General features: G+C 43.1%; 59 protein-coding genes (2 of these 59 only partly in view). 19 read left to right on the forward strand and 40 right to left on the reverse strand.

Annotated elements, in window-relative coordinates; translation table 11 throughout:
* From ACTW1R_RS11820 to rpsP, 14 genes are all read right to left on the reverse strand, one after another.
* A protein-coding gene (locus ACTW1R_RS11820) for a GAF domain-containing protein (protein WP_015510123.1) crosses the window boundary here: on the reverse strand, positions 1–444 show its 5' portion. It extends 18 nt beyond the left edge of the window; 444 of the gene's 462 nt are visible here — the first part of the coding sequence; it begins with the start codon at positions 442–444; the stop codon falls past the left edge of the window.
* 179 nt (positions 445–623) lie between these two features.
* Positions 624–1,271, reverse strand: a complete 648-nt coding sequence (locus ACTW1R_RS11825) for an NAD(P)H-binding protein (protein ID WP_156237054.1) — start codon at positions 1,269–1,271, stop codon at positions 624–626.
* Between the two features lie 137 nt (positions 1,272–1,408).
* Positions 1,409–1,834, reverse strand: coding sequence for an Rrf2 family transcriptional regulator (locus ACTW1R_RS11830; RefSeq protein ID WP_005229076.1), 426 nt, complete (start codon positions 1,832–1,834; stop codon positions 1,409–1,411).
* 192 nt (positions 1,835–2,026) lie between these two features.
* A complete protein-coding gene (locus ACTW1R_RS11835; RefSeq protein ID WP_005229066.1) occupies positions 2,027–2,431 on the reverse strand; it encodes a VOC family protein in 405 nt (134 codons plus the stop codon).
* Positions 2,432–2,693: 262 nt separating this feature from the next.
* Complete coding sequence (locus ACTW1R_RS11840) at positions 2,694–3,413, reverse strand: DNA-binding response regulator (protein WP_334202377.1); 720 nt, start codon at positions 3,411–3,413, stop codon at positions 2,694–2,696.
* 100 nt (positions 3,414–3,513) lie between these two features.
* Entirely contained in the window at positions 3,514–4,527 is a 1,014-nt protein-coding gene (gene adhP / locus ACTW1R_RS11845; RefSeq protein WP_271812906.1) for an alcohol dehydrogenase AdhP, read from the reverse strand.
* A 343-nt stretch (positions 4,528–4,870) separates the two neighbouring features.
* Complete coding sequence (locus tag ACTW1R_RS11850; protein WP_271812908.1) at positions 4,871–5,647, reverse strand: aminoglycoside phosphotransferase family protein; 777 nt, start codon at positions 5,645–5,647, stop codon at positions 4,871–4,873.
* A gap of 127 nt (positions 5,648–5,774) precedes the next feature.
* Complete coding sequence (rplS, locus tag ACTW1R_RS11855; RefSeq protein WP_002357176.1) at positions 5,775–6,122, reverse strand: 50S ribosomal protein L19; 348 nt, start codon at positions 6,120–6,122, stop codon at positions 5,775–5,777.
* Between the two features lie 168 nt (positions 6,123–6,290).
* Positions 6,291–7,037, reverse strand: coding sequence for a tRNA (guanosine(37)-N1)-methyltransferase TrmD (gene trmD / locus ACTW1R_RS11860; RefSeq protein ID WP_010749727.1), 747 nt, complete (start codon positions 7,035–7,037; stop codon positions 6,291–6,293).
* Positions 7,027–7,551 carry a ribosome maturation factor RimM gene (gene rimM / locus ACTW1R_RS11865; protein WP_081118437.1) on the reverse strand — a complete coding sequence of 175 codons (525 nt, stop codon included), beginning with the start codon at positions 7,549–7,551 and terminating at the stop codon, positions 7,027–7,029. The genes trmD and rimM overlap by 11 nt, the downstream gene beginning before the upstream one ends.
* 155 nt (positions 7,552–7,706) lie before the next feature.
* Positions 7,707–8,531 (reverse strand): hypothetical protein, encoded by an 825-nt coding sequence (locus ACTW1R_RS11870; RefSeq protein WP_271812911.1) that lies wholly within the window; start codon positions 8,529–8,531, stop codon positions 7,707–7,709.
* 86 nt (positions 8,532–8,617) lie between these two features.
* Positions 8,618–8,875 (reverse strand): hypothetical protein, encoded by a 258-nt coding sequence (locus ACTW1R_RS11875; RefSeq protein ID WP_005228919.1) that lies wholly within the window; start codon positions 8,873–8,875, stop codon positions 8,618–8,620.
* 113 nt (positions 8,876–8,988) lie between these two features.
* Positions 8,989–9,234, reverse strand: coding sequence for a KH domain-containing protein (locus tag ACTW1R_RS11880; RefSeq protein ID WP_005228918.1), 246 nt, complete (start codon positions 9,232–9,234; stop codon positions 8,989–8,991).
* 11 nt (positions 9,235–9,245) lie between these two features.
* Complete coding sequence (gene rpsP / locus ACTW1R_RS11885) at positions 9,246–9,521, reverse strand: 30S ribosomal protein S16 (RefSeq protein WP_005228917.1); 276 nt, start codon at positions 9,519–9,521, stop codon at positions 9,246–9,248.
* Positions 9,522–9,775: 254 nt separating this feature from the next.
* On the opposite strand from rpsP, the gene ACTW1R_RS11890 reads away from it, so the two are divergent.
* Positions 9,776–10,327, forward strand: a complete 552-nt coding sequence (locus tag ACTW1R_RS11890; RefSeq protein ID WP_142964669.1) for an NADPH-dependent FMN reductase — start codon at positions 9,776–9,778, stop codon at positions 10,325–10,327.
* 84 nt (positions 10,328–10,411) lie between these two features.
* Here ACTW1R_RS11890 and ACTW1R_RS11895 read toward each other — a convergent pair whose 3' ends face one another.
* Positions 10,412–10,945, reverse strand: a complete 534-nt coding sequence (locus ACTW1R_RS11895; protein ID WP_271812913.1) for a dihydrofolate reductase family protein — start codon at positions 10,943–10,945, stop codon at positions 10,412–10,414.
* A gap of 13 nt (positions 10,946–10,958) precedes the next feature.
* Positions 10,959–11,528, reverse strand: coding sequence for a DNA-3-methyladenine glycosylase I (locus tag ACTW1R_RS11900; RefSeq protein WP_034869182.1), 570 nt, complete (start codon positions 11,526–11,528; stop codon positions 10,959–10,961).
* Positions 11,529–11,628: 100 nt separating this feature from the next.
* Here ACTW1R_RS11900 and ACTW1R_RS11905 point away from each other — a divergent pair, with 100 nt between their 5' ends.
* From ACTW1R_RS11905 to ACTW1R_RS11915, 3 genes are read left to right on the forward strand one after another with little or no spacing between them, the layout of a single operon-like run.
* A complete protein-coding gene (locus ACTW1R_RS11905) occupies positions 11,629–12,015 on the forward strand; it encodes a GntR family transcriptional regulator (RefSeq protein ID WP_005228910.1) in 387 nt (128 codons plus the stop codon).
* Positions 12,012–12,893, forward strand: coding sequence for an ATP-binding cassette domain-containing protein (locus tag ACTW1R_RS11910; protein ID WP_142968708.1), 882 nt, complete (start codon positions 12,012–12,014; stop codon positions 12,891–12,893). The genes ACTW1R_RS11905 and ACTW1R_RS11910 overlap by 4 nt, the downstream gene beginning before the upstream one ends.
* Before the next feature lie 12 nt (positions 12,894–12,905).
* Positions 12,906–14,066: an ABC transporter permease gene (locus tag ACTW1R_RS11915; protein ID WP_271812917.1), complete on the forward strand. Its 1,161-nt coding sequence runs from the start codon at positions 12,906–12,908 to the stop codon at positions 14,064–14,066.
* Positions 14,067–14,112: 46 nt separating this feature from the next.
* Here the strand turns inward: ACTW1R_RS11915 and ACTW1R_RS11920 are convergent, their stop codons facing one another.
* The 4 genes from ACTW1R_RS11920 to ACTW1R_RS11935 all read right to left on the reverse strand — a co-directional run bounded on the left by ACTW1R_RS11920 (position 14,113) and on the right by ACTW1R_RS11935 (position 16,942).
* Entirely contained in the window at positions 14,113–14,313 is a 201-nt protein-coding gene (locus tag ACTW1R_RS11920; RefSeq protein ID WP_005228904.1) for a CsbD family protein, read from the reverse strand.
* A 394-nt stretch (positions 14,314–14,707) separates the two neighbouring features.
* Positions 14,708–16,126 (reverse strand): signal recognition particle protein, encoded by a 1,419-nt coding sequence (ffh, locus tag ACTW1R_RS11925; protein WP_005228902.1) that lies wholly within the window; start codon positions 16,124–16,126, stop codon positions 14,708–14,710.
* 14 nt (positions 16,127–16,140) lie between these two features.
* Positions 16,141–16,479 (reverse strand): putative DNA-binding protein, encoded by a 339-nt coding sequence (locus ACTW1R_RS11930; protein WP_005228897.1) that lies wholly within the window; start codon positions 16,477–16,479, stop codon positions 16,141–16,143.
* The gene (locus ACTW1R_RS11935; RefSeq protein ID WP_016608717.1) at positions 16,469–16,942 is read right to left on the reverse strand and encodes a 2-thiouracil desulfurase family protein; all 474 of its coding nucleotides are present in this window, start codon (positions 16,940–16,942) and stop codon (positions 16,469–16,471) included. Before ACTW1R_RS11935 ends, ACTW1R_RS11930 begins: the two co-directional genes overlap by 11 nt.
* Positions 16,943–17,092: 150 nt before the next feature.
* Here ACTW1R_RS11935 and ACTW1R_RS11940 point away from each other — a divergent pair, with 150 nt between their 5' ends.
* A complete protein-coding gene (locus ACTW1R_RS11940; RefSeq protein WP_005228895.1) occupies positions 17,093–17,800 on the forward strand; it encodes a response regulator transcription factor in 708 nt (235 codons plus the stop codon).
* Positions 17,797–19,533, forward strand: coding sequence for a two-component system histidine kinase PnpS (pnpS, locus tag ACTW1R_RS11945; RefSeq protein WP_087627809.1), 1,737 nt, complete (start codon positions 17,797–17,799; stop codon positions 19,531–19,533). The genes ACTW1R_RS11940 and pnpS overlap by 4 nt, the downstream gene beginning before the upstream one ends.
* Positions 19,534–19,679: 146 nt before the next feature.
* Here pnpS and ACTW1R_RS11950 read toward each other — a convergent pair whose 3' ends face one another.
* The gene (locus ACTW1R_RS11950; protein ID WP_016608721.1) at positions 19,680–20,588 is read right to left on the reverse strand and encodes a phosphate ABC transporter substrate-binding protein PstS family protein; all 909 of its coding nucleotides are present in this window, start codon (positions 20,586–20,588) and stop codon (positions 19,680–19,682) included.
* Positions 20,589–20,782: 194 nt separating this feature from the next.
* Positions 20,783–21,952 (reverse strand): pyridoxal phosphate-dependent aminotransferase, encoded by a 1,170-nt coding sequence (locus ACTW1R_RS11955; protein WP_081116389.1) that lies wholly within the window; start codon positions 21,950–21,952, stop codon positions 20,783–20,785.
* 178 nt (positions 21,953–22,130) lie between these two features.
* Between ACTW1R_RS11955 and ACTW1R_RS11960 the strand changes: the two genes are divergently transcribed.
* The gene (locus ACTW1R_RS11960; protein WP_270287782.1) at positions 22,131–22,850 is read left to right on the forward strand and encodes a DUF2087 domain-containing protein; all 720 of its coding nucleotides are present in this window, start codon (positions 22,131–22,133) and stop codon (positions 22,848–22,850) included.
* Positions 22,851–23,013: 163 nt separating this feature from the next.
* Here the strand turns inward: ACTW1R_RS11960 and ACTW1R_RS11965 are convergent, their stop codons facing one another.
* The 8 genes from ACTW1R_RS11965 to map form a co-directional block, all read right to left on the reverse strand.
* Positions 23,014–23,541: a hypothetical protein gene (locus ACTW1R_RS11965; RefSeq protein ID WP_010749742.1), complete on the reverse strand. Its 528-nt coding sequence runs from the start codon at positions 23,539–23,541 to the stop codon at positions 23,014–23,016.
* 101 nt (positions 23,542–23,642) lie between these two features.
* On the reverse strand, positions 23,643–26,117 hold the full coding sequence (locus ACTW1R_RS11970) for a heavy metal translocating P-type ATPase (RefSeq protein ID WP_375806546.1): 2,475 nt from the start codon (positions 26,115–26,117) through the stop codon (positions 23,643–23,645).
* Positions 26,118–26,243: 126 nt separating this feature from the next.
* Positions 26,244–26,453 carry a copper chaperone CopZ gene (gene copZ, locus ACTW1R_RS11975; RefSeq protein ID WP_005228873.1) on the reverse strand — a complete coding sequence of 70 codons (210 nt, stop codon included), beginning with the start codon at positions 26,451–26,453 and terminating at the stop codon, positions 26,244–26,246.
* Positions 26,454–26,490: 37 nt separating this feature from the next.
* The gene (locus ACTW1R_RS11980) at positions 26,491–26,937 is read right to left on the reverse strand and encodes a CopY/TcrY family copper transport repressor (protein WP_008377382.1); all 447 of its coding nucleotides are present in this window, start codon (positions 26,935–26,937) and stop codon (positions 26,491–26,493) included.
* A 141-nt stretch (positions 26,938–27,078) separates the two neighbouring features.
* On the reverse strand, positions 27,079–28,065 hold the full coding sequence (locus ACTW1R_RS11985; protein WP_121260866.1) for an aldose epimerase family protein: 987 nt from the start codon (positions 28,063–28,065) through the stop codon (positions 27,079–27,081).
* Between the two features lie 281 nt (positions 28,066–28,346).
* Entirely contained in the window at positions 28,347–29,567 is a 1,221-nt protein-coding gene (locus ACTW1R_RS11990) for a glycosyltransferase family 4 protein (RefSeq protein ID WP_015510147.1), read from the reverse strand.
* 19 nt (positions 29,568–29,586) lie between these two features.
* Positions 29,587–30,510, reverse strand: coding sequence for a YihY/virulence factor BrkB family protein (locus ACTW1R_RS11995; RefSeq protein ID WP_005228865.1), 924 nt, complete (start codon positions 30,508–30,510; stop codon positions 29,587–29,589).
* Positions 30,511–30,589: 79 nt separating this feature from the next.
* The gene (gene map, locus ACTW1R_RS12000; protein WP_005228863.1) at positions 30,590–31,354 is read right to left on the reverse strand and encodes a type I methionyl aminopeptidase; all 765 of its coding nucleotides are present in this window, start codon (positions 31,352–31,354) and stop codon (positions 30,590–30,592) included.
* 176 nt (positions 31,355–31,530) lie between these two features.
* Between map and ACTW1R_RS12005 the strand changes: the two genes are divergently transcribed.
* Entirely contained in the window at positions 31,531–31,977 is a 447-nt protein-coding gene (locus ACTW1R_RS12005; RefSeq protein ID WP_015510148.1) for a flavodoxin, read from the forward strand.
* Positions 31,978–32,032: 55 nt separating this feature from the next.
* On the opposite strand, the gene ACTW1R_RS12010 is transcribed toward ACTW1R_RS12005, so the two are convergent.
* On the reverse strand, positions 32,033–32,608 hold the full coding sequence (locus ACTW1R_RS12010; protein WP_005228861.1) for a TetR/AcrR family transcriptional regulator: 576 nt from the start codon (positions 32,606–32,608) through the stop codon (positions 32,033–32,035).
* A 231-nt stretch (positions 32,609–32,839) separates the two neighbouring features.
* Here ACTW1R_RS12010 and ACTW1R_RS12015 point away from each other — a divergent pair, with 231 nt between their 5' ends.
* The 11 genes from ACTW1R_RS12015 (at position 32,840) to vanS (ending at position 44,296) form a co-directional block, all read left to right on the forward strand.
* Positions 32,840–34,075 carry an aminopeptidase gene (locus tag ACTW1R_RS12015; RefSeq protein ID WP_015510149.1) on the forward strand — a complete coding sequence of 412 codons (1,236 nt, stop codon included), beginning with the start codon at positions 32,840–32,842 and terminating at the stop codon, positions 34,073–34,075.
* A 141-nt stretch (positions 34,076–34,216) separates the two neighbouring features.
* Positions 34,217–34,864, forward strand: a complete 648-nt coding sequence (gene efaR, locus ACTW1R_RS12020) for a transcriptional regulator EfaR (RefSeq protein WP_015510150.1) — start codon at positions 34,217–34,219, stop codon at positions 34,862–34,864.
* 9 nt (positions 34,865–34,873) lie between these two features.
* On the forward strand, positions 34,874–36,400 hold the full coding sequence (zwf, locus tag ACTW1R_RS12025) for a glucose-6-phosphate dehydrogenase (protein WP_010749749.1): 1,527 nt from the start codon (positions 34,874–34,876) through the stop codon (positions 36,398–36,400).
* Positions 36,401–36,503: 103 nt separating this feature from the next.
* The gene (locus tag ACTW1R_RS12030; RefSeq protein WP_271812931.1) at positions 36,504–37,292 is read left to right on the forward strand and encodes a bifunctional hydroxymethylpyrimidine kinase/phosphomethylpyrimidine kinase; all 789 of its coding nucleotides are present in this window, start codon (positions 36,504–36,506) and stop codon (positions 37,290–37,292) included.
* On the forward strand, positions 37,289–37,768 hold the full coding sequence (locus ACTW1R_RS12035; protein WP_015510153.1) for an ECF transporter S component: 480 nt from the start codon (positions 37,289–37,291) through the stop codon (positions 37,766–37,768). Before ACTW1R_RS12030 ends, ACTW1R_RS12035 begins: the two co-directional genes overlap by 4 nt.
* Before the next feature lie 5 nt (positions 37,769–37,773).
* Positions 37,774–38,322 carry a TIGR01440 family protein gene (locus tag ACTW1R_RS12040; protein WP_271812933.1) on the forward strand — a complete coding sequence of 183 codons (549 nt, stop codon included), beginning with the start codon at positions 37,774–37,776 and terminating at the stop codon, positions 38,320–38,322.
* Between the two features lie 339 nt (positions 38,323–38,661).
* The gene (vanC, locus tag ACTW1R_RS12045) at positions 38,662–39,714 is read left to right on the forward strand and encodes a D-alanine--D-serine ligase VanC (protein ID WP_271812934.1); all 1,053 of its coding nucleotides are present in this window, start codon (positions 38,662–38,664) and stop codon (positions 39,712–39,714) included.
* Complete coding sequence (vanXY, locus tag ACTW1R_RS12050) at positions 39,711–40,283, forward strand: D,D-carboxypeptidase/D,D-dipeptidase VanXY (RefSeq protein WP_061053864.1); 573 nt, start codon at positions 39,711–39,713, stop codon at positions 40,281–40,283. Before vanC ends, vanXY begins: the two co-directional genes overlap by 4 nt.
* A complete protein-coding gene (vanT, locus tag ACTW1R_RS12055) occupies positions 40,280–42,382 on the forward strand; it encodes a membrane-bound serine racemase VanT (RefSeq protein ID WP_271812936.1) in 2,103 nt (700 codons plus the stop codon). Before vanXY ends, vanT begins: the two co-directional genes overlap by 4 nt.
* Positions 42,383–42,480: 98 nt before the next feature.
* The gene (gene vanR-C / locus ACTW1R_RS12060; protein ID WP_005228837.1) at positions 42,481–43,176 is read left to right on the forward strand and encodes a vancomycin resistance response regulator transcription factor VanR-C; all 696 of its coding nucleotides are present in this window, start codon (positions 42,481–42,483) and stop codon (positions 43,174–43,176) included.
* Positions 43,166–44,296 (forward strand): vancomycin resistance histidine kinase VanS, encoded by a 1,131-nt coding sequence (gene vanS / locus ACTW1R_RS12065; RefSeq protein WP_015510159.1) that lies wholly within the window; start codon positions 43,166–43,168, stop codon positions 44,294–44,296. Before vanR-C ends, vanS begins: the two co-directional genes overlap by 11 nt.
* 83 nt (positions 44,297–44,379) lie before the next feature.
* Here vanS and ACTW1R_RS12070 read toward each other — a convergent pair whose 3' ends face one another.
* The 9 genes from ACTW1R_RS12070 to ftsZ all read right to left on the reverse strand — a co-directional run.
* On the reverse strand, positions 44,380–45,819 hold the full coding sequence (locus ACTW1R_RS12070; RefSeq protein WP_005228830.1) for a glutamate synthase subunit beta: 1,440 nt from the start codon (positions 45,817–45,819) through the stop codon (positions 44,380–44,382).
* Between the two features lies 1 nt (position 45,820).
* On the reverse strand, positions 45,821–50,326 hold the full coding sequence (gene gltB, locus ACTW1R_RS12075; protein ID WP_271812939.1) for a glutamate synthase large subunit: 4,506 nt from the start codon (positions 50,324–50,326) through the stop codon (positions 45,821–45,823).
* 366 nt (positions 50,327–50,692) lie between these two features.
* On the reverse strand, positions 50,693–53,488 hold the full coding sequence (gene ileS, locus ACTW1R_RS12080) for an isoleucine--tRNA ligase (RefSeq protein WP_128431582.1): 2,796 nt from the start codon (positions 53,486–53,488) through the stop codon (positions 50,693–50,695).
* 583 nt (positions 53,489–54,071) lie between these two features.
* Positions 54,072–54,827 carry a DivIVA domain-containing protein gene (locus tag ACTW1R_RS12085; protein ID WP_005228824.1) on the reverse strand — a complete coding sequence of 252 codons (756 nt, stop codon included), beginning with the start codon at positions 54,825–54,827 and terminating at the stop codon, positions 54,072–54,074.
* A gap of 20 nt (positions 54,828–54,847) precedes the next feature.
* On the reverse strand, positions 54,848–55,630 hold the full coding sequence (locus ACTW1R_RS12090) for a YlmH family RNA-binding protein (RefSeq protein ID WP_005228823.1): 783 nt from the start codon (positions 55,628–55,630) through the stop codon (positions 54,848–54,850).
* Positions 55,631–55,648: 18 nt separating this feature from the next.
* The gene (locus ACTW1R_RS12095) at positions 55,649–55,912 is read right to left on the reverse strand and encodes a YggT family protein (RefSeq protein ID WP_005228822.1); all 264 of its coding nucleotides are present in this window, start codon (positions 55,910–55,912) and stop codon (positions 55,649–55,651) included.
* Between the two features lie 26 nt (positions 55,913–55,938).
* Entirely contained in the window at positions 55,939–56,592 is a 654-nt protein-coding gene (locus ACTW1R_RS12100) for a cell division protein SepF (protein ID WP_010749764.1), read from the reverse strand.
* A gap of 16 nt (positions 56,593–56,608) precedes the next feature.
* Positions 56,609–57,280 carry a YggS family pyridoxal phosphate-dependent enzyme gene (locus tag ACTW1R_RS12105; protein WP_074536072.1) on the reverse strand — a complete coding sequence of 224 codons (672 nt, stop codon included), beginning with the start codon at positions 57,278–57,280 and terminating at the stop codon, positions 56,609–56,611.
* 12 nt (positions 57,281–57,292) lie between these two features.
* A protein-coding gene (ftsZ, locus tag ACTW1R_RS12110) for a cell division protein FtsZ (RefSeq protein WP_005228816.1) crosses the window boundary here: on the reverse strand, positions 57,293–57,671 show its final stretch. It continues 866 nt past the right edge of the window; the window shows 379 of its 1,245 coding nt (coding positions 867–1,245); its start codon lies off the right edge, out of view — the gene reads right to left on this strand; its stop codon occupies positions 57,293–57,295.

The raw sequence follows: 57,671 nt of genomic DNA on the forward strand, positions 1-57,671 counted from the left end.
AAGGATCGCCGCAAATTCTTCAAGGTATTTCTGATCGATCTCATCATAGCTGTTCGTTTTGCCACTATCGATATCCAACACACCAATCAATTGATCATCAGCTATCATGGGAACAACGATTTCAGACATAGCTGCCGAGTCACAAGAGATATAGTTCTCATGTTCTTTGACATTCGGGACGATCAATGTCGTTTGTTTTGCGGCTGACTCCCCACAAACCCCTTTGCCCATAGTGATTCTGGTGCAAGATACTCTTCCTTGGAACGGGCCTAAGATCAGTTCGCCTTCTTCAAACAAATAGTAGCCGGCAAACACCGTATCTTCCAATGTTTCATTTAATAAAGCAGAAGAGTTTGCTAGATTAGCGATCCAATTACTCTCTGCTTCTAGTAATCCTTTTAATTGCAGAAGCATCAATTCATACGCTTCGATTTTTTTATTCATTTTCTCACCTCTGTCCTTGATTATAAGCAAAGACAGAGGATTTGTCTTGTCTAAATTACTGAGTATGGGAAACAATAATGTGAAAAAAGAACTGTTGCCTAAAATCGCCTATCCATCCACTCGTACCAATAGTCAACGCTACTCATGCCATCTCCATCTCAGTCGTCTTTGAAAACTTACTAGGCATCAATCACAGTAAAGCGGGTGTTTTCATGTTGTACTGTTTCGATCTCATCGATAATTGCCTTAGCTAACGTACCGCTAGATGTCACCGATTCCTTTTGTTCGTTGAATAGTAAGTGATCTTTCCCTAAAATCGCTGGTTTAGCTGGTCCTTCTTGAAAGACATTCCCAGGAGAAATCCCCACCCAAGGGACATTTTTGACTGTTTCTAAAAAGAGATATTCGTCTAGCTGATTTTCTGGAATCGCAATCCAACTTTCGCTTCCTGGTGCTTTTTTCAACTCAGAGAGATTACGTTCCCCCGCTTCATTGAATAAACTGCCGGCTCCTAAGATGAAGAACAAGCGAGTGTCTTTTTCTCGAAACAGGTGCACTAATTTTGCTGCCAGATCCACATGCAAGTAAGCTTTGTCAGGACTTGTCGCAAACGCGTCAACAAGCACATCAAAGTCACTGAGCTCTTCTTCTGTGAGAGAAAAAGCATCCTTTGTAAGTGTTTTGACCGTCTCACCAAGTTGTTCTTTGGCCTTCGCTTCATTTCTCACGATAGCAGTCACTTCGTGTCCTCTCTGTACTGCTTCTTGATAAATTGCTGAACCTGCATTCCCTGTTGCGCCAATAATACCGATTTTCATAATGATCATCCTTCCTACTTTTGTTTTTTTCAAAATCAGTTGTTACTAATTAAGTTACAACTAGAGTATAAAAGAAACTTTCTTCCCTGTCAAGAATTTGCCTAGCAGGTGAAAGTTCTTTTTTAACAGCCTTCCATGTGACTCTTTTAATGATTGGCTTCTACTTGAATGCCGTCAATGATGGATTGTAGCGAGATAGCGCTCATTTCCTGCTCAATTTTCTTTTGCAGCACATCGTAAGTTTCCTCTAATACCGTTTGGATATTCCCCCCAATCAAGCAATTGGGATTGGTCTTTTTGTCCGCATGTAAAAGATGCTGATCTTTTTCAACACTCGCATAGATGTCCAACAAAGAAATCTCATATGGTTCCTTCGTTAGTTTAGGGTTTGGTTTTCCTCTTTGGCTTTCGATCAATCCTGCAATACGCAGATCACTCATAATCCGGCGAACATAAGCAGGATTCGTTTCAACACTCTGGGCGATCCGATCACTTGATAGATCAGTTCCTTTAAAGAGGTGGATGTAAGCGAGGATGTGAATGGCGTCGCTGTATTTCGTTGAATATTTCACTTCGTCTCCACTCCTTTTTCTTGTATCATACCTCTTTTTTCAAATTTAGACAAAGGGTACTGACCAATCTTACAAAACTCGAGGATCCCGTCAAGAAAAAGCAGCCCTCAAAAAGTTAGCACAAAAGCCTAACTTCTTGAGGGAACTGCATACTGAACCATTTTTTTCCTTTTTATTTAAACGAGCACTTTACTAATAGCCTTTCATCCAAGCAGACTCAATCTGATTGCCGTCAGGATCAACGATTTCATAGCCGACCATCATGTCCTCTGGAATCCCCATATCAACTTGGAACGACTGTCCACCATTTTCTTCAGCAATTTTCGCAAAATTTTTTGCTTCTTCTGGTGTGTCAAAACTAAACGCGATCAATGCGCCACTCGTCTTCTTTGTATCTGCAATACTTCTACCATTTAGAAATTGTTGGTAAAACGCATGTTCTAACAGCATTAACCAAATCGATTCACTCCAAACCATTCCACTGCTGGTCTCGTTTGAGAACTCTTCATTTTTTACAAACCCCAACGCTTCATAAAAGGATGTTGCACGTTTGATATCAGTGACAGGCAAGTTAATAAACACCATTTTGTTCGCCATTTTCTTGCTCCCTTTCTTTGGTAAGCTGCACTGCTGAATCCGTTCTCATTATAGCACCTATCGGTTCATTCACAAAAACATCAGTCTTTGTCCTCTGCTGCTAGTCTGAATAACCTGATCCAAAAAAGTTTTTTCAAGTAAAAAAGGCCTTGCGCGCATAGGCCTTTTAGCTTTTCTCATCTATGAAAAAGTAACTTGATAAGCATTAGCAAAGAATCATGTTTTCGCTAATACAATCAGCCCAAATTACTTTATTTAATCCTCAAAGCTCAAGTCTTGAGTCGATCACGGTTACTTTCCCACGATAAATTTTTCGATACTCTTTGGGCGTATAAGAAGTTGCTTTTTTAAATTTCTTACTAAAATAATTTGGATCATTGAATCCTACTCTAACAGAAATTTCACTGATTGATCGATCACTTGTTGAGAGTTCTTTTTTGGCAACTTCAATACGATAAATCATCAAGTACAATGAAAAGGTCATTCCTAATGTATTCTTGATCAATCGGCTGGTGTGATACCGACTTAAATGCAGGTGATCTGCTAAAGTGTCTAACGTAATATGTTCTCTATAATTTTCATGAATATAGCGCAATATCTTATGTCTTAAAGAAAGCGAAGGAGAAGCTTCATTGTTTTTCTCGACGTGCAGCAAGGAAATCTGATTGATGGATTGAATCCCCCGGTCTAATGCATAAACAAAATCATTGGTGATCGGTTCGACCAAATAATCGATCAAGCCGTAACGTAACGCTTTTTGAGCGATAGCAAAGCTTTCTACTACAGAATACAAAATTGCTTTTGCATTCGGGTAAAAAGAGAGCAATTCTTTGTATAATTCAAAACAGTCCTCTTCGCCATCCGCATTAATCACTGCAATTTCAACCGTCTGCTCAAGACAGGTACGCTGAAGTGCTTTTTTCGAATCAACCGTTGGAAGCAAGATGACATTTGGGAAATGACGATCGATTAAACGAATCATCTCGCTAACTGCTCTTCGCTCTTCGCTGTCAATGATCAATAAATTACACACGAAATTTTCTCCTTCGCTAAAAATTCATAGTTGGTTTCTCTATTTTCGTTTATTTCTCTTGAAAATCAATGACCATCCGTCCTTTGATTTTTCCTGAAAGCATTTCATCAAAAATATTGTTGATCTCTTCTAACTGACGCATGACTACTTTAGGAACGACTTTCCCTTCCGCTGCAAATTGGAAAGCTTCTGCTAAATCAGTTCGTGTTCCAACAAGGGAACCGACAATCTTAATCCCATCCAATACAAGTCGAGGAATGTTCAAGTCCATGCTTTCTGGTGGGAGACCGACCGCTACAATCGTACCGCCCGCACGAACAGCATCAACAGCAGAATTGAAGGCTGCTTTTGAAACAGCTGTTACTACAGCTGCATGTGCGCCGCCGGTTGCTTCTTGAATGATTTTTGCCGCATCTTCTTTCGCAGGATTGATTACAAGATCAGCGCCGTGATCTTTTGCGAAGTCCAACTGTTTGTCGTTGATATCGATTCCAATCACTTTTGCATTAAAGACATTTTTAGCATATTGCAAGGCTAGGTTACCTAATCCCCCTAAACCATAGATGGCGATCCATTGACCTGGTTTAATGTCAGAAACTTTTACCGCTTTATATGTGGTTACACCTGCACAAGTAATGCTGCTGGCTTCAGCAGAACCTAAGTCCTCTGGAACTTTCACTGCATAGTCAGCTACAACGATACATTCTTCAGCCATACCACCATCTACAGAATAGCCGGCATTTCTAACCGAACGGCATAATGATTCATTCCCGTTCACACAGTATTCGCATGATCCACAGCTTTCATACAACCAAGCGACACTTGCACGGTCACCGATTGCTAGAGAAGTAACATCATCACCGATTGCAACCACTTTACCGATTCCCTCGTGTCCGAGTACGATCCCAGATGCATCTCCAAAGTCGCCATCTTTGACATGCAAGTCAGTATGGCAGACACCGCAACACTCCATTTTCAATAATGCTTCATTCGGACGAAGCGCTCTTAATTCTTTTTCCTCGATTTTTACAACCTTATCTTTTGATACTACAGCTGCTTTCACAAAGACACCTCTTTCAATTCGATTAAATAAAGAACTTCCTTTTATTTGTGAAGTAATTAACTAACACATAGAGGTCAGCAATAGCTAGATAAAAGAAAGTTCTCTATCGAGAAGATTACCATAGAAATCATCAAAAAAAGGGGAATTTATTGCTTTTTTTCTGTAATCATTTATGAGAAAACAATAATGAAATCATTCAAAATTTTTTCTTTATTTCCAGATTACATAAAATTAAAATAAAAAAGATAGAGATAATTCATCTCTATAAATAACAATCGTTTCAATAAAAAATATCAAGACAATCTGATAGAAGACTGTAGGATGATTTGTACTCACTGTTCTTCTATCCTTCTATTTTTATCCATTCGATGACTTGCGATTTATTTTCTTTCAGGCGCTGAATGTCATATTGGTATTTAGCAAGATGTCCCTCGTCAATATTTTTCTGAAAATTTCCATTCCCTTCTTCCCCTTTTCTGCTCATAAAAGCAACTAGTGCACAAAGGCGTTCGATCAAACAATCGACAATCTGTAACCTGTCATTATTGGACAGCCGATAAGTATCCACAAAAAGTTTCAATCGATGGCATTGTGTTTCACTCAGACGACTGTTCCCAACAAAATACAAGGGTACCCAGCGGTACGCAGCATAAGAAACATCCCATAACCTGCTTCCTGGCCTTACTGTGTCAAAATCAAAAAGCCCAAAAGGCTCCCCATCCACGATCGTCATATTATACGGAGCAAAATCATTGTGGCACATCACCTCTGTCGGACCAGAGTATTCCAGCATCCACTGTTCCTCACCAGTTAGCCTTTCCAGAAAACCAACACTTCGATCATGAAAATCTCTTAATCGTTCAGCTACCAAACAAAGAACCTCATCAGTATAAAGTTCATTCGGCAATGGCTGATCATATACCTCCCCTGGAACAAAAGAAACTAACTCATGTTCTTCCTGATCAAACCCTAATGGTTTCGGCACATAATTTATCTGCTGATCTTGCAAAAAACGTAAAAAGCGTTGAACGTCCTTCGACCATGGAACCTTTGGCCGTCTGACGAACTCCTTTTCGATGATTATTTCTTCTCGTCCGAGATTGTTATTTCTTTCTTTCAATGAAACCCCTCCTATTCGTATAGTCGTTTCTTCATTTTATCACAACAAATAGAAAGTTCCTTTCACCTTAGTCAAAAGAAAAAAGCCCTTGAAATCAAGGGCTTTTGCTTCATCTGATAATAAATGATTAACGACGAATTTCTTTGATACGAGCTGCTTTTCCGTGTAATGCACGCAAGTAGTACAATTTTGCACGACGTACTTTACCGTAACGAACAACTTCGATTTGTGCAACACGTGGTGTGTGCAATGGGAAGGTACGTTCAACACCTACACCGTTTGATACTTTACGAACTGTATAAGTTTCGCTGATACCAGCACCGCGGCGTTTGATGACAACACCTTCAAATAACTGGATACGTTCGCGAGTTCCTTCGACAACTTTCGCGTGAACGCGAACAGTGTCCCCAGGACGGAAAGCTGGGATGTCAGTACGTAATTGTTCTTGAGTTAGTTCTTGAATCAATGGATTCATGTTTATCATTCTCCTTATTCCCAAACATTCTTAAAGCATGAAAGCTCCAGCGGAACATCGTAATAGTTGAGTTTACACTCACTGAAATATCTTACCACAGTCGACCATAGGCTGTAAAGAGAATTTTCTTGTCATGGCGCAGAATATCAAAAAAAAACTGGCACTATTTTAGTTGCCAGTCTTCGCTTCGTCTTCAATTTCTTTTAAAAGCTTCTGCATTTCAGCGGTCAGCGGATAAGTTTCCAGCATATCTGGACGTCGCTGATACGTTCGGCGCAATGATTCTTTTAATTGCCACTGCTCGATCAGTTTATGATTGCCATTCATCAAAACTTCCGGCACTTTCATGCCTTTGAACTCTGCCGGGCGTGTATATTGCGGATGCTCTAATAAACCAGTGGAATGAGAATCAGTTTGTGCGGAGGTTTGATTGCCCAAAACTTCTGGTAATAGCCTGACCGTCGCATCGATCATGACCATTGCCCCCAATTCGCCGCCAGTCAAGACGTAATCGCCCAGTGACACTTCATCAGTGACCAATGAACGGATTCGTTCATCATAGCCTTCATAGTGACCGCAAATAAAAACAAGGTGCTCTTCGGTAGAGAATTCTTCCGCCATCTTTTGATCAAAGGGTTTTCCCGCTGGGTCTAATAGGATCACACGCTTTTTCGTTTCTGGTGTTGCTTCTTCGATCGCTTTGATATTGTCATAGACAGGTTGGACTTTTAATAACATTCCTGCTCCGCCACCATAAGGATAGTCATCCACTGTTTGATGCTTGTTGTCAGAATAATCACGGAAATTAGAGACATTGATTTCTAACAATCCCTTTTCCCGTGCTTTACCGATGATCGACTCTCCTAGAGGCCCTTCGAACATTCGGGGAAATAGTGTCAATACATCAATTCTCATCGTCTAACAACCCCTCTGGGATTTCCACAGTGACCTGACCATTTTCAAGATCTATCGTGTGGACAACAGATTCGATATAAGGAATCAAGGCATCCTTCTTCCCTTTTCGCTGTACCACCCAAACATCATTGGCGCCTGGTGAAAGGATCTCTTTGACTTTACCAATGATTGTGCCATCTTCTTCGACGACTTCCAGACCAATAATTTCATGGTAGTAAAACTCATTTTCTGCTAGATCCACCAAATCATCCTTGGTAACTTTTAAAATGCCGTTACGAAACGGTTCAACGTCGTTGATGTTGGGATAGCCCTCAAACGTTAACAAATCAAAATTTTTATGTTTGCGATGACCTGAAACAATCAATGGTAATGGCTCTTTATTTTCACGAAAAAGTGTCAATTCAGCCCCTTTACGGTAGCGTTCTTCTGGAAAATCCGTTTGCGATATCACTCGTACTTCTCCACGGATCCCATGTGTATTGACGATTTTCCCTACGTTTAAATATTCTGTCACGTTCGTTCCCCATTTCTTCTAACTTCTGTTCTATTTTAGCATAGCAAAGTAGCGAATTCTAGCCGTTTCCTAGCGCCCCCTGTTTTCCTCAAAATCATCGCGCGAAAAACACCCCTTCGACGCTTGATCAAAGGGGCAATGTCCTAATCTGAAACTTATTGATTCATTGAAACGGCCATTTCCAATGCTGAACGTGCATCTTGATGTTGCACCGTTCGAAGCATCTTTTCTTGTTGCCAGACCACGGTAGTTGCTGTATGGTCATTTTTTCCCATATCGATAGTGATTTGACCGACCTCAGGTGCTGGAAGCATGGCTTCTTCTAGATACGCTACCACTTCTTTGGCAACCGGCACAGGATCTTGTTCCTCTTGGTTGACTGCTCGAACAGTCAATGACCAATTTCCTTCTTGCCAACTTAAATAACTGGAGCCAGCAGCTCCTTGCATATGCCCAGTAATGCCATATCCGAGATCAACGGCTTGTCCGCCATCATCCGCTGTTACATTGACCGCTGCAGCAGCTTCATCCGCTGATTGATACTCTTTTGATTGAAAAGCAGCAAGCGGTGTTTCTTCGTTCAAAGCCTTGTCATTGAGAGACAATTGCTGATCAAGTCCATAATAAAGAATCGAGGCATCGGATTGACTGCCAGCTGTGGCCGCATTCAACACTTTATCCGAAGCAAGCGGAACGTTCTTTGGCAAGACAAGATCAGGGAATACCGCTTGTATTTGGATATAGATGTCTGTGGTGCTACTCGTATTTGAAGAATCCTCAGAAACCGCCTGACTAGTCGATGCAGTTGATTGACTGGTTTCTGATTGACTACTTTTTTGTGTTTGGGTACTTTCCACCATAGTCGTTGCTGTTGTTTCAGCTGTACTGGCTTGACTGGTTTCTTGGTCTTTTTGATTATTACAGCCAGCCAAGGTTCCGATCGTTAGCAGCGTAACAAATAATCCTAGTTCTTTTTTCATGATGTTCCCCTCCTTATACAAAGGATACCCCTCAATAAAAAAAATGACAAACAAGTCAGATTGTCTGTCATTTTTTTGTCGATTTTTTAAAGATTAGTGACCCAATTTTGCAAGGATTGGAAGCCGTCCTTGATCCATTGCCAAACTTGATTGGCGATCGTCGATAGGTCGCCCCAACGAAAGTTTTGTGTCCATTGGTTCAATTGCGTCATGATCTCCTCACGATAGACCCAAATTAAAAAGAGCAACAACAAGATCCCTAGCGTTCGCCAAAGAAAAGAACCGATTTTATAAATAAAGACGAGAATCAAAAGAACGACGATCCATGCGATTAGTTGAGACATACAAGCACCTCCTCATTTTTGATTATCTCAAAACCATCCTTTTTTGTCCTCCATCTTAAGCATGAATTTTACAAAAAAAGCATTTCTCAAAGAGAAATGCTTTACACTCTTGCTTATTTACCATCAATGATATTCAAACGAACTTTTTTTGGTCCATTTGTCCGTACACTGTAAACGATCGTTCGAATTGCTTTGGCAACCCGACCTTGTTTACCGATGATACGACCAATATCTTCTGGTGCCACAGTAAGATTATATTCCAAGAAATCATCTGACTCTACCAGCTCAAGCTTGATATCCTCAGGTTTGGTAACAAGTGGTGAAACGATCGTTAAGACTAATTCTTGCAAATCTTTCATCCAAAGTCACCTTATTTCTTAGTGAATTTTGCTTCGTGGTGTTTTTTCATAACGCCTTCTTTAGAAAGGATGTTACGAACTGTATCTGAAGGTTGCGCACCTTTAGATAACCAATCAAGAACTAGATCTTCTTTGATTGTTACTTCAGCTGGGTCTAGTAAAGGATTGTAAGTACCAACTGTTTCGATGAAACGTCCGTCACGAGGAGAACGTGAATCTGCTACGACGATACGGTAAAAAGGTTTCTTTTTAGAACCCATGCGTTTTAAACGAATTTTTACTGCCATTATTTACACCTCCATTGATTTAATCACAAGAGCTAGTTTAACAGGTTTTTCTGATGGTGTAAAGAGTTTTTTCTTTACAGCTGAAAAAAGTTTTTCTTTCCTGTTTTTTCGGCATGGTTATCTTTTGCCAGAATGAATCTGGACGCGTATCATGAATATTAGAGAAACCTTTTTAAGGTCAAATCGTTTTATTTGCACCATTCACTTACTTTTGGTAAGCTAAATGAGTAGAAAACAACAAGGAGGAATTTTACATGACAAAAAAAATCGGTTTTATCGTCGGCAGCTTGCGGGAAGGTTCTTACAATAAACTCGTAGCGAAAAAATTCGCATCACTATTACCAGAAGGTTTTGAAGCATCTTTCATCGAGATCGGCAACTTGCCTTTTTACAATGAAGATTTGGAAGTTGAAGGAAAAGTTCCTGCTGAATGGACAGCATTTCGTGAAGCATTAAGCGCCGTTGATGGTGTCTTCTTCTTTACACCAGAATACAACCGCTCTGTTCCTGCAGCCTTGAAAAATGCATTAGATGTTGGTTCTCGTCCTTACGGTGCGAGCAGTTGGAGTGGCAAACCAGCCTTAGTCGTCAGCGTTTCTCCAGGAGCGATCGCTGGATTTGGTGCGAACCATCACTTGCGTCAATCATTAGTCTTTTTGGATATGCCTACTCTGCAACAACCAGAAGCCTACATTGGCGGTATCACAAACTTGATCGATGAAAACAATGAAATCAACCCAGATACAGTAAGCTTCTTCGAAACGATCCTTGCAAAATATATTGAATTCTTTCAACGATTCAACTAATGAAGAATCCATACAAAAAGACCAAGAAACTCGGCACTAAGTTTCTTGGTCTTTTTTACTGTGAAGAATAATCGTTTGCGCTTTTTACTCGCTGCCTGACACAGACTTTCGGACAAAATGGAGTTCTGTCAGTTCCCCCATCTGTTTTGTTTCAACAAACGTCAAGCGTCTCGAGTAATCCCCCGGTTCAAACAGTCGCTTGCCTTCTCCTAAAAACACCGGCGCGATTTGAATAAACCATTCATCGATCAAATCAGCTTCCAGCAATGGTTTTAATAAGGAACCTCCCCCTACTACCCATACGTTTTCCTCTTGTTTTAATGCTGAAACAAATGCAACTGGATCTGTTGACACTAGCGTTGCATCTGGCAGCGATTCTTTTTGTGTACGAGAAAAAACATAATTTGTTGTTTCGGGGTACAACAGTCCTCCATCCATAAGTTTCTTTGCTTCTTGATAGGTCTTTCTCCCCATCACTGTCGCATCGATGGTTGCAAAAAATGCTTCATAAGTCGTGGCGACACCGGTATCAGTTTGAAACAGCCAGTCCAGTTGATCCTTCAGACCTGCTAAATAGCCATCGAGGCTGATCGCACCATAGAATATCACTTTTCCCATTATGCTCGCTCCTTTATTCTTTGTTTGCTGCTGATGTTCGACAAACACAAGTGACTAAATGATCGTTGACCATGCCGACAGCTTCCATAAAGGCGTAAATAATGGTCGTTCCGACAAATTTAAACCCTCGCTTTTTCAAATCTTTCGCTAGCTGATCGGAGATTTCCGAATGTGTCGGTACATCGGATTGCTGCTCAAATTCATTAATGATCGGCTGATGATCGACATATCGCCACAAGAATGCGGAGAAACTACCATATTCTTGCTGGATTTTTAAAACTTCTTGGGCATTGCTGATCGCCGCTTCAATCTTTCGCCGATTGCGGATGATGCCTGGATTCATCATCAGTTCTTCCACTTTTTCTTCCGTATAGTTCGCTACTTTAGTGATTTCAAACTGATCATACGCCGCATCAAAATTCGCCATTTTATTTAAAATCGTTTGCCAGCTCAACCCTGCTTGATTCATATCTAACACCAATTTTCGAAACAACTGCTGATCCTCATACTCAGGTTTCCCCCAGATTGTATCATGATACTCCTGCATCGCTGGTGTACTGTTGGCCCACTCACATCGTTCCATTGTCCTCATCAGCTCCTTTTTGTTTATTTTATCATAAAAGACTTTACTTCCACTAGTGTACTACGTATACTAGTACACATAAATGAAAGGAGCTGATTTTGTGGTTCGCATTAACAAAGCCAGCAGCAAACCTTACTATGAGCAATTGGTTTTAAGTATCAAAGAAGATATTCTGAACGGTGTTCTAACCGCTGGAGACCAAGTGCCTTCGGTTCGTGAAATGGCCAAGCACCTGTTGATGAATCCAAATACCGTCAGCAAAGCCTACAAAGTATTGGAAAATGAGCAAGTGCTTGTCACCATCAAAGGAAAAGGCACCTTTGTGAAAGTTACTGAGGATCTGCCACGCGATGAGATTCGGATCTTACAAGTGAAAGAACGTTTGAAAGAATTGGTGATCGAAGCACGCCATTTACAGATCAGCATGCGTGAGCTGAGCGATTGGATGAATGGCTTTGAACAAGAGTTAGGAGGCGATCCACAGTGAAGATCGAACATGTGACCAAGAAAATGGAACAAACAATTATCTTAGAAAACGTGAACTTCTCTTTGGAAAAAGGAGAGCTCGTAGGATTGATCGGTCGCAATGGTTCTGGGAAAACCACGTTGTTTCGGACGATCGCTGGACATTATTTACTAGATGATGGCGAGATTTCGATCGATAACCAACGCCTGGATCAGCACCCGGAATTAAAAGAACAGCTTTTTTATATCGATGAAAAAGAAAACTTTCTGGCTGCCTACTCGTTAAAAAAAATCAATCAATTTTATCGGCTTGCTTATCCGAATTTTGATCAAAATCTTTATTTAGAATTGATGCAAAGCCATGGTCTGCCGCTAACGCTTTCTTACCGGCGAATGTCAAAAGGAATGCAAGGTCTTTATAAGATGATTCTAGCGATCGCTTCAAATGCGACGTTCTTACTGTTAGACGAACCTTTTGATGGGCTTGATGTGATCGTCCGTAAAAAAGTGATTGGACTATTGCTGGAAAGCCTCAGTGAGTCGAATCGTACCGCATTGATCGCTTCCCATAATCTAAATGAATTAGAGCATATTATTGATCGTGCCTTGTTGATCAAAGGGAAAACGATTGAAGGAGACTACCGTTTGGAAACGATTCGCGAACAATCTCGCAAACTTCAACTCGTCTTTCGCAGCAAGCAGATTCCTCCCCTTATCAAGCAGCGCTCCAAGCTGATTCAAAAACAAGGTCGAGTCTTGACCGCTTTGTTTGACAATTACACAAAAGAGCTGGCGGCTGAGATCCAGCAGCTTGATCCTTTGGTTTTCGAAGAATTGCCATTGACCTTGGAAGATCTGTTTGAAGCAAATTTACGACAAGAGGCATTAGTGGAAGGATAGAGGTGGAAAACGATGTTAAGCAATATATTTAAAGAACGCTACGGCAAGCTGCTGATCGGCTTTTGTTTTGTCTTACTCTTAATGTATCTTGGTGATGGCTGGCAATCACAAAAAGCCTGGCATCAGCAAGAACGCTATTTGACATCTGAAGAATTTATCAAAGATTTCAACGAAAATCGAGAGTACTATGTCAAAAGCTACAAGGGTGAAACCCCGGTTTACTTTGATTCGGCAACAGAGTACCGCGATGCGGTATTGACGATCAGCAATGAGTCCCCTGATGAGATTTATTACAATCGCCCTTATATGACCACCATGAATCAACTTGTGATTGTCTTCCTGTTTATTTGGGGCTTCTTGTCCTTTTTTGTCGATGGCCGCACCAATTTCAATCGCTTTTTATTTGCTTTACCCTTTAGCAGAAAGCACGTCTTTCACAAGAAACTGCTTTTTATCGGCTTACCCTTGACCGCTTGTTTAGTCTTGGGTCTGTTAGGTCATATCCTGATCGAATACACGATGATCCCAGCTCGCTATCTCGCTGTGCCGCTTCAAGACGTGCTGCTTTCTGCCCTTAGTACCTTGGCAACGAATCTGCTAGTATTTGCTGCAGGTCTCTTGTTAGGCGTTTTGCTGGGGAATCTGTTTACTGGCGTGCTCTCGGTCTTCTTCACTATTTCGCTAGGATCAATGGGGTATAGCTTTTTCCAATGTACCCGCGAGTTTTTTAGTTTTGTGTTTCTTGGTCATGGGGATTTTCTGATTCCTTTTCAAACCTGGATCGATTGGCCCCAAGGATATGTCTACCCTTGGTGGCTGCTGCTCCTTTACCTCGGCTTGAGCGGCTTGCTGATTCTTGCTGCCGAAAAAGTGTTCTCGAAAATCTCTTTAGAAAATGACGGTGATTATTTAACGATCCCTAAATTGCGCGCACCAGTTTATTGGCTGCTTTCTTTGGGAACCTGGTTCTATTTATCCATGATTTCTTATTACCCACTAGAAATTTTTTACCGTAATCTCTATGAGGGGTATGATGTCAGTCTTTGGAACATCGCCCTTCGGCTCGGTTTATTACTGGTTGCCTGCTTATTCATCAGTTTGCTGCTTGTCTATCCTAAAGCGCTGATGAATTGGTGGTACAAACGAAAAAACAAACAAATCAGTGGAATATAAAAAAGCATCCCTGCAACATGTTCTTGTTGCAGGGATGCTTTTAAGTTTAATGTCTAGGTTTGTCGTCGTCTTTTTTGTCAAAGAAGTCATTTACTTTACGAGAAACATCATCCGCAAAATCTTCAACCTTATCTTTGGCTTTCCCATATTTATTTTGGGTTTTGCCTTTTAATTCTTCGGAGTCATCTCCTGTAAGTTTCCCTTTTGTTTCGGTTACTTTTCCTTCAATGCGATCTTTGTTTGTCATCGTAAAAAACTCCTTTCATACTTGCTATAAATTAATAGTAGCACCATTTAACAGAAAGCACGAATGTTCTGCTTCTATCCTATTCTTAGAGTTGTCCGCAACGATAGTTGATCGCTATTTTTGACTCTTGGACGATTTGAGATATTCGGTAGAAAGCTGGCTTTCTCTATAAAAAAGGATGTTCTCTAGATGTTCTATTTGATGTTCTTTGAAGGAGTTTATTTAAAGAGGACGCTGTGAGCATAAAAAAGCATGACCTGAAGAAGGCAATCTGAGGAGCTGCAGTTGCTAGAATTAGCAGGTACAGCTTCTCGATTTGGTGCCTTTTCAGATCATGTTTTTTTAATTACACGAAGATAAGGTTCAGTTCTCAGTTCCTATCAGTGTTAAACGATTATTTGCGTTTTTTCTTTTTCTTCTTTTGTTTCTTGACCATGCGGTTCATGGCCATTTTTCCAAGTTTCCCTTTGACCCCGCCGCCAAACATTTGATCCATGCCAGGAATATTCATATTCCCTTTACTCATTTGCTGCATCATTTTGCGAGATTCTTTGAATTGTTTGATCATACGGTTGACTTCGACGACACTGTTTCCAGAACCAGCAGCAATACGGCGGCGACGGCTTGGATTCAACAAATCAGGATTTTCCCGTTCAGCTGGTGTCATAGAATAAACCATGGCTTTTTGTCGAGCAATTTGTTTCGGATCAACTTTGACATTTTCGATACCAGGCATTTGACTCATTCCCGGAATCATTTTTAAGAGATCTTCAATTGGGCCCATGCCCATAACTTGATCGATCTGTTCGACAAAGTCATTGAAGTCGAAGGAGTTTTCCTTCATTTTTTGAGCAAGTTCTTCTGCTTTTTTCTCGTCGTAATCTTGCTGTGCTTTTTCGATCAAAGTCAGCATATCACCCATACCGAGAATCCGACTAGACATCCGATCTGGATGGAATACTTCAAGGTCGGTCAATTTTTCACCGGTACCAGTGAACTTGATTGGAGCGCCCGTAACTTGACGAATCGACAATGCCGCCCCGCCACGAGTATCGCCATCTAGCTTGGTGATGACTACCCCTGTGATCCCCAGTTGTTGATTGAAGCTTTCCGCCACGTTGACAGCATCTTGTCCTGTCATCGCATCTACTACCAGTAAAATTTCATTTGGCTGTGCCAAGTCCTTGATTTGTTTTAGCTCTTCCATCAAGTTTTCGTCGATATGCAAACGACCCGCCGTATCGATCAAAACGTAGTCATTTTTCTTTTCCCGAGCCAAAGCCAATCCTTGGCGGACGATTTCAACTGGGCTGACATCAGTTCCCATATCAAAAACAGGTACATCCAATTGCTGCCCTAATACTTTCAACTGGTCGATCGCAGCTGGACGGTACACGTCACCAGCGATCATTAATGGACGTGCGTTTTCGGTTTTGATCAAATGGTTGGCTAATTTCCCAGCAAAGGTGGTTTTCCCTGCCCCTTGCAAACCAGCCATCATGATGATCGTTGGGATCTTCGGTGATTTTTCGATCCCAACTGTTTCTGATCCTAATGTTTTGGTTAATTCTTCATCAACGATCTTAACGATTTGTTGCGCTGGAGATAGGCTTTCTAATACTTCTACCCCCACTGCCCGTTCACGGACATTTTTGGTAAACTCTTTTACAACTTGCAGATTGACGTCGGCTTCTAATAAAGCTAGACGAATCTCACGCATCATTTCTTTTACATCTGCTTCAGATACTTTTCCTTTTCTGCGCAGTTTGCTCATTGCCTGCTGGAGGCGTTCAGTTAAACTTTCAAATGCCATTTTTTTTCATTCCTTTATTCTTCAATTTCTTGGAGCTGTTGAATAAACCCCTGTAAGGTTTCGTCTTTTGGATAGTGGGTTTTCGTATACTCGCTTAGCTGATCCAGCAAGTCTTCCCGCATGATATAATCCGAAAACATATGTAGTTTTTTTTCATAGTCTTCTAAAATACGTTCGGTGCGTTTGATGTTGTCATAGACTGCTTGACGGCTAACTTGATACTCTTCAGCGATTTCTCCTAGAGAAAAATCATCTGCGTAATACAATTCCATGTAATTCATCTGTTTTTCCGTCAATAACGTGGAATAAAACTCAAACAACGCATTCATGCGATTGGTCTTTTCAATTTCCATTTGCTTCCTCCTGTTTTGCAAGCCATTCGACATCGGACAAAACAGTCATGCCTTGTTGTCGAAAATAGGCACAAGCGACACCGACCCCTGTTTTTTTGATTCCAGAAAAATTGCCATCATAAATCGTCTGACTGCCACAAGAGGGACTTTTCTCTTTTAAGATCAGTTGGGTGATGCCTTGCTCTTGTAATTTTTGATAAGCAATTTTCGCGCCTTTAGTAAATTGTTCCGTCACGTCTTCTCCTGAAATGGTGACGACCTTCGCTCGTTGCGCCCAAACATCCACCCCATCGCCACCGACGATTTCGGCCGGTTCACGTGGAATCGGCAAGCCGCCAAGAACTTCTGGACAGACCATCATGGCTTGACCCGCACGAACAAGTTCGATCAATTGTGGTACTGCTTGATGTTTTCCATCGTAGCGGCAAAGGGCACCGCCTAGACACGCACTGATTCCAATCATTTAGCACCCTCAGCTTTCCTATGAAATCGTCCTTTATTATAGCATTTATTTAGTGGTTGCAATAGTACCAATTGTCTATTCATGCTAAAATAGGACTTGTTCGTTGAAATTTAATCGTTTCTTGAAAAAAAGAAACGAAAGGAGTCTATCATGAAAAAAATACTCGTTGTCGATGATGAACCTTCAATCGTCACACTTTTAACCTTTAATTTAGAAAAAGAGGGCTACCAAGTCGTTTCCGCCTCAGATGGTCAAAAAGCCTTCGACTTGGCGTTGTCAAAACCTTTTGACTTTATCATCTTGGATGTCATGCTGCCGAATTTGGACGGCATCGAAATCACAAAGAAATTACGTCAAGAAAAAATCGAGACACCGATCCTCGTCTTGACCGCAAAAGATGATCCGATCGACCGGATCTTGGGCTTAGAGATCGGGGCTGACGACTACTTGACGAAACCCTTCAGCCCTCGAGAAGTATTGGCTCGAATGAAGGCCATCTTCCGTCGCTTAGAACCTCGTCAACAAGCACGAGAAGAAGATCAACCTGCAGAAATCTTGCAAATTGGCGGAATCCAAGCCGATCTGACCAATTTCCAGGTCAGTGTGGATGGTGAGAAAATCTTCCTGACACCGAAAGAGTTCGAGCTGCTGGTTTACTTTATGAAACGTAAAGGCCGCGTGATCGATCGCGATACCTTACTCAATCGTATTTGGAATTTCGACTTTGATGGACAAAGTCGCATCGTGGATGTTCACATCAGTCATTTAAGAGAAAAATTGGAAGCTGATCCCAAGCGTCCAGAATACTTGGTGACCGTTCGAGGATTTGGGTATAAATTTCAGGAGCCGACCCAATGAAAAAACGCTATGGCTATGGTTTATGGTCAATCGGTCTATTGCTGATTTTTTTCCTGTGTTGGCAAGTTCTAAGCAGTTTTTACCGTCAGCAAGTCATCGCCCAGCAAGTGGATTTTCTGCAAGAGAAAGCCGCTGTGTTTTTGAATCTCTCAGATAACCAAACCGCAGCGCTCGAACAATTTGCCGATGCCTATGTTCAAGATAGCAATAGCCGCATCACTTTGTTAGATGATCAAGGCCAAATCATTTTCGACACTTATGATCATACCCTCCATGAAAACCGCTCCGATCGTCCAGAAGTTCAAGCCGTTTTGCGCGGAAGCGCCGTTGGTCAATCGTTGCGGGAAAGCGACACCTTGCATGAAGAATTGCTTTACGTGGCGATTCCTGTCAAAGAAGATGGAAACTTAACTCAAATCTTGCGGATCGCAGAACCGACTGCTGCTTTTTTTGCGAAAAACCAAGGAATCAAGCAATCGATCTTGATTGTCTATCTTGTCTTTTGTTTCTTGATCAGCCTGCTGATTTTTCACACGCTGCGTCAGCGGAATCGTCCAATCCAAACGATTCTGCCCGTCGTAAAAAAAATGATCACCTCGCCCGATCAACAAGCAATCATTATGCAAGAAACCCCTGAACATGACGAGTTGTATCAACTGATCAATCAGCTGAGCGAACAAATGAGCCAGACCTATCGTGCCTATGCGGCATCTGAACAACAGCTGTACGGCTTGCTCAGTGAACTGATGATCGGTGTCTTTATCATTAATGAAGAAAATCAACTGCTGCTGTTGAATCCGACGATGCAAGAACAATTGGGGATGGAAACTGCGCCAACCTTGCCGCAGCCCTTCACTGAAGTGATTCATGACACACAACTGATCCAATTGATCTATCAATTTAACGACGAGACCCCTATTTTCCATGCGGAAACCACCCTTAGCGGGGAACGTTCAAAAGTCTTGGATGTTACCTTGCGAAGCTTCCAAGAAAACCAGTTGATTGGTATTTCTTATGACTTGACGCGCATCCGACAATTAGAAAAAATGCAAAAAGATTTTGTCGGCAATGTTTCCCATGAATTAAAAACGCCGGTAACTTCCTTGATTGGGTTTACCGAAACACTGCTGGACGGCGCCAAAGAAGACCCAGAAACATTGCAGACCTTTTTAGAGATCATTCAAAAAGATGCTTATCGCTTGAAAAATCTAATACAAGATATCATCCAACTGTCTCAAGACAGTGATTCTTTCCAGTATGTCGACCAACCGATCAACTTTTCTGAGCTGCTGCAACAAGTCGTTCAAACCTATGGTCCCGCAGCTGCTAAGAAGCAATTGACCTTTCAATTTGAAGGACCCGAACCCTTCATTTTATCTACCAAAAAAGAGCTGCTGCAGCCCATCGTAAAAAATCTGGTAGAAAATGCTGTCACCTATTCAAAACCTGGTGGTGTCATCACATTATCCTATTCAGAGCAAGACGACCAGCTGTTATTTCAAGTGCAGGATCAAGGCATCGGCATCGATGAAGAAGATCAGGAACGGATTTTTGAGCGGTTTTATCGGGTGGACAAAGCCCGCGCCCGCAATTCTGGCGGCACTGGACTTGGGCTGGCTATCGTTAAAGACTATACCAAATTATTAGGTGGCAGCATCAAGGTTGACAGTTTCCCCAAAATTGGTTCTACCTTTACGGTGACTTTGCCGCTTCATGAAAAAGATGATTATTGATAAAAAACAGCCGATAACAGGTGAATAATTGTTATCGGCTGTTTTTGTAGTTGTTTTTCATTACCAAATGAAGCACCAGCCAATAGCATCTTCTTGATGCTTTAAACAAAAAAAAGAAGGAGCATTCTCCTTCTTCGGTCATTTCACTATTCAACATTCGTTACTTCGCCGTCTACACTGCGTTCTACTTTCATATCAGTGATTGGCAAGTAACCTAATTCAATAACGATTCCTTGTTGGACATCGTCTGTCATGATGTAATCAAGAAAGGCTTTGACGTTTGCATCTGGTTCGCCGTTCGTGTACATATGCTCGTAAGACCAGATTGGCCATTTGTTATCTGCAATGTTTTCAGGAGTCGCTTCTACCCCATCAAGAGATAGCGCTTGGATCGAATCGTCCAAATAGGATAAAGCAAGGTAGCTGATTGCTCCTGGTGTTTCAGCAACGATTTTACGGACTGTCCCAGAAGAATCTTGCTCTTGTGTTTGGATCGTCTCTGCACCATCTAAGCCCCATTTTTCAAAGGTCGCTCTCGTACCGCTGCCTGATGCGCGGTTGATTACAGAGATTTCTTGATCTGCTCCGCCTAGTTCAGACCAATTCTTCACTTTGCCTGTAAAGATATCGATTAAATCTTGTTGGCTAAGGTCCGTAACGCCTGCGTCTTTATTTACCACTGGTGCCATACCAACTACGGCTACTTTATGGTCAACTAATTTGCTGGCATCCACACCATCTTTTTCATCCGCAAACACATCGGAATTGCCGATCGTCACCGCGCCTGCTTCTACTTGACTTAAGCCAGTTCCGCTGCCGCCACCTTGAACCGTAATTGTATAATTGGGATTGTCTGCTGAGAAGCTTTCACCTGCTGCTTCAACCAAGGGTTGCAATGCCGTTGAGCCCACAGCTAAAATTTCTACATTTTCATTTGATGCGGCACCTGATGAAGATCCGCCTGATGCTTGACTGCTCTCAGTGCTTGCGCCACCGCTCCCACAGCCAGCTAATAATAATCCAGTTGCAAAAAATAAAAGTCCCAATTTTTTCATTTAGTAAATCTCCTTTCGTTATATGCTTAGTTTAGCAAGGCGGTGTAAACCCTTGATGGATTTCATGTAAAGAATCGATAAAGCGATGTAAATCTTTTGTAAAGTTCGTCGATTGCCTAAAAAAGCCCCCGCTGCATCCATCAGAGGGGGCTTACTTTATCTAACACTTATGAACGAAAGAAACGTTTGTAGAATCAATTGCTTTGCATATAGCGTGTCAAGCGATCCATCGCTTCCACCAAGTTTTCCATACTTGCCGCATAGCTTAAACGAACATAGCCTTCTGCTTCGGGACCAAAGGCGATCCCTGGAATGATTGCTAATTGATTCTTTTCGGCTAAGTCGACACAAAAAGCCATGGAATCTTGGTTGAAACCTGCTGGTATTTTGGCAAAAATGTAGAATGCACCAGATGGCTTCGCCATTTCAAAACCAAGGGCAGTCATCTTTTCAAACAAGTAATCTCTGCGTTCACGGTAATCGGCTTTCATGACTTCTGCATCGTTGATGCCTTCGATCAATGCCCGCACTGCGGCTTTTTGAGAAATCGTTGAGGCCGCGGTCACTAAGTATTGGTGGACTTTAATGATCTGAGCAGTCAACGCTGCTGGTGCAAAAATGAAGCCGACGCGCCAACCAGTCATCGCGTGAGATTTCGACAAGCCGTTGATCACGATCGTTTGATCCCGCAAGTATTCAGCAATGGACACATGGGTTTCATCATAAGTCAACTCACTATAAATTTCATCGCTAATAACAAAAACGGGGTATTTTTCTAAAACTTCTGCCAATGCTTTGACTTGTTCTCGGGTATAAACGACCCCTGTTGGATTGCTAGGATAATTCAAAATGACTGCCTTGACTTGCTCCCCATGCTCTTTTAAGGCTGCTTCCAAAACTTCTGGCGCTAAAACAAAGTCATTATCCGTCGTATCAAGATAAATCGGTTTGGCATGAGCTAAATGGATGACTGGTTCATAGCCTGGATAAATTGGTGCTGGTAGAATCACTTTATCACCAGGTTCCAGCGTGGCTAATAACGAAGCTGAGATTGCTTCCGTTGCACCGATCGTCACTAATACTTCTGATTGAAAGTCGTAATCAAGCTGATATTTATTTTTCAAAAAGAGACTGGCTGCTTGCCGAACATCTGCTAAGCCTGCCATTCCAGAATAGTGGCTGAAATTTTGTTCGATTGCTTGGACACCCGATTTTTTCACGTGCTCCGGTGTGTTGAAATCCGGCTCGCCTAACGTTAACTTTAAAATATCAGGAATTGAAGAAACCCGTTCATCAAATTTACGAATCAATGAAACAGCTATATTGTACACTTCATGATTGAAGCGTTGGCTTACGTCTGCCATAGTATCACTCCTTTGAATTAAGCAAATTCATTCGCTATTGTTGTTAATCCTAACACAAAAAGGCGACGATTTTAAGCAACGGATGAAATTAATCTAATAACGATAAATCCGTTTGTTTATTTACAAACAAATTCAACTTATGTTAGTATATATCTAAACAACAAAAGGAGAACCCAAAATGAAACCTTATCAAGAGTTTACCCTTTCTGATTATCAGCAAGGATATGTCGCAACACCAACGGATTATTGTTGCGTCTTTTGTCAGGAGACCTTCGACAAAGAAGAAATCTATCCCATTGATGGCGCCTTTTTTACAGCAAAAAAACGAATGATGCAGCATATCACTGAGCATCACGGAACCGTTTTATCCGCATTGTTGACTTTACCCAAAGAACAAACAGGCTTATCAGAGAGCCAACAGGAGATTTTACAACTGTTTGCCCAAGATGTTAGCGACACTGTGATTGCCCAGCGCTTAGGTATCTCTTCTTCGACTGTCAGGAATCATCGCTTTAAGCTAAAAGAAAAACAGCGACAAGCGACTGTTTTTTTAAGCATCATGTCCTTGTTGCAAGATACCCCGTTGCTGCCGCCTCACAAAGGGGCGACGATGCTTGATGATCGCTATGCCATTACGGCTAGTGAAAGAGAAAAGATCATTGCTACTTATTTTGATGAAACGGGGTTTATCAAACAGTTTCCCAGCAAAGAAAAGCGCAAGATCGTTGTCTTGAGTGTACTGGCACAAAAATTTGATCCGAAGAAAAATTATTCAGAAGCTGCCGTAAACGATGTATTAAAGCAAGCGATCACCGATTACGTCACTGTCCGACGTTATTTGATCGAATACGGATTTATGCAACGGACGAAAGACGGGAAAACTTACTGGCTGACTTAAAACCTAGTCTGTAACTGGCTGGAACTTTTGTTGGTTGGATGAGCAATATCTTTCACAGTTTTAAAAAAATTAACAAGCTCCAATATTTTATAGAAAAAAAGACAAAGTACGAACACATCCGTACTTTGTCTACCGTCTGAAACGCTGGGACAAGTTCCAGCGTTTATTTTTCTTTTAGAAAGATTTTTTTGATGATCAATTTATCAAATAATTGCGTTTGATTGTCTTGTTCTCCAATGACTTCAGCGGTCACCGATTTACCATCTTGTTTTTTACGTAGCTGGTAAACGATCTTGCCTGTTTCTTTCAATTCGTTCACCATGTCAACGACACCGCCAAAACCAGTTTTACGAGTGATGAACCCTAACGCCACCATTCGCTCATCTAAATTTTTTGCCGAGATGCTCGCACCGGTGATCAGCGCTTGCCGCATGATTTGTAAGAATTCCTCTAGCCCTGCCACTGGCGGCTGTTCGGGTTCTTCTTCCATCATCGGTCGCTGACGCAAATAATCTAATTCCTGCAATAACGTTTCATACTGCTCTTGTGTCAACATGACCCCCGCCACTTTTTCACGATTGAATACATATACTGCTGTTCCTGCTTCTCGCGCTTGATTAAATACATCCATCGGAGATTTTTTTACTTCAGTAATTGAAGTAGTGGGAACATCCAATTTCTTCAGTTCCATAATCAACGTCCTCCTTGTCTCAACGAACACATTATAGCATAAATCCAGAAGCAGATTATAGAGGTATTTCACTGCTCCTAGGAAAAGAAACAAAAAAGCGGCTAATCGCCGCTTTTTTCGATTGATAAGGTCATTGCATTGATGGCAACGATGATCGTGCTCATAGACATCAAGACAGCTCCGACTGCTGGGTTCAAAATGATCCCGATCGGTGCGAGGACGCCAGCTGCCAAAGGAATGGCAAAAATATTGTATCCTGCGCCCCACCAGAGATTTTGAATCATCTTGCGTCTTGTTTTTTTCGCCAAAGTCAAGAAGTGCAAGATGTCTTGAGGTTCGCTATTCGTCAAAACGACATCGGCTGAATCGATCGCTACATCGGTACCCGCTCCGATCGCAATCCCGATCGTCGCTCTTGCAAGACTTGGGGCGTCATTGATCCCATCGCCTACCATTACGACGCGCTTGCCCTCTTTGACATAGTCACTGACTAGACGTTCTTTATCGTCTGGCAACATTGCCGCATGGAAGGCTTCGATTCCTAGGTAATCGGCTACGGCTTGCGCCGCTTCTTGGTTGTCTCCAGTAGCCATAACTGGTGTGATGCCTAAGTCTTTCACTTTTTGAATAAATTGACTCGCTTCTGGTTTCACCTTATCCCCTAATGCGACGATTCCTTCCACTTTGCCGTCATGAACCAAATAGCTGATGGTATTGCCCTGTTCTTGATAATTTTCCAAGGAGTTCCCTTGATACTGAATGGCTAATTGCTCCAATCCTTTTTGATTGACGATCACCCACTTCTGTCCATCGATCACGCCTTCCAGACCAATCCCTGTCATTGTTTGAACATCAGTCGCCTTTTTGGCTGTGATGTTTTCCTTTTCAGCTTGGGCTAAAATACCTTCTGCGATCGGATGATTGGCGGTTTTCTCAAGACCTGCTAGGTAAGCTAGTACTTCTGATGCAGAAAGACTGCCTGTCGCCTCGATGCCAGTTACGGTAAACGTTCCTTCTGTTAACGTACCGGTCTTATCGAGGATCAGATAATCAACATGATGCGCATTCTCCAGTGCGTTGCGATTTTTTAAGAGCAAGCCATTTTTGGCAGCGATCGATGTCGAGCGAGCAACCACGAGGGGAATCGCTAGCCCTAACGCATGGGGACAAGCAATGACGAATACCGTGACCATTCGATCAAGAGCAGTCGGTAGGTCAGCAACAAACAGCCATACAGCAAATGCCAAGACACCAGCAACTAACGCAATATAAAACAGCCATTTTGCCACTTTGTCCGAAAGTGCTTCTAAGCGGGATTTATCTGCTTGGGCTTTTCGCACCATTTCCATGACTTTCGCTAAGTAGCTGTCTTCCCCAGTTCCTGTGACTTCCATCGTGATGGTACCATTGCCGTTGACAGATCCTCCAATGACAGTACTGCCGACGGTTTTAGGTACCCGTCTGGATTCACCAGTCACTGCCGACTCATCGATTGTTGTTTCTCCTTCAAGGATCGTTCCGTCGGTAGGAATCTTATCTCCTGAGCGAACGATCAACTGTGTTTTGTTGGTCACTTCTTCTAATGGAATCTGTTCTTCTGATCCATCCGCATTTTTCCGAATCACTTCTTTTGGCAATAGTTCTGCTAATTTCTGTAATGCATTGCCAGCATTAGAAACGGCATTCATCTCGATCCAATGGCCCAACAACATGATCACGATCAAAGTCGCTAGTTCCCAGAAGAAATCCATTACATGAGGAACAGCGAGAAAATGATTGGCGATAAACGCGTAAAGACTATAAAAATAAGAAACCGTGATCCCCATAGCAATCAACGTCATCATGGCTGGGCTTTTTTGTTTCAATTCCATTTTCGCACCACTTAAAAACGGCTGCCCTCCATAGAAAAACAGGATCGTTCCTAAAAGCAATACGACCCAATCTGAGCCAGGAAACGTGAACTGAAAGGGCAATTCAATGCCCATCATTGGTGATAAAATGACGATTGGAATCGCCAAAACCAAGGATAGCCAAAACTTTTGCTTAAAATTTCCCATATGCATACTATGATCCATGCCACCCATTCCATGATCCATATGACTATGATTCATACCAGACATCTCATGATCCGTGTGACTATGTTCCATGCCAGACATCTCATGATCCATGTGACTATGTTCCATGCCAGACATCTCATGATTCATGTGACTATGGTTCATGCTAGAGATCTCATGGTCCGTGTGACTGTGATCCATGCCAGATATCTCATGGCCCTTGTGGCCGTGATCCATGCCAGACATCTCATTACCCTTATGGCTATAATCCATGCCAGACACTTCATGATCCATAGGACCATGGTTACTATCGGAACTTTCATGCTCCTGCTGTTTTGATGTCGCCTTGTGATGATCCATCCCATTCATCTCATGGCTAGGCTCAGGGACTTCTGTCACTTGTGATTGCGCATGTTGCTCTTTTCCCTGTGTACCATTATCCCGCTCATTCAAAGCAGGTTCATGCCTATGATGGCTTGACGTCTGACTATTACTTGCGGAAGACGTTTTTTTCTGATTCATCCTAGTATTCCCCTTCCTATTTCACTGAATGTGCGTACAGTCTTGCTCCTTCATACAAAAGCTTCAAGCGGCTGGACACTTTTCATTTGTTTTGATTTTTCATTTTCACTTTAGCAATTCCATTGCTTACTCAAATACCCCTTGATAACCCGCTTCGGTGACCGCATTGACTAAGGCTGTTTCTGTCACTTGCGACTCGTCAAACTTGACTGTTCCGCGAGCTTTTTTCAAGTCCACTTTGGCTTTTTTCACACCCGGTACTTCACTAAGCGCTTTTTCAACTTTTGCGGCACAATGGGCACAATTCATTCCGCTGATTTGCATGTTTTTTTTCATTACGATTCCTCATTTCTTTTAACAGTTCGTTGGCTACTTATTTTGTTGCATGGGTTTTGCATTGGCACTGACCAGGAATACAATTACATGAGATCGCTGCTACTGGCACTTTTTGGTCGACTGCTGCTTGGAGCATCGCCAAATCTTCTGCCGTCAATGCTGCTTCTTGGATCATTTCTGCTAATGTCTGCCCAACTTTTTTGGCACAAATATGAGAAAAAAGATTCTCAGCTGCGCTGCGAACGGTTGCTTCTTCGGAAACAAGCGGCGAATAAACAAATTTTTTCCCTTGGCTTTCTGTTTTCAATACGCCTTTTTTGACGAGTCGTCCTAAAAGCGTCTTGACCGTTGCTGCTTTCCAATTTTTATTTTCGCTCAATAAAGCGGTGATCTCTTTCGCGTCAGATTGTCCTAATGTCCAGATCACACGCATGACTTCCCATTCAGAATCGCTGATTTTGATTGGTTCGACCACAGATTGCATTTGTCCACTTCCTTTCATAAGTGATTCACATTTTTAAGTTTACATCTGTAATCGGATTTTGTCAAAAAAAAGCATCGCCAAACTTTCTGCGTTTTGACAATGCTTTTTTCTATTTCATTAAAAATGATTTGGTTCCTATGCTTAAAAGTGGACCTGATACGTCGTCACAGAGTGGAAGGGTTCTTCTGGACGCAACACGATCTCACCAAAGTGGGTAAATTTCTCAGAGCCAGGAACACCTTGTGTTTCGATCGCCATCCCGCCATGATTGGCAAAAGGACCAGTCTTCATTGATGCACCAGCTTCTCCCTCACCCGTTGTGTAAATAACAACGGCAGGACGGTCAGTAGTTACAGTCAGCTGCACTTTTTGATCGGGACTGGTTACTTTTAGATCCCACTCTTGCGTATGGTCTAATAAGAACGGATCATCCAACATCGTCGTTCCCATCGGGCGTTCTTGTCTAAAATCAAACTTTGTGCCTGCGACAGGCGTTTTTTCACCGGTCGTCGTCACATCGTCATTCGTTTCAGCCACATGTTCGGCATTGATTTGAACCAAGTGGTCATCGATCGGCTGTTGGGTATCACCTGTCAAATTGAAATAACCGTGGTTCGTTGGGTTAAATAAAGTCGCTTTGTCAGTGTTGGCATCATAAGCAAGCAATAGTTCATTGTCATTCGTCAACGTATAGGTGACTTGATAACGAACATTCCCAGGAAACCCGCCATCGCCATCTTGCCGTGTGGTAGTAAAAATCACCCCAGCTTTGTCTGCTTCTTCATAGGTTTCAGTGATCCATGTATCAGTATCCAGCCCCTTTGAACCGCCATGAAGCGTATTGCCGCCATCATTGTCTTCCGTTTGGTATTCTTGTCCGTCGATCTCAAAGCGAGTACCTGCGATCCTTCCCGCCACAGGGCCGATCGTTGCGCCATAATAACGTGCTTGGCGATGTCCTTCGATCGTGTCATAACCGACCACAATGTCGCGACCTTCTTCTACTGGAACGACCCAATCCAATAAGCGTGCGCCTTCAGGACTTAGCCTTACGATGGTACCGCTATCATTGGAAAGCTCATAAATTGTTCCCATTCTTTCTGACGTCAGTTGTTTCACATTTGGCATTCGTTCATATCCTTCTTTCTTTGATTAGTCTGCTGCTCTTTTTAAGTATAGACGTTTAGGGCTAGATCCGTCAATTCAAGACGGAAGAATTCGACAGGAAATAATGTTTGTCTGACCATTTTCAAACAAACAAAAAGCGGCAAGCATCGCCAACGGATTGATCGAATCATCGACAGCTGATCATAAGAGAACGCGCTAGAAGAAGCACTGACTCCTCCTGACCTTCAACGATCACTCGTATTCATCTCACCTGTTGGACACCTTTGCCGCAACTGTATCGTTTATTTTTTGTGTTTTGCTTGGTAATGTTTTCTCTTTCGTCGCTTTTCCTTGATTTGAGAAGCGCTAGCAGCTAAATCTTCGCTTTCCTCTTCTTGCTTGTCTTTTCTCTTTTCCGCTCGCGCCTTCAAGACTTTTTGCCTGAATCGACGGTTTCCAAGAAACTTCAGCGCGCACATGAGTGGTTGACGATTTTCTCCCACCAAACCAATCAACTCGATAAACAATTCGATGCCAAAACCTGTACTAATGATCAGCAAGATGATTGCGGTGTTACTGGCATAATTCATCAATAATGCAATAAATGAAAAAACCATCGCCAAGGCATAGATCGTCAAGACCGTGCCACGGTGGGTAAACCCTAATGAAAGTAAGCGATGATGCAAGTGCATCTTATCTGCTGAAGAGATCTTTTGTTTATTGAATTTTCTACGAATCATCGCATAGACGGTATCGGTAATGGGTACCCCTAAAATCAACATTGGGGTGATCACTGTAATGAAGGTCGCATTTTTTAAGCCTTGCAACGATAGGACGGAAATCATGAAACCTAGAAAAAGTGCCCCAGTATCGCCTAAAAAAATCGTGGCTGGATAAAAATTGTAAGGAAAGAAGCCTACGATCGCGGCAATCAATGTAAAAATCACCATCGGTACTTCAACGGAGTTTGGTAAAAAGAAGTAACTAATGATCCCAATCGTTGTCAGACTGATAATGGAGACCCCACTCGCTAGACCATCTAAACCGTCAATCAAGTTGACCGCATTCGTGATCGCCAAAATCCATAGGATCGTCATAGGTAAGCCTAACCAGCCCAAGTCAAAAACCCCGAGATAAGGGATCGAAACCGTGCTGATTTTGATGCCAGCAACAAAATAGATCTCCAATGCCGCTAACGTCAAACCCAGTGTTTTTTGCAGGGGCGTCAACTCAAAGATATCATCCAATAATCCAGTAACTACGACGATGGCTGCACCTAAAAGCATCGGCCAGACATAGTCAAAAGGAATCATTGCACGGAATTCCCAAAGCAATGCAAAAGAGAACGAAAGAAAAATACTCAGTCCCCCTGCGGTCGGCATTGTCTTGGTGTTGATTCGGCGATCTCCTGGTCGATCGACTGCGCCGATCTTAAAAGAGATCAATTTAATGATCGGTGTTAGGATTAAAGACACGATCATTGTTATAAATAAGCGCATTACAAATTTGAATGCAAAATCCATCGTTTATTCTCGCTTTCCGTTATTTCTCTTTATTGGTAAATGTATCTTCGATTTTCGAAGAAATCCGCTGAACAGGATCTGTTCGTTCTTTGATCTCTTGTCCCGACACATACTCTTCTACCACTGCGTTGATGATTCCACCCAAGATAATAATCGTCGCAGCAAGATTCAACCAGATCATTAAAACAATAAAACTTCCAATAATTTGATAGCCAATGATTTTCGCAGCAAAGTAACGGGCGTATAAGCCAAACACTTGTGACAGCAACATCCAGCCAATCGTTGCAAAGATCGCCCCTGGCAAAGTCGAACGCAACTTGACCTTTGCATTCGGCACTAACCAATAGATCAGCATCATGATAAACAGCAAAGCAACGATCGTGACTGGCCATTTGACTGTTTGGAACGTATCGATCAGATTGTCTTGAAACTTAAAAATCGGCTGCAAAAAATCAAGAATGATTTTTCCAAGCCCAAATACCATCGTAACACCAACGATCGCAATCATAAAGAGCAGGATGATCACAAATGATACTGCGCGCACCACGATAAAATTGGAACGTTGGTCCACACCGAAGGCTTTGTTCATCGCAATTTGCAAGGCATTGATACTTTGACTCGCAGACCACAACGCAGCCAAGGCGGAAATCGATAACAACCCGCCAGAGCTTGTGGTGAGGAGGTTTTCGATCGCTGGTCCGATAAAGTCATAGATTTGACTAGGGATCAATTCTTGTACATAAGATAAAACCGTGTTCGGATCAATCGATAAATAAGGCAACAGATTTCCCAGCGCAATCATTAACGGGAAAAGTGAAAGCAATAAATAGTAGGCGACGACGACCGATGTGGTCCCCATCTCTGAATCGGTTATTCTATTTTGCGTTGTTTCAATGAAACGCATCAGCTTTTGATTGCTTTTTACTTTATCAACGATTTTCATGTTTCTTCCTCCGCCAGCGAATCATCTGCCTTTTTTTCTTTGTCATACGTAACAATCAGAAGTCTCCTACCGCCAAAATTTAGTAGGTTCCTTCTTCTCCTTGAGAAGTCAAAATGCGTGGCCCTTCTTTGGTGATCGCCAAACTATGTTCGTATTGGCAACTTAAGCCACCATCTAGAGTATAGGCGGTCCAGCCGTTAGGATCCATTTTCATTTTCCACGTCCCTGTATTGATCATAGGTTCGATGGTAATAACCATTCCTTCTTTTAAACGTAACCCTTTGCCGGCTTCTCCGTAGTGAGGAATCATCGGACTTTCATGGATCGTTGGACCAATGCCGTGTCCAACGAAATCGCGCACGACACCGTAGCCTTCTTTTTCCGCATAGGTTTGAATGGCATGACCGATGTCACCGATTCGGTTGCCAACTTGGGCTTGTTCGATTCCTAGATACAACGCTTTTTTGGTTACTTCCATTAAACGATCGATCTCAGGCGTCGAGTTTCCTACCACATAACTCCAGCAAGAATCAGAAATGGCGCCTTTTAAATCAATACACATATCAACTTTGATCAGATCGCCATCTTTCAATGGTTTTTTTCGGGGGAACCCGTGACAAATCTCATCGTTGATACTGCAGCAAGTGGCATATTTGTAATCTTCAAAACCAATTTGGGCGGCAATTCCGCCATGGCTTTCAATATAATCTCTGACAAACACTTCGATATCCCAACTGGTGATACCAGGTTTGATGAAGCTGCGTAATTGTTTGTGGACATCTGCTAACAGCGCGCCGGATTCGGCCATGCGGTCTATTTCTCTGGCAGATTTTAATGTAATCATGTTCTCGTCTCCCTTAATTAAATTCCTCTTATTTTACCATAGAAATCCCTTATTTTACAAAATTCACAGACATTGTAAAGAGTTTTTCAAGTTTTGTTTTCAATCTTTCGTGCATTTGCTATAATCTGTAAGAGAGTTTTCCTTGAGAATAGGAATGAGATTGGAGGAAAAAGCCCATGGCTTTAGCAAAAATCGTCTATGCGAGTATGACGGGGAATACGGAAGAAATTGCAGATATCGTTTCTGAAGCCCTTGAAAATCTTGACATGGAAGTTGAAATGAATGAGTGTACCCAAGTGGATGCCGATGAGTTTGAAGACGCCGATATCTGTATCGTCGCAACCTATACATACGGTGACGGTGAATTGCCTGATGAGATCGTCGATTTTTACGAAGATTTGCAAGAACTTGATTTAAGTGGCAAAATCTTTGGGGTCTGCGGCTCTGGCGATACGTTTTATGATGACTTTTGTAAGTCCGTCGATGACTTTGAAGCCGTCTTTAGTAAGACAGGTGCAACAAAAGGGGCAGATAGCGTCAAGGTCGACTTGGCTGCGGAAGAAGACGATATTCAAAACTTAGAAGCCTTTGCCAAAAAGCTAGCGGAAGCATTTGCAGAATAAAACAAGAAAACCTCTGACAAAATCACTTGATTCTGTCGGAGGTTTTCTTGTTTGATTAATGATAACTGATATCGATGGGTGTTTCTCTTGCTAAAATATTATCGGTGGTTTCCGTCATCAGCTTAGCAATCTGATCTTCTGTGGGATGAATGATCCCCGAAGACATCAATGCCGCTAAGCCAGTAGCGACGATCCAGACACCAGTATGCAAGGACTGTAATTTCACGTCCGATAGATCTTGATACTTTGGTTCTTTTTTCACTGATTTCACAAAAAGGTCAAATGAAAACTGCTGCATGGAATCCCCACCACCATGCTCTTCTAAGTATAGCGCTCGGTATAATCGTTTTTCTTTATTTGCAAAGCCAATATAATTTAACGTTAAGTCAACGATGACATCTCCCCGTCTTTCAACTGGAAAAACTTCTGTCGCTAAGTAGTCGTAAATCTGATTGATCAATGCATTTTTTAAGTCATCCATATTTTTAAATTCTAAGTAGATCGGTTGCGTTGAACATTTCATCTTCGCTGCGATATTGCGTGCGGTAAAACGTGTAAATCCTTCGGTTGCGACAACTTCATAGGCAGCTTTTAAAATCTGGTCTCTAGTAATAGTTTTCTTTCTTGCCATAATTTTTTAATCTCCTTAATTCTGCTATACATCGCTTTCAGAAATACCTTTTACTTATTGTATCATGTTTTTTTAAGTTTGCAAAAAAACTTTTAAAATTATTGCCCCTAGTGTTTCTAGTTTTTCAATTTGAAGACCTCTGTTTTTTTGCTCTCTTTTTCGTTTGTTTTCAAAAATACTTAGTGCTATCATGAAGACAGTTATAATTTTAGAATAAATGGAGGAATTTTAATGGTTTTACCAAACTTTAATCAGAACCTTGAAAAATATGCCCAACTGATCACAGAAGTTGGTGTAAATGTCCAAAAAGGGCACACCATCGTCATCCAAATCGCCGTGGACCAAGCACCGTTAGCTCGACTATTGACAAAAAAAGCGTATGAGCTAGGCGCTGACGAAGTAATCGTTCAATGGACCGACGATGTGGTTCAAAAAGAATTTCTTGCGCATGCAGCTGAAGATCGTTTGTCTACGATCCCTCAACACAAAATTGATCAAACAGAAGATTGGGTAGAAAAAGGTGCGAGCCGCATCAGTGTCGTTTCTGCCAATCCCGATGCGTTAGCGGGCGTTGACTCAGATCGGGTCGCCGCTTTCCAAGCAGCTTCTGGTAAAGCGATGATGAAACTGCGTCAAGCAACACAAGCCAACAAAGTCAGCTGGACCGTTGTTGCTGCTGCAGGTCAAGATTGGGCACAAAAAGTGTTCCCTGATGCTTCCCCAGAAGAAGCACAAGACAAGCTTTGGGATCAAATTTTCAAAACGACGCGTATCTACGAAGAAGATCCTGTTGCTGCTTGGAAAAAACATGATGAAACGCTGCAAGTCAAGGCAGAAGAATTGAACAAAGAACAATTCAGCGCATTACATTATACAGCACCGGGTACCGATTTGATCATCGGCCTACCAAAAAATCACTTGTGGGAAGGTGCTGGCAGCTACAACACCCGCAATGAAAAATTCATGGCGAACATGCCGACAGAAGAAGTCTTTACTGCCCCAGATAATCGTCGCATCGATGGCTATATTTCAAGTACGAAACCATTGAGCTACGCAGGAACGATTATTTCTGGCATGAAATTCACCTTCAAAGACGGTAAAGTCGTGGACTTTTCTGCAGAACAAGGCGAAGAAGTGTTAGGCAAATTGCTAGCGATCGATGAAGGAGCGAAATCTTTAGGTGAAGTCGCTTTAGTCCCTGACCCTTCCCCTATCTCACAATCTGGCATCATCTTCTTCAATACGTTGTTTGATGAAAATGCCTCAAACCACTTGGCTTTAGGATCCGCTTATGCCTTCAGCTTACAAGGCGGCACTGAGATGAGTGAAGAAGAACTGGCAGCGGCTGGTTTAAACCGCAGCCAAACCCACGTAGACTTCATGGTCGGCTCTGACCAAATGTCCATCGATGGCATCAAAGAAGATGGCACCACAGTTCCTGTCTTCCGCAATGGTGATTGGGCTTAATAAAAAGGCTGAGGTGGAGTTGCTCCCCTCGGTCTTCTTTTTACATAGAATATTGAGAACCGGCGGCTTTTTTCATAGTAATCAGCTGGCTTTTTTGATAAAATCTACTTTGATAGTCTTTGATAAGAGAGGATGGATCCGATGACACCAAATCGTGAAGATTATTTAAAGCTCATCTTAGAGCTTGGTGGTGACCAAAAGAAGATCAATAACAAACAAATCGTGTCAGGTCTGGACGTCTCAGCAGCTTCAGTAAGTGAAATGATTTCAAAATTATTAAAAGAAGGCTTAGTGGAACATTCACCTTATCAAGGGGTACAGTTGACTGAAACTGGTTTAGCTTCTGCAAGTGCCCTCATTCGTAAGCATCGTTTATGGGAAGTCTTTCTTGTAGAGCACCTGCATTATTCATGGAATGAAGTTCATGATGACGCAGAAGTTTTAGAACATGTCACCTCAGAAACGTTGGCGAGCCGCTTAGAAGCCTACCTTGATCATCCTCGGTATTGCCCGCATGGGGGAATGATTCCTGAACAAGGAGAACTCATTCACGAAGGCGAAAAAAACACCATGAGTTCTTATCCGGTAGGAACCAAGATTCGTATCGCCCGTGTCCTTGACGAACGAGAACTGCTGGATTATCTCGTTTCGATCAAATTGAATATTCATGAAGAATACGAGATCATCGATGCGGCAGCATACGAGGGTCCGATTACGATCAAAAATGACACAAAAGAAATTGCTGTCAGCTACAAAGCCGCCAGCACGATTTTTGTCGATAAACTGTAAGGAGTGAAGATGATGGAAAAAAAGGTCCTTTTTACGATTTTTGGCGGTACGGGCGACCTTGCCCAACGCAAACTATATCCTTCTTTGTTTCGGTTGTACAAAAAAGGCGATTTGAAAGAAGATTTTGCAGTCATTGGTACTGCACGCCGGCCTTGGTCGGATGAACACTATCGTGAAGTGGTGATGGGTACGATCAAAGAGTTGAGTGACTCACAAGAACAAGCAGAGACATTCGCTTCTCATTTCTACTACCAATCACATGATGTAACAGATACGAGCCATTATGATTCATTAAAGGATTTGGCGGAAACCTTAGATCAGAAATACCATTTAGAAGGCAATCAGATTTTTTACTTAGCAATGTCCCCTAATTTCTTTGGGACGATCGTTTCTCACTTGAAATCCCAAGGAATGCTGGATACTGACGGCTACCATCGGGTGATCATCGAGAAACCGTTTGGAAGCGACTATAATTCAGCAAAAGAATTGAATGAAGAGATCAATCAAGTCTTTACGGAACAAGAAATCTACCGAATCGATCACTATTTAGGAAAAGAAATGATCCAAAATATTTCTGCGATTCGTTTTGCCAATAACATTTTTGAGTCAATGTGGAACAATCGTTACATTGACAATGTTCAGATCAATATCGCAGAAAACTTAGGCGTAGAAGAACGCGGCGGCTATTATGATAAGAGCGGTGCCTTGAAGGATATGGTCCAAAATCATATTCTGCAGATTCTTTCCTTATTAGCCATGGAACCGCCAGTGGCTTTTTCTGAAAAAGAATTACGGACAGAAAAAATCAAAGCCTTAAATGCGATCCGTATCTACTCCGAAGAAGAAGTGAAACAACACTTCGTACGTGGTCAATACGATAAGGGACAATTAGAAGACAAGAAATTTGTTGGCTACCGTGAAGAAGCCAATGTGGATGAAGAATCGGCAACGGAAACCTTCGTTGCTGGGAAATTTTTGATCGATAACTTCCGCTGGTCCGGCGTACCATTTTATGTACGCACTGGGAAACGGTTGACGGAAAAAGGCACTCGCATCAACATTGTCTTTAAACAAGTCCCAGTCAATGTCTTTAAGCAAGACCTGAATGAACAAAAGCAAATCGAGAGTTTGGCACCGAATGTGCTGACGATTTACATTCAACCGACGGAAGGCTTCTCTCTTTCCTTGAACGGAAAAGAAATTGGCCAAGGGTTTGAGACATTGCCAGTGAAGCTCGATTACCGAAATAGTACTGAAATCGTCGAAAACACCCCTGAAGCTTACGAAAAACTAATTCTAGATGCCTTGAACGGTGATGGCACTAACTTTACCCACTGGGATGAAGTTGCCCAATCTTGGCGCATCGTTGATGTGATCCGTCACGCTTGGGACCAAGAAACACCTGATTTTCCAAATTATGCCGCAGGAACGATGGGCCCCCAAGCAGCCTATGATCTCTTAGCTGCCGATGGCTTTGAATGGATCTGGCGTCCCGATGAATGGTATCGTGAGCGAGATTTACTAAATGAGAAATAAGCAAATGGTCAATTGGATGAGGAAAAAACATCCAATTGGCCGTTTTTCTTTTTTACCGACTGTTTATAATAGAAAGAAATGAGAAATGAAAGGAGCAGCAGACATGAAACAAGTCTTATCGATCGCCGGTCTCGACAGTTTGGCAGGTGGCGGCATGACGGCTGATTTGAAAACATTTGAGGAATTCGGGGTGTTTGGCCATGCCCTATTAACATGTGTGGTCGCCATCAAGGATGATCTTATGTTCCATGATTTCCCTGAGCCTGTGATCCAAGCACAGCTGGATTCACTGCGCTCGGTCGTATCCCTAGATGCAATCAAAATCGGGCTGCTTCATCAAACGGCCATCATTGAATTGCTGCGAGATTTTTTACAAACATTTACCGGACCGATCGTGCTCGATCCCGTTCTCGCCTTCAAAGAAGGAGATACTGCCTTTAACCACTCCTATCAAGCAGGATTGATCTCATTGTTTCCTTACACAGCATTAGTGACACCTAATCTGCTCGAAGCACAACACTTATCTGGACAAAGCATTACCTCTTTAGCAGAGATGAAAACGGCGGCAAAAAAAATCCATGCGCTTGGTGCCCCAAATGTTCTGATCAAAGGTGGCAGTCGACTAACTGGGGAAACAGCCTATGATGTTTTGTATCAAGAAGGACAATTTACCGTTTTTGAGGCAGAAAAAAGTACGCGAACCACAACCAACGGTGCTGGCTGTACCCTCTCATCAGCGATTGCCGCAATGCTTGCTAAAGGCACTTCGTTGGAAGCAGCTATCCAAACCGCAAAAGCATTTGTTTGGGCAGGGATTGAAGACGGTTTGCCTTTAGGTACCTCTGGCAACGTCAATCAGCTCGCCTATTTTAAAAAGGAGGAACACCTATGAAAGTAAGAAACCTAACGACGATCGCTATGCTGACGGCACTCACGTGTGCACTTTCTTTGACCTTTATCATTCCTGTTCCGCAAACGAAGGGCTTTGTGACCTTATGTGAAGCAGGGATCTATATCTCGGCCCTTTTGTTCGGACCTAGCGCGGGTGCCTTCGTCGGTGGAATGAGCGGCGGCATCATTGATTTTCTATCAGGTTACCCTGAATGGGCCTTCTTTTCCATCGTGATCCATGGTGTGCAAGGCTGGATCGTAGGTAGAATGAGCCATCGGCCACTAGCAGCCGTCATTGTCGGCAGTTTAATCATGATCGCCGGCTATGCAGCAGCAACGGTTTTGCTATTCGGTTTAGGCGCTGGGATCGCCTCGATCCCAAGTAATTTGATCCAAACGGTCTTTGGCAGCATCGTTGCTTTACCCCTGACGCATGCCTTGCGCCGCACGAAAAAGTTTTCTTTAAATGAAAGGTGATTCTTATGACAGATATCAATCAATTAAAAACGGATTTAACTACGATCGTTGAAGAAGTCATTACGACAGCGAATGTTGGTGAAAATGATCTTTTTGTCCTTGGTTGTTCAACAAGTGAAGTCGTGGGCGGCTTGATTGGCAAAAATTCCAGTCAAGAAGTAGGCATGGTTATCGTTGAAACACTACGAGCGATCTTGCGTCCCAAAAATATTCATTTAGCCGTTCAAGGCTGTGAACATCTCAATCGGGCTTTAGCTGTTGAGCGTGAAACGGCTCGACTATATCAATTAGAAGAAGTCGCAGTAGTGCCCCAGTTGCATGCAGGCGGTGCTTGCTCAGTTGCCGCTTTCCAGCTGTTCGATGAGCCTATGGAAGTGGAGCACATAGTAGCAAAAGCTGGCATCGATATTGGCGACACAGCAATCGGCATGCATGTCAAACATGTTCAAATCCCGATCCGTCCCTCTATCAAGTCCCTCGGCGCTGCCCATGTCACAGCTCTGGGATCACGGCCCAAATATATTGGTGGTCCTCGTGCGCATTACGCACAATAAGCGAATCGTATAATAATCGAAAAGCCCTCATCAAAAAGAAAAAGCATGCTTTTGCGTGCTTTTTTTGTGTCACCGTTCCTGCTATTGCCTCCCCCTTTCCTTCAGAGTGCTCTTTTTTCACTATTTTTTCCACTCCATCTTATGGCAGCTTTTTCTACTTCAAAGGCAAGTTTCTTTCTGGTGTAAAAGGAGTGGCAGCTGTCGCTTTCCTTTTGTCATAAATTCGTCAGAATTTCATCACAAAAAGAAAAGAAAGATACCAGTAAGCCCGCAAATTTCTTTTTTCTTTCCTTGATAGACTGAATGTAGTAAGAATCGAAAAGCGGAAGGAAGAAAAACATGAAAAAAATCGCCATTATTTTTGGAGGCAATTCACCGGAATACATCGTTTCTTTAGCTTCAGCAACTAGCGCAATCGAAGCACTCCAATCATCTCCCTATGACTACGACCTCTCTTTGATCGGGATCGCCCCAGATGCTATGGATTGGTACTTGTATACAGGAGAACTGGAAAACATCCGACAAGACACGTGGTTGTTGGATACGAAACATAAACAGAAAATACAGCCGCTATTTGAAGGAAACGGCTTTTGGCTAAGTGAAGAGCAGCAAACGTTGGTACCTGATGTTTTATTTCCCATTATGCATGGCAAATATGGGGAAGATGGCAGTATCCAAGGATTGTTTGAATTGATGAAGCTGCCTTATGTAGGTTGCGGGGTGGCAGGTTCTGCCTTATGTATGAACAAATGGCTGCTGCATCAAGCTGCAGCAGCCATTGGCGTACAAAGTGCTCCTACGATTCTCTTGACAAATCAAGCCAACCAGCAAGAACAAATCGAAGCTTTTATCCAGACCCATGGCTTTCCAGTTTTCTTTAAGCCTAATGAAGCGGGCTCCTCAAAAGGGATCACTAAAGTCACCTGCGTTGAAGAAATCGCTTCTGCCTTAAAAGAAGCCTTTACTTATTGTTCCGCAGTGCTCCTACAAAAAAATATTGCCGGTGTTGAGATCGGTTGCGGTATTTTGGGCAACGACTCTTTGACTGTCGGTGCTTGTGACGCCATTTCATTAGTAGACGGCTTTTTCGATTTTGAAGAAAAGTACCAGCTGATCAGCGCCAAAATCACCGTCCCTGCGCCATTGCCTGAAACGATTGAAACCAAGGTCAAAGAACAAGCTCAGCTGCTCTATCGTAGTCTTGGTCTTAAAGGTCTTGCTCGCATCGACTTTTTTGTCACGGATCAAGGAGAACTATACTTGAATGAAATCAATACTATGCCGGGCTTTACGAGTCACTCCCGCTATCCTGCCATGATGGCAGCGGTCGGCTTATCCTATCAAGAACTACTACAAAAACTGCTTGTCTTAGCAAAGGAGGAAGTCAAATGAATCCCTATCTACAGTTAGTTAGCAAAGAATTTCCGTTAGAAAAAAACCAAGAACCCCCTCATTTAGTCCTTGCTGCCTTCAGCGAAGACGAGGTTTACTTGCAGCCAGAAGCAGCCAAACAATGGGAACGGCTCGTCAAAGCTTTAAAGCTTGAAGACGAGATCTGCTTATTAGATGGCTACCGAACCGAAAAGCAGCAACGGTATTTATGGGAATATTCCTTGAAAGAAAATGGGCTAGCCTATACGAAACAATTTGTGGCGTTGCCCGGTTGCAGTGAACATCAGTTAGGCTTAGCGATCGATGTTGGTTTAAAGGGCAGCCAGGATGATTTGATCTGCCCACGATTTCGTGACAGCGCAGCCGCTGATTTATTTACCCAGGAAATGATGAACTATGGGTTTATTTTACGCTATCCCGCAGACAAACAGGAAATTACAGGGATTGGCTATGAACCATGGCATTTTCGTTATGTCGGTCTGCCTCATAGTCAAATCATCGCCAGTCAACAGTGGACCTTGGAAGAATACCATCAATACCTTGAACAAACTGCGAGGCAGTTCGCATGAAGAAGAATCAAGGAATCGAGCAATTCCGGGTGATTTTGGCGATGATGGTGGTGGCGATCCACTGTCTGCCTCTTCACCGCTTATGGCCTGACGGTGATATCCTGATCACGTTGACGCTCTTCAGAATTGCCGTCCCCTTCTTTTTTATGATCAGCGGATATTACGTGTTCAGCGACTTAGCCACCCAAAACAGCTATCCTGCCAGACAGCGTGTCTGGCAGTTTATTAAAAAGCAGCTGCAAGTCTACCTCATAGCCACACTGCTCTTTTTGCCGCTTGCTTGGTACAGCGGCATGCTTGGGTTGAACATGCCGCTGGGCACCCTTATCCAAACATTGTTGGTCACTGGCATTCTTTACCATCTTTGGTATTTTCCTGCGATCATTACCGGCAGTTTACTAGTGATGGGCCTCTTGACACGGCTTTCTTTCAAGCAGGTGTTTTTCATTGCTGTCGGTTTGTATGTGGTTGGTTTAGGTGGGGACAGTTGGTCTGGCCTGGCTGCACAAACACCCATTACACCACTCTATTCACTGATTTTTCAACTATTGGATGGAACTCGCAACGGCATTTTCTTTGCTCCTTTGTTTTTGATCTTAGGGGTACTAGCCAGAAGATTTTCCAAGAAACCAGCTTCTTCCCATCGCTATAGTTATCTGCTGATCAGTCTGATTTGCTTGCTTTTGGAAAGTTACCTTTTGCATCACTTTACCACGCCGAAACATGACAGCATGTATGTTTTTTTGCCCTTCGTCCTGTTGTTTTTATTTCCGATCATCCAGCAATGGCAAGCACCCATAATCTGGAAACAAGCGGGTCGACTGTCCCTTTGGCTCTATTTGCTCCATCCTTATACCATTGCAGTGACCCATTTTCTTAGTCAAAAGCTGCCCTTGCTGCAAAACAATCTGATCAATTTCTTCGTGGTCTTAGGACTGACCATTGGGGTGGTGCAAGGTCTCTTTGCTTTGCAGAAGCTGTTCCCGTTTTCGAAAAAAACGCCGCTTCACTTGCAGCGAGCAGCCAAAGAATTTTCCGCCCCCGCTTTGTTGCACAACCTGCAGGAAATCAAGCGATTGATCCCAGCAACAACAAAAGTGATGGCGGTGGTTAAAGCGGATGCTTATGGTTGTGATGCGAAGACGGTCGCCAGTACCCTAGAAAGAGCCGGCGTCGATTTCTTTGCCGTTGCTACCCTTGAAGAAGCCATTGAATTACGGCGAGCTGGCATCAAAAGTCGCTTAATGATTTTAGGGTACACTTCTGCCCAACGTGCCAAAGAGCTGAAACAATATTCCTTGATTCAAACCATCGTTAGCGAGGCCCATGGGCATGCTTTAGCCCAAACAAGCATTCCGATCGAATGCCATTTAGCGGTAGATACTGGTATGCACCGCTTAGGTGTTGCACCTGATCTTGAGACAGTTACTGGACTTTACGCCTTGCCATCTCTCAAGATTACGGGCATTTTTTCCCATCTAGGCTCTTCAGATCAGCTGGATACGGCAAGTATCTTGCGGACACAAGCCCAAATCACTTGTTTTGATGATCTGTTGGCTGGCTTATCCGCTAGAAATATCGCCTATGGACTGACACATCTGCAAAGCAGCTACGGAATATTGAATTACCCAGAGAAACACTATGATTATGTACGCCCAGGTATTCTTCTAACTGGTTCATTGAGCGTCCCGAACGAACCAACGAAGCAGAAGATAAACGTACAACCGATTTTGACACTCAAAGCCTTACTGGTAGACAAAAAAACAGTTGCCGCTGGTGAAGCGATCGGCTATGGATTAGGCACTGTTTTTGATCGACCAGCCACCATCGGGATCGTTAGCATCGGCTACTGCGACGGGGTTCCACGTGCCCTATCAAACCAAGGGTTCCAACTTTCTTATCAAGGTGCTTTACTCCCGCAGATTGGGTTGGTTTGTATGGATATGCTCTTGATCGATTTAACGGACTATCCAGAACTGGCAGTCGAAAGTTCGCTCGAAGTAATCAGCGATTGGACGACTACGGCTGATCAAGCACAAACCATTACCAACGAATTGATCAGCCGCCTAGGTTCCCGCATCACCTCTAGTTCAAAGTAGAAAACGAATGCATTCGCTTACCGATTACGGTATGATGGGTGTAGAGTAAATGGTAGTGTAAATGAAAAATGATCGTAGATAGTTGGAGTGAATCAAGGATGGCAGAAAAAATAATTGTTGTTGATGATGAAAAAGAAATCGCGGAGTTAGTCACGACGTTTCTAAGGAATGAAGGCTTCCAAGTAGAACCTTTTTATGATGGAACGAGCGCTTTGGCTTATCTTGAAAAAGAAACGGTCGACGTGGCGGTTTTAGATGTGATGCTGCCGGATATCGACGGCTTTCAGCTGCTGCAGCAAATTCGTAAGACCCACTTTTTCCCAGTACTGATGCTCACGGCAAAAGGGGAAGACTTGGATAAAATCACCGGTCTAAGCCTTGGGGCAGATGATTATGTGACCAAGCCCTTCAATCCTTTAGAAGTCGTTGCTCGGGTCAAAACGCAGCTGCGGCGATACCAGCGTTACAACCAGTCAGCGAATCCCCAGAAGATTGAAGAATACGAAAAGGAAGGCTTACTGTTGAAAATCAACAGCCACCAATGTTTTCTTTATGGCAAAGAGGTTTTCTTGACCCCCATCGAATTTAAAATCTTGCTTTACTTATTTGAACACCAAGGATCGGTCGTTGCCTCGGAAACCCTTTTTGAAGCAGTTTGGAAAGAAAAGTATTTAGACAACAATAACACAGTGATGGCACATATCGCCCGTTTGCGGGAAAAACTGAACGAACAACCCCGCAAACCGAAATTAATCAAAACCGTATGGGGGGTCGGCTATATCATTGAAAAATAGAAGTCCATTGATCCGCAAGCTCTTGACCCAATACTTTATCACCACGGGCATCTTGATGGCGATCTTGATCATCATTCCTTTCGCAGTACGCTTCGTTGCTGGAATGAGGGTCTGGTATGGCTATGAACCCATTTATCAAATTTTACGTCTTTTTGCTGACTATTGGCTTCTTTGCTTAGCCATCGGGGCCTTACTGATTTGGGTGAGCACAACGATTTATTATATGAGTAAAGCTATCAGTTATTTGAATGAAACGATCCAAGCCACAAACCAACTGATTGCCGAACCCACGAAGCGAATCGTTCTTTCCAGCAATATGATTGATGTGCAAGAAGAAATGAACCAGTTGCGGGAGAAAAACTTGCAGGATCAACGAGCCGCCAAAGAAGCGGAACAACGAAAAAATGATTTGATCGTCTATCTCGCACATGATTTACGAACGCCTTTGACCAGTGTGATCGGCTATTTGACGCTTTTAGAAGAGGAACCGCAGCTTTCTACCGAACTACGCGCACGCTATACGAAGATCGCCTTGCAAAAAGCCCAACGGCTGGAACTATTGATCAGCGAATTTTTCGAAATCACCCGCTTTAATCTTACAACGATCGCCTTGCAAACTGAAACCACGGATCTGAGCTTGATGCTGGAACAGTTGACGTTTGAATTTTTGCCGCTGTTAGAAGAAAAAAACCTCCATTGGCAACTTCAGCTACAGAAAAAAGTCTTTGCGACCGTTGATACGGAGAAAATGGAACGCGTCTTTGACAACTTGATCCGCAATGCCATCAATTATAGCTATCCTAACTCCCCTTTGCGATTAGCCATCAGCGAGTCTGATGATATCCTGATTCGTTTGACCAATCAAGGAAAAACGATCCCAGCTGAAAAGATCGGCTTGATTTTTGAGCCTTTCTACCGCATGGATGCTTCCCGAGCAACAGCGACGGGTGGGACGGGTCTTGGTTTGCCGATCGCCAAAGAAATCGTTGAAGCATTAGGTGGAAAGATTTGGGCGGAAAGCCGTGATGAAACCATCGTCTTTTCGATTCGCCTACCGAAGGCAGCAATGGAAAAAAATGAACAGCTGTCTAAGCCCCATCCATCTGAACCAACCGCTTAACAGGCAAACAACCTGAGCATTTCGCTGCTCCCCTTCTAATTCAGAAGGAGGAATAGCTGCTCAGGTTGTTTTTTATTGATTGCTTATTGATACACCAACGATCGTAATGCTTGATCGACTTTTTCTGCCGCTAAGCGTCCTTCACGAATCGCCCAGATGACTAAACTCGGTCCTCGTTTGGCATCTCCTGCGACTAACACTCGTTCATTGTTCGTCGTGTAATCATCGTACACTTCTCGCACACCAAAGGCATCGAAGAGTTGGGTCTCTGCACCAACAAAGCCCATTGCCAGCAAGACCAAATCCGCCTTGATCACTTGCTCTGTGCCAGGGATCGGCTGAAACTGTTGATCTACTGAGACCGTTTCGATGGCGATCAACTGGCCGCGTTCGGCGCCGATAAAGGCCGTTGTGGACACTCCATGATACGTCACTTGTGTTTGTAGCACTTCAGCCGCTTCTTCTTGCCCATATCCTGTGCGAGCTGTCATTGGGTATTCTGGCCAAGGATTGCTGTCGGTCCGTGTCAATGGCAGTTGGGGCGTGATCTCCAATTGACGCACAGAAGCGGCTCCTTGCCGAATCGCTGAACCAATACAGTCATTTCCAGTGTCGCCGCCACCAATCACGATAACATGTTTGCCAGCAAGTTTTTTACTTGTTGCCGCTTTGCCATGCTTTAACACATCTTTGGTTGCTTCCGTCAGATAATCGACTGCAAATTGCACCCCAGTCAATTCACGACCTGGAATCTTCAAGTCACGAGGAACACTAGCTCCTGTTGCCAAGATGACCCGATCATACTGAGCGGCCAATTCTTCTGCTGACAAGTCACGACCGATCTCCGTATTAGCGACAAAGGTCACGCCTAGCTCTGCCATCAAGTCAATCCGTCGCTGAACGACGTCTTTATCTAATTTCATATTTGGAATACCGTACATCAGTAAACCGCCAAAGCGATCACTGCGTTCATAGACCGTCACTTGATGCCCTAGTTGATTCAAGCGCCATGCAGCGGATAAACCAGCTGGTCCGCTGCCGACGATGGCAACTTTGAACCCAGTCGCTTCTTGAGGCAATCCCGAGGCTTTGACCCAATCATTTTCAAAAGCAGTATCGATAATAAAGCGTTCATTGTCGTGGATCGTGACACCTGAGCCATTCAGTGCTTCGGTACAGCCTTTTTCACAAGGAGCTGGACAAACACGACCAGTCATTTCAGGTAATGGGTTGGTTTTGGCAAGACGCTCAAAAGCGGCTTGGAAACGCCCTTGATAAACCAAGTCATTCCATTCAGGAATCAGGTTGTCATTGGGACAACCTGAAACCGCTCGTTGCCCCCCGTAAAAAGAACCGGTATGACAAAAAGGAATCCCGCAGTTCATACAGCGTGCTGCTTGCTCTTGACGCTCATTTTCAGGCAATGGCGTCTGTAATTCTTGCCAGTCTTCGATTCGTTCTGCCACTGGTCGGGTAGGATTTTCTACTCTTGGGTACTTTAAAAAACCAAATGGATCTGCCATATTAGTCACGCTCCTTTCCTGGGATGGTCAATTGTGGACCGACGACAGCTTCGAAGGCTTTCGTCACAAGTTCATCTCCGACAAACCCTTGGTCCGCCAAGGTCTCCGTCGCTTGGATCATTTGATGGTATTCTGTCGGATAGACTTTGATGAAATGGTGCTGCTGATTTTCCCAATCTTCTAGGATCTCAGCCGCCTTCAATGAATCTGTATAGGCGAAATGCTGCTGGATCATCTCTTTTAGTTGGTGGTCATCGCCGCTTTCGCCAATCCGATATAAATCAACCATTTCCCGATTGCATTTATCGGCAAAGGTTTGATCGGGGTCGTAAACATACGCCACGCCACCGGACATTCCAGCACCGAAGTTGCGGCCGGTTTTTCCTAATATCACCACGACACCGCCAGTCATGTACTCACAGCCATGATCGCCAACACCTTCGACAACGACATTGGCTCCACTGTTACGAACACAAAAGCGTTCACCAGCAATGCCTCGGAAATAGCCTTCGCCTCGATTTGCCCCGAAGCACGCTACATTACCAACAATTGGTGAATGCTCTGCGTCATAAGCGGCATCTTCAGGTGGCACAATGATCAAGCGGGCACCGCTTAACCCTTTGGCTACATAATCGTTGGCCTCACCGATCAGTTTCAACTGGATGCCCTGGGTGGCAAAAGCCCCAAAGCTTTGTCCAGCAATACCTCGATACGTAAACTGCAACAGACCTGGGGTAACTTCATAATTGCCAAAACGTTCCGCGATCCAGCCTCCTAAACGCGCGCCGACTGAGCGTTGAACATTATTGATCGTATGATTCGTCACGATTTCTTGATTGTTGTCGATAGCAGCTTGTGCAAAAGCATCTAATTCTGGCCATTGACGTTTCTCAAGGAATGGATCGGTCACTTTGCGTTCGATTGGGATCGTCGTCCCAATCATTTTCGAAAAGTCTAATGATTTTGCTTTGCCTTTAGCAACGAAGCGTGGTGTCAACAATTCCGCATGTCCTACCATCTCATCGATAGTACGAAAGCCTAACTCAGCCATCGTTTCCCGTAGATCTTCTGCTAAAAAGTACATCGTGTTGATGATGTGCTCAGGTTTTCCAGCAAAAAATTTTCGCAACGCTGGGTTCTGTGTAGCAATTCCCACAGGACATGTATTGATACTGCATACCCGCATCATGACACAACCAATCGCAACTAGCGCTAAAGAGGCAAAGCTATATTCTTCTGCTCCTAAAAGAGCAGCAATGGCGATGTCCCGACCCGTCATCAATTTTCCATCGGTCTCTAAGGTCATTCGCTGCCGCAAATGATTCATAGCTAACGTTTGATGGGCTTCTGCAAGCCCCATCTCCCAAGGCAAGCCGGCATCACGGATCGAATTTCTCGGAGAAGCACCGGTCCCACCGTCATAGCCTGAGATCACGACTACGTCTGCGCCAGCTTTGACGACACCGGTAGCGATCGTACCCACGCCCGTACTAGAAACCAATTTGACATTGATCCGTGCATACGGATTGATGGCTTTTAAGTCATAGATCAGCTGGGCTAGATCTTCAATCGAATAAATGTCGTGATGTGGTGGCGGTGAAATCAATCGAACACCAGGCGTGGACCCTCGAATCTCGGCGACCCACGGGAAGACTTTATTGCCTGGTAATTGACCGCCTTCTCCAGGTTTCGCCCCTTGCGCCATTTTGATCTGGAGTTCATCTGCACTCATTAAATATTCGGCGTTGACACCAAAACGGCCAGAAGCTACTTGTTTGATGCGACTATTATAATTAATGCCCTCCACTGGTTTGAAACGATTTCGGTTTTCGCCACCTTCTCCACTGTTGGATTTTGCCCCGATCGCATTCATTCCTTCAGCAATACAGCGATGCGCTTCTTCACTTAGTGAGCCGTAGGACATCGCCCCGACTTTAAATCGTTTGACGATCGTTTCGACAGGCTCCACCTCAGCTAACGGAATACTGCGTCTTGTGTTCGTAAAGGTCCACATAGACCGTAACGTCGTTGGATTGTCCAATGCCTCTTGATTCATTTCCGCCGCATATTCTTTATAAAGCTCATAACTGCCTGTGCGAACGGCTTTTTGGAACCCATAGATCGTTTTTGGATTGAACAAATGATGCTCCCCATCGGCTTTGTACTGGAAACTACCGCCAGAATCAAGATAATCCATTCGTTTTTCACCATATGCGGCCTCATAACGCGTCAGATATTCTTGCTCGATTTGCGCTAACGAGAGACCACCGATACGGGTAACCGTGCCGGTAAAATATTCAGCGATGACTTTCTCAGAGATACCAACCGCTTCAAACAATTGTGCCCCGTGGTAACCGGCGATCGTTGAGATTCCCATTCGTGACATGATTTTGACAATGCCCTTTTCACATGCCTTGCGGTAACTTTCGATCTTCTCTGAAAGCTCAAAGTGCGCCAATGTCTGGTAAGCCCCATAAGGATGAACCCCACTTGCTCCGTAGCCGACTAACATGGCATAATGATGGACCTCACAGACTTCCGCAGTATCCGCAACGATCGATGCCAAGGAACGTTTGCCTTTTCGCACCAAATAATTGTGCAGGCCTGATACCGCCAAGAGAATCGGAATCGCCACTTTTCCTTCTTGCGCTTGGATGACTTCCCGATCACTTAAAATGATGATCGTTGCCCCAGCATCGATTTTTTGCTCCGTTTCTTTAAAAAGCGCTTCTAACGCTTGTTGCAAAGCTACCCCGTTTTCTGGTACATAATCATAAAGAATCGACTGTAAAACCGCTTTTTGACCATTTTGATTTAACTGTTTGATCTTTTCATATTCACTCGTTTTTAACACAGGACTAGCAATCTTCAGCTTATTACAATTGATTCGGATGTCCTTTGAAACATCCCCATCTCGACCTAAAAACAGCTCGGTACCGATCACTAATTTTTCGCGAATCGCATCAATGGGTGGATTGGTCACTTGGGCGAATTGTTGCTTGAAGTACGTAAACAAGGATTGGGGACGTTCGCTCAAAATAGCTAAGGGTGAATCAAACCCCATGGAGATCACTGGTTCTTCTCCCGTTTGAGCCATTGGTAAGATCAACGTGCGTATGATCTCATCCGTGTAGCCATTTCGTTTCCAAAGGGTCTGGATCGCATCGTCTGCTGTTTCCTCCTGCTTCTCAGTCCCAGGAAGCAACTCTGGTGTCAATAGGTGTTCCGCTAGCCACTCCTGGTAAGGATGGGCATTCGCATAATGCGCTTTGATTTCTTGATTTCGTAAGATCATCCCTTTTTGGGTATCCACCAAAAACATATTTGCTGGTCCAAGCACCCCTTTTTCAATCACTTCTGACGCTGGCAGATCCACCACTCCTGACTCAGAGGCCACGACAACAAAACCAGCTTTCGTGATTGAGTAGCGAGATGGTCGCAATCCATTACGATCAAGGGCAGCTCCCACCATCTCCCCATCGGTAAAGCATAAAGCTGCTGGTCCATCCCAAGGAGCCATAAAGCTTGCATTGTATTCATTAAAAGCCGTCAGTTCTGGCGTCAAGCCAGCTTCTTTAGACCACGCTTCTGGCACCATCATCAGCAGTGCTTGGGGAATGTCTCGACCTTGACGATACAAGTATTCCATACAATTTTCCAGCTTCGCAGAATCGGAGTTTTCGTCATCGTAGACTTCGATCTGATGTCCATGCATCCAATTTTCCGCCCCGCGTAACGTGTTGATTTCGCCATTATGGGCTAAGAAACGAAAAGGTTGCGCCCGACTCCAGCTTGGAAAGGTATTCGTTGAAAAACGAGAATGAGTCAAAGCAATACTCGAAGTCATTTCTGGGCTTTGAAGATCTTTGAAAAACAAGCCAACTTGATAGGCATGCAGCATCCCTTTATAAACAACTGTCTTACTGGACAAGCTGCAGATAGACAGCTCATCGGTATGATATGTTTTTTCCAGTTTACGCCGTAGCCGATAAAGCTGATCTTCAAAGGGACGGCCAGCAGCTACATCGACAGGCTTTTCAATAAAGACTTGCACAAAAGATGGCATGACTTTTTGCGCCCCCGGCCCACACTGATAATAATCATATGGAACGTCGCGCTGCCATAAAACCGTAAAACCCATTTGTTGAATGTCTTTAGTTACTTCTTCTTGGACCTGTGCTGCTCGGAGCTTTTCTTTCGGTAAAAAAAACATCCCAACAGCATAGGCGTCTTTTTCAGGCAATGGGATTCCTGCCTCTTTTGCCCGCTGCTGAAAAAAAGGATCTGGCATCGCCATCAAGATTCCTGCTCCGTCCCCCGTGTCAGGTTCAGCGCCAGTTCCCCCTCGATGATTCATCCGTTCTAACATCGTTAAGGCATTTTGGACGAGCTCTCGGGAATAATGACCATTTTTCTGAGCAATGAACCCCATCCCACAAGCATCTTTTTCAAAAGCGGCATCGTACATCGTTTGGTTCGTTGTTTTCATCATCTCTAAATCACTCATGGAATCACACTTTCTTTCAATTTTCTGAATATTCCGATTTTTAACAGTTTACAACCTGATTTTCTATCTGGCAAGTTTTTTTTACTTGATCCGATCTCGTTGCTTTCTTCCTTCAAGGGTTACTTACATCCATTGAACAAGTAGTTACTTGTAAATCACAGGCAGGAATCTTCGTCTAATAAGGTTTTTTTATTATACAATAAACTATCGTAAAATTATTGCAAACAAATGAGAATCGTTATCAATTAACGCGGATTTTCTCATTTGGATGTCACAAACAGCTGCTTATGTCCCATTTTCAAGGAACAAGCTTAATTGATTTCAAAAAAAAGATGACCCACAATAGGATCATCTTTTTCCGTTTTTTTATTTTTCAAAGCCTTCTGCAACCGCTTCAGGATAGTTTTCTTTGACAATGGCTGCGCAATGGCCGCAAAGTGTTGGTAGCTGCTCTTCTACACCGACATCCACACGGACTTGACGACAACGTTCGCAGACTTCACCTTCGGCTTTTTCCACTAAGATCGCCACGTCTTCGAATTGATAGGCCGCTTCTGGTGCTGCTTCACCTGCTTCTTTGATCGTTAAGAAGTCCGGTGAAATGATCAGCAACTGAGCGATATCTGAATCAATGGCTTTTAGTAATGCCGCAACCGGTTCGGTTGGATAGACAGTCACTTTTGCTTCAAACGATTTCCCGATCAGCTTTGCATTACGCGCTTCTTCCAATGCTTTTAAGACATTGTCACGGAAATCAAGGAAAGCACGCCATAAATCAAGCAGCTCTTCTTGGTTAGCAAATGTATCATAGCCAGGGAACTCCGCTAATTGGACATATTCCTCTTCTTCTTTCAAATGTGACCAGATTTCTTCTGCCGTATGCGGAATGATCGGCGTTAGTAATTTCGTCAACGCAACCGCTGTTTGATAAAAGACGGTTTGCATGGCGCGACGTTGGAAATCATTTTCAGCTTCGATATAAACGACATCTTTCGCAAAATCCAAATAGAAGGATGACATATCGACTGTCAAGAAGTTGATGACTGTTCGGTAAATATGCAAGAAGTTGTATTTTTCATAACCATCTTCTCGGATCGTTTTGATCGTTTGATTCAAACGAACCATCATGTATTTATCAACAGAACGCAAGTTTTCAAATGGTACGCTGTCTTTTGCTGGATCAAAATCATTCGTGTTAGCCAATAAGAAACGCATGGTATTGCGAATTTTCCGATAGACTTCTGATACTTGATTCAAGATATCCATAGACACTCGAACATCCGCTTCGTAGTCAACACTGCTGACCCAAAGGCGCAAAATATCCGCACCCATTTGGTTGATCACTTTTTCTGGTGCAATGGTATTTCCAAGAGATTTACTCATCTTACGGCCTTCGCCATCTAAGGTGAAGCCTTGAGACAAGACGGCTTTGTATGGTGCGACTTCATTGATCGCCACACTAGTTGTGATACTTGAGTTGAACCACCCGCGATATTGATCAGAACCTTCCAAATACATGTCAGCTGGGAACGTCAATTCTGGACGTTGACGTAACACGGCTTCGTGAGAAGAACCTGAATCAAACCAAACATCCATGATGTCAGTTTCTTTCGAGAATTTACCGTTTGGTGAGCCTGGATGCGTAAAGCCAGCCGGCAGCAATTCTTCGGCTTCTTTTTCAAACCAAATCGTTGAACCATGTTCAGCAAACAAGTTTGCCACATGCTCGATCGTTTCAGGCGTGATGATGGCTTCGCCGTTTTCTGCGTAAAAGATTGGCAATGGTACACCCCACGCACGTTGACGAGAGATCACCCAGTCGCCGCGATCGCGAATCATATTGTATAAACGGGTTTTGCCCCATGGAATGATCCAATCTACTTTTTCGATCTCATCCAAAATGTTTTGACGGAACTTATCAATTGAAGCAAACCATTGTGGCGTTGCCCGATAGATGACTGGTTTTTTCGTCCGCCAATCATGTGGATAGCTGTGAGTAAAGAAGTTTAGTTTTAATAGCGCCCCTTTTTCTTCTAAAAGCTCAGTGATCATTGGATTGGCTTTGTCATAAAAGACCCCTTCAAATCCTGGTGCTTCTTCTGTGAAGACCCCACGGCTATCGACTGGTGATAAGACATCTAGCCCATATTTTTTGCTGACGATGTAGTCATCTTCCCCGTGTCCTGGTGCAGTGTGGACCAAACCAGTACCGGCATCCAATGTCACATGATCCCCTAACATCAACAGAGACGTACGGTCATAGAAAGGATGTTGCGCCGTCATTTTTTCTAATTGATCGCCTGCCAATTCTTGCAATACTTCGACAGATTCCCAACCAATCTCATTCGTCACGGTTTCTAATAAATCTTTTGCCACGACAAATTTACGACCATCAGCCAAGATTTGAACATAGGCAAAGGTTGGATTCACAGAGATTCCTAGATTCGCTGGCAAGGTCCATGGCGTCGTCGTCCAGATAACAAAAGATGTATCTGAATCAAGCAAATCTTTGCCATCTGCGACTGGGAAAGCAACATAGATCGATGGTGATTTCACATCTTTGTATTCGATCTCGGCTTCTGCTAGTGATGATTCACTAGATGGTGACCAGTAGATTGGTTTTAATCCTTTGTAGATATAGCCTTTTTCTGCCATTTTTCCGAAAACGCGAATTTCTGCAGCTTCATAATCGGGCGTCAGTGTGATGTATGGGTGCTCCCAATCACCAGAAACCCCTAAACGTTTGAAGTCAGCTCTTTGTGTATCCACTTGTGTCAAAGCATATTCTTCACATTTTTTGCGGTATTCTGCCAAGCTCATTTCTTTGCGCTTGATTCCTTTATTCGTCAACACTTGCTCGATCGGCAAACCATGGGTATCCCAACCAGGTACATAAGGGGAACGGAAACCTGACATTGATTTGGAACGTACGATAATGTCTTTACTGATTTTGTTCAATGAGTGTCCGATATGGATGTTCCCATTTGCATAAGGAGGACCATCGTGTAAGACAAAGGTTGGCTTGCCTTCATTTAATTCTTGACGGCGTTGATACAATCGATTTTCTTCCCATTCTTTTTGCCAATCCACTTCGCGGTTCGGCAAGTTGCCTCGCATTGGAAAAGCGGTTTTTCCAAGATGCAGTGTTTCTTTCATTTTCATTCTTGTTTCGCTCCTTTTCGTCTCACTACGTTTCCGTATAATTTCTAAATCCATTGACTCGACCAATCAATTGCTTCTATTGAACGTATCAAAATGGATTGGTTGCCATGACTTCCTTGTGTTTAGGTCTCACTGATTTTAAAAATCATTCCTAGTGATTCCTCGTTTGGTTACTACGCTCTCGGCAGTCGCCTAGTACTGTTCATCATCTATTCTGTCTTGCTTCGCAAGCCAATCATAGTGATTCCTAGTAGGGTTACTACGCTCCTTATGGTCGCCTAGTACTGTTCATCATCTATTCTGTCTTGCCTCGCAAGCCAATCATAGTGATTCACAGCAAAAAACACGTCCGTCCCTGGCAAGGGACGAACGTGTTCGTGGTACCACCCAAATTTTTATTGTCGTTAGACAATTCTTTGATGATCGGTAACGGGATCAGGCGTCGTTCTCTACTTGAGTCTTTGGATAATCGGCTCTTTAAAGAACGCAACTCACAGATGATCTAATTTCTTACAGGGTTTTATTTGGCTTCCACTCTCCCAAACTCGCTTGAAAAATATAAGAAATTTTTCTGTTCTGTGTCTTAGTTGTTATCTGTTTTGTTCAATTCGTCTAATAAGTTTCTCGCATCATCTAATGTTTTCACTTCAGGGCTTTCGCTTACATCAACGATTTTTTCATCTGATTCAACAACGTCCACATCAAATGTGTCCACTGCTTCTGAGTTTACTCCAGAACCATTTTCACTGTCAAGTTCTTTTGATAAAACTTCTCTGATTACTTGATGGGAATCTTGCACGTAGCTTGAAAATGGCGCCAAAATCTCTTCCCACTCGGGGCTCTTCACTTGTTCTAATTGGGTTTGTAACATAACCAATAAGTTGTTGTGGAAGACTCTGGTTTTCTTCTTCAAGTCATTTGTTTCTGTTGCCAATTGACGGGCATTGTCTGTTGCATCCGTCAAAATCTCTTTGGCTTTTTCTTCTGCTGAGGTCATCAAGGCATGGGCATGTTTTTCTGCAGTAGCAACCATTTCATCCGCACGGTTTTGGGCAGACGTAACAATCACTTCTGATTCTTTGCTTGCGCTTGTTTTTACTTTATCCGCGGTATCTTGAGCCACGATGATGGATTGGTTCAAGGCGTCTTTCAGTTCATTGAAATACTCTAGTTTTTCTTCGGCGTGTTTCAATGATTTCTCTAACTCGCGATTGCGTTGAACCGCTTCTTCATAATCGCGAACGATCATATCCAAAAAGTCATCGACTTCGTCTTGGTTGTATCCTCTCATTTTTACTGAAAAGTTTTTATTTTGAATGTCTAATGGAGTTAATGCCATATTCTATACACCTCTTTGATTTATTTACGTAATACACCTAATAACAATCTAACTTTTTCTTTTTTCGTGGTTCCTTCTAACCCCTGTATTTGAATCCGACCAAATCCTCTTACTGAAACGATATCCAGTAAATCCAGAACAAAATCTGGTCGTAGTGCTTCTGTCCAGTTTACTTTTACTTTTCCTGATTCGATCAACTGTTTCGAACGCTGACGTGAGATGTTGTATACGGCAGAGATCACTGTATCAAGACGCAATGAACTAACCGTTTCTCTTTCCTCGGTCCAGCCATCTTTAGGAACGATCAACTCGGTGTATTTTGTTTCTTCCAAGCGCACCGAGACGTTTCCGATTTTATCCACTTGGAGTTGGATAAAATGACTGACTTCAGTAGCAACGAATACTTGCCATATTTCACCATCGGAAAGAATGTCTCCAAAGTATTCCCTCTTGACTCCAGTCCCCATTAACGTGCCTAGAACTTTTCCATGACTCAACACCGTAAATTTTTTCGGGTATTGAATCGTAAACAAAGTCATGTCAAACTCATCGGTGGTGGGCTCATAATAATCGGGATAAATCAAACAACGGCGTCTTTCAGCAGCTTCGTAACCACCAAAAAAGCGGAAGCTTAAATCCGTTGATTGACGAATCAAGCTTTCTAAAATATACGCTTGTCTCGGATCTAAAAAATCAGTTAAGTAAGGCGCATACTGCATTTGCACTTGTTCGATCCATCCTTGAGCGGAATCAATAAAAGGGCGTTCATCGTTTCGAAAATGTTGATAGACATTTGCGTTCACCGATAACCACCCCTTACGTTAAAATAAAATTGATTGTAAGATCAATATCAATGCTTGTGATGCTAGCTGTAAGACGATAATTGCAAACGCAATCGTAAAATCAATACCAGCAAAACTTAATTTCAATCGATCAAATAAACTCAAATACGGTTCACACACTTTTGCTAAGAAACGGCCAAAAGCGGATTGATACCCTCCTGGAAACCAAGACAAAAGTGCATAGATCACTAATAAAATGGTATACAGATAAACAGCATCACTTAGTAATTTAACGAATCTCAAAAATAAAATTGGCGTTCCTCCTCACTTTAGATATCAAAAAAATTGGTATCTGCTAATGTTTGGGCAGTGCCTTCAATTTCCATACCCTTAGGCGTGCAAAGAAAAATTTCATCGCCAACACGCTTGATATCACCATCTTCAGCGTACACTGTTCCTGTTAAAAAATCAACTATTCGACGAGCTTGGTACTCTTCAATTAAATGAAAATTAACAAGTACAGCATCCCCATTGATGACCTGCTTGGCAATCCCCATCGCTTCGGAATAGACGCGTGGCTCTACGATCGTTATTTTACCAGCTGCTTGTGCGGGTGTTTCTTTTGCTTTTGTTTCTTTGACTCTCGTATTGCTTCTTTGTTGTGCCATCGGAACGACTTTTTCTTCCGTCTTCGTCACCGGTCTTACCCGTTCAGCCGCAGCTGAGGCTTGTTGATAGACAGCTGCTTGTGGTTGCTGTCTGTATTGATAGGCTTGATTTTGTGGTTGACTTGTTGTACGTGTTGCCGCTTGGCCAGATGCATACGTATTCGTGGTTGCTCTGGGGGCTGTAAAAGCTCCTCCTTGGTTCACAGCTTGTTTAGACGCTGTGCGTGCCGGTTCTTCCGTGGCAAATGTTTCTTCGTAGTAATCTTCTTCGTCAGTCAATCCAAAAAAATTGGTCAGTTTCTCTTTGAGCGACATCGGTCAACCTCCTTTTTTATTGAAATAATGCTGTTCCTACACGAATAAATGTTGCACCTTCTTGAATCGCAATGGGAAAATCATTACTCATTCCCATACTCGTTTCTAAGCAAGGGGCATGTGTAAGATGCAGGTCAGCGATCTGTTGTTGAATCCTTTTTAATTCTTTAAAAATCTGATGCTGCTCGTCTTTGGAAGCAGTGAGCGGGGCCATCGTCATCAATCCAACAACACGAATTTTGTCGAACGAAGCAAGTGCTTCAATAAAAGCCATTACCTCTTCAACAAAAATCCCTTGTTTCGTTGCTTCCTGCGAAACATTCACTTCCACAAAGCAGTTGATCGGATGCTCTGCTCGTTTTTGAATTTCTTGTGCCAGTTTGATTGAATCTAACGCATGGAAAAAATCAATCTCATTTATAATTGATTTTACCTTTCTGCGTTGCAAATTGCCAATAAAATGCCAACGGACATCTGGATAATCCTTTAGTGCTGCCTTCTTTTCAAGTAGTTTTTCTACTCGATTTTCTGCACAATCCCGCACACCATTTTCTAAAAGGACTCTTGTTGTTTCTGTATCGACGGATTTTGTCACAGCTGTCAAACAGACATCATTGGCATTTCTAGAAACAAGAGCACAGGAATCCTGTATCTCTTGCTGAATCTTGTGCAAGTTCTCAGAAATCATGTGCTCTGCCCCCTAGCGTTTACGACGGAAAAATGGTGGTGTGCTTAATTCGTCGTCATCATTCGAACGTACTTCATCACGGCTGAAGGTATCGAATTCTTTCTTTTCCACATTTTCAAATGTGTTTTCTTCTACTTTAGGTCGTACATTTTGTTCTTTGCGGATATCCCAATCACCAAAGCCATTGCTTTCTTCTGCTTGCGCTGGGCGTGCTTGATCCATATCTAATGTTGGTTTTTGAGGGATAGAATGAATTTGACCTTGGCTTTGTCTGCTAGAGCGAGAACCCCGTTCTTTTTTTGAAGGGTCAATGCCGGTTGCAATGACAGTCACACGGATCTCATCGCCTAAGTCTTCATTGATTGATGTACCTAAGATAATGTTTACGTCG

This window comes from Enterococcus sp. R12 (assembly GCF_058135755.1).

Coding starts and splice junctions, on each gene's coding strand:
- ACTW1R_RS11825 (WP_156237054.1), bottom strand. CDS start 1,271: ATGATCATTATGAAAATCGGTATTATTGGCGCAACAGGGAATGCAGGT.
- ACTW1R_RS11835 (WP_005229066.1), bottom strand. CDS start 2,431: ATGGCGAACAAAATGGTGTTTATTAACTTGCCTGTCACTGATATCAAA.
- ACTW1R_RS11840 (WP_334202377.1), bottom strand. CDS start 3,413: ATGATTCGTTTAATCGATCGTCATTTCCCAAATGTCATCTTGCTTCCA.
- rplS (WP_002357176.1), bottom strand. CDS start 6,122: ATGAATCCATTGATTCAAGAACTAACTCAAGAACAATTACGTACTGAC.
- trmD (WP_010749727.1), bottom strand. CDS start 7,037: ATGAGAATTGATGTATTGACACTATTTCCCCGAATGTTCGAAGGGCCT.
- ACTW1R_RS11870 (WP_271812911.1), bottom strand. CDS start 8,531: ATGAAAAAAGAACTAGGATTATTTGTTACGCTGCTAACGATCGGAACC.
- ACTW1R_RS11875 (WP_005228919.1), bottom strand. CDS start 8,875: ATGTCTCAACTAATCGCATGGATCGTCGTTCTTTTGATTCTCGTCTTT.
- ACTW1R_RS11880 (WP_005228918.1), bottom strand. CDS start 9,234: ATGAAAGATTTGCAAGAATTAGTCTTAACGATCGTTTCACCACTTGTT.
- rpsP (WP_005228917.1), bottom strand. CDS start 9,521: ATGGCAGTAAAAATTCGTTTAAAACGCATGGGTTCTAAAAAGAAACCT.
- ACTW1R_RS11890 (WP_142964669.1), top strand. CDS start 9,776: ATGACAAAAAAAATCGGTTTTATCGTCGGCAGCTTGCGGGAAGGTTCT.
- ACTW1R_RS11895 (WP_271812913.1), bottom strand. CDS start 10,945: ATGGGAAAAGTGATATTCTATGGTGCGATCAGCCTCGATGGCTATTTA.
- ACTW1R_RS11900 (WP_034869182.1), bottom strand. CDS start 11,528: ATGGAACGATGTGAGTGGGCCAACAGTACACCAGCGATGCAGGAGTAT.
- ACTW1R_RS11915 (WP_271812917.1), top strand. CDS start 12,906: ATGTTAAGCAATATATTTAAAGAACGCTACGGCAAGCTGCTGATCGGC.
- ACTW1R_RS11920 (WP_005228904.1), bottom strand. CDS start 14,313: ATGACAAACAAAGATCGCATTGAAGGAAAAGTAACCGAAACAAAAGGG.
- ffh (WP_005228902.1), bottom strand. CDS start 16,126: ATGGCATTTGAAAGTTTAACTGAACGCCTCCAGCAGGCAATGAGCAAA.
- ACTW1R_RS11930 (WP_005228897.1), bottom strand. CDS start 16,479: ATGGAAATTGAAAAGACCAATCGCATGAATGCGTTGTTTGAGTTTTAT.
- ACTW1R_RS11935 (WP_016608717.1), bottom strand. CDS start 16,942: ATGATTGGAATCAGTGCGTGTCTAGGCGGTGCCCTTTGCCGCTACGAT.
- ACTW1R_RS11940 (WP_005228895.1), top strand. CDS start 17,093: ATGAAAAAAATACTCGTTGTCGATGATGAACCTTCAATCGTCACACTT.
- pnpS (WP_087627809.1), top strand. CDS start 17,797: ATGAAAAAACGCTATGGCTATGGTTTATGGTCAATCGGTCTATTGCTG.
- ACTW1R_RS11950 (WP_016608721.1), bottom strand. CDS start 20,588: ATGAAAAAATTGGGACTTTTATTTTTTGCAACTGGATTATTATTAGCT.
- ACTW1R_RS11955 (WP_081116389.1), bottom strand. CDS start 21,952: ATGGCAGACGTAAGCCAACGCTTCAATCATGAAGTGTACAATATAGCT.
- ACTW1R_RS11960 (WP_270287782.1), top strand. CDS start 22,131: ATGAAACCTTATCAAGAGTTTACCCTTTCTGATTATCAGCAAGGATAT.
- ACTW1R_RS11965 (WP_010749742.1), bottom strand. CDS start 23,541: ATGGAACTGAAGAAATTGGATGTTCCCACTACTTCAATTACTGAAGTA.
- ACTW1R_RS11970 (WP_375806546.1), bottom strand. CDS start 26,117: ATGAATCAGAAAAAAACGTCTTCCGCAAGTAATAGTCAGACGTCAAGC.
- copZ (WP_005228873.1), bottom strand. CDS start 26,453: ATGAAAAAAAACATGCAAATCAGCGGAATGAATTGTGCCCATTGTGCC.
- ACTW1R_RS11980 (WP_008377382.1), bottom strand. CDS start 26,937: ATGCAATCTGTGGTCGAACCAATCAAAATCAGCGATTCTGAATGGGAA.
- ACTW1R_RS11985 (WP_121260866.1), bottom strand. CDS start 28,065: ATGCCAAATGTGAAACAACTGACGTCAGAAAGAATGGGAACAATTTAT.
- ACTW1R_RS11990 (WP_015510147.1), bottom strand. CDS start 29,567: ATGGATTTTGCATTCAAATTTGTAATGCGCTTATTTATAACAATGATC.
- ACTW1R_RS11995 (WP_005228865.1), bottom strand. CDS start 30,510: ATGAAAATCGTTGATAAAGTAAAAAGCAATCAAAAGCTGATGCGTTTC.
- map (WP_005228863.1), bottom strand. CDS start 31,354: ATGATTACATTAAAATCTGCCAGAGAAATAGACCGCATGGCCGAATCC.
- ACTW1R_RS12005 (WP_015510148.1), top strand. CDS start 31,531: ATGGCTTTAGCAAAAATCGTCTATGCGAGTATGACGGGGAATACGGAA.
- ACTW1R_RS12010 (WP_005228861.1), bottom strand. CDS start 32,608: ATGGCAAGAAAGAAAACTATTACTAGAGACCAGATTTTAAAAGCTGCC.
- ACTW1R_RS12015 (WP_015510149.1), top strand. CDS start 32,840: ATGGTTTTACCAAACTTTAATCAGAACCTTGAAAAATATGCCCAACTG.
- efaR (WP_015510150.1), top strand. CDS start 34,217: ATGACACCAAATCGTGAAGATTATTTAAAGCTCATCTTAGAGCTTGGT.
- zwf (WP_010749749.1), top strand. CDS start 34,874: ATGATGGAAAAAAAGGTCCTTTTTACGATTTTTGGCGGTACGGGCGAC.
- ACTW1R_RS12030 (WP_271812931.1), top strand. CDS start 36,504: ATGAAACAAGTCTTATCGATCGCCGGTCTCGACAGTTTGGCAGGTGGC.
- ACTW1R_RS12035 (WP_015510153.1), top strand. CDS start 37,289: ATGAAAGTAAGAAACCTAACGACGATCGCTATGCTGACGGCACTCACG.
- ACTW1R_RS12040 (WP_271812933.1), top strand. CDS start 37,774: ATGACAGATATCAATCAATTAAAAACGGATTTAACTACGATCGTTGAA.
- vanC (WP_271812934.1), top strand. CDS start 38,662: ATGAAAAAAATCGCCATTATTTTTGGAGGCAATTCACCGGAATACATC.
- vanXY (WP_061053864.1), top strand. CDS start 39,711: ATGAATCCCTATCTACAGTTAGTTAGCAAAGAATTTCCGTTAGAAAAA.
- vanT (WP_271812936.1), top strand. CDS start 40,280: ATGAAGAAGAATCAAGGAATCGAGCAATTCCGGGTGATTTTGGCGATG.
- vanR-C (WP_005228837.1), top strand. CDS start 42,481: ATGGCAGAAAAAATAATTGTTGTTGATGATGAAAAAGAAATCGCGGAG.
- ACTW1R_RS12070 (WP_005228830.1), bottom strand. CDS start 45,819: ATGGCAGATCCATTTGGTTTTTTAAAGTACCCAAGAGTAGAAAATCCT.
- gltB (WP_271812939.1), bottom strand. CDS start 50,326: ATGAGTGATTTAGAGATGATGAAAACAACGAACCAAACGATGTACGAT.
- ileS (WP_128431582.1), bottom strand. CDS start 53,488: ATGAAAATGAAAGAAACACTGCATCTTGGAAAAACCGCTTTTCCAATG.
- ACTW1R_RS12085 (WP_005228824.1), bottom strand. CDS start 54,827: ATGGCATTAACTCCATTAGACATTCAAAATAAAAACTTTTCAGTAAAA.
- ACTW1R_RS12100 (WP_010749764.1), bottom strand. CDS start 56,592: ATGTCGCTCAAAGAGAAACTGACCAATTTTTTTGGATTGACTGACGAA.
- ACTW1R_RS12105 (WP_074536072.1), bottom strand. CDS start 57,280: ATGATTTCTGAGAACTTGCACAAGATTCAGCAAGAGATACAGGATTCC.